The sequence below is a fragment of the Gluconacetobacter dulcium genome, assembly GCF_014174165.1.
Classification (GTDB): Bacteria; Pseudomonadota; Alphaproteobacteria; order Acetobacterales; family Acetobacteraceae; genus Gluconacetobacter; species Gluconacetobacter dulcium.
Window position 1 is genome coordinate 1 of the sequence record NZ_JABEQN010000008.1, and the last position, 57671, is coordinate 57671.

Below are 57671 nucleotides of genomic sequence, written 5' to 3' on the forward strand. Positions count from 1 at the left end.
ACCGGCGCCGGGCTGGGCAACTACACGGTCAGCTATGTCCCGGGCACGCTGACGATCGACCCGGCCGCGCTGACCGTCACCGCGCTCGATCAGGCCAGCACCTACGGGCAGACGCCCGCCCTCGGGAACCGCGAATTCTCGACGGCAGGCCTCGTGAATGGTGACACCGTCTCGTCCGTGGCACTGACCACAGCGGCCACGGGCGCCAGCAGCGTCGGCACCTACGGCATCGCCGCCAGCGGGGCGACCGGCAGCGGCCTGTCGAACTATGCCGTCACCTATCGGGGTGGCACGCTGACGATCGATCCGGCTGCCCTGACCGTCACCGCGCTCGACCAGTCCAGCACTTACGGGCAGGCACCGGATCTCGGTACCAGCCAGTTCAGCACCAGCGGGCTGGTCAACGGCGACACCGTCTCCGGCGTCACCCTGACCACGGCCGCCACGGGCGCCAGCAGCGTCGGCGCCTATGGGATCGCCGCCAGCGGCGCGACCGGCGCCGGGCTGGGCAACTACACGGTCAGCTATGTCCCGGGCACGCTGACGATCGACCCGGCCGCGCTGACCGTCACCGCGCTCGATCAGGCCAGCACCTACGGGCAGGCCCCGGATCTCGGTACCAGCCAGTTCAGCACCAGCGGGCTGGTCAACGGCGACACCGTCTCGGCCGTCACCCTGGCCACGCCGGCGACTGGCACCAGCAATGTCGGCCACTATGGGATCACCGCTGCCGGCGCGACCGGCACCGGCCTGTCGAACTATGCCGTGACCTATCGGGGCGGCACGCTGACGATCGATCCGGCCGCGCTGACTGTCACCGCGCTTGACCAGTCCAGTACCTACGGCAACAGCCCCGCCCTCGGCAGCTCGGCCTTCAGCACCAGCGGGCTGGTCAACGGCGACACCGTCTCCGCCGTCCGCCTGACTACGACCGCCACGGCCGCGAGCACCGTTGGGACCTATACGATCGCCGCCAGCACCGCGACCGGCGATCGTCTCGGCAACTACCACGTCAACTACCGCCCTGGCGCTCTGTCCGTTGTGATGGCGCCGTCGTCCGCGACGGCAGGGCTGTCCGCCGATCTCCGTTCTCAGGGCGTCGACTCCCTAACTGGCATCGTTAGCCAAGGGTTGAATACGGCTTTCGTTGCCGACCACGTCAGCGCGATCGCTACCCTCTCCGGAATCTCGTCCGCCCACGAGACTTCAGGAAGCTCGACGGTTGTGTGGCCACACGAGAGCGCGGGTCCTGACGAGGTCCAGACACCAGAAGCCAGATCGACGGTCAGTCGACCCGCCGAAGAGGCACGCTCTGCAGCGCCGGCGCGCGCGCTTCCCCGGACGGCATTGCGCGCACATCTGCCGGCCAGACTCACATCCCGGAATGACGGGAACATCCTCACCCCACCCGTGTCTGCTCGCAATCAGATCGCGCGGTAAGGAACCAAACTTATGCCGAATCTAAATCGGGCCTTATTGGCGACATGCGCGGTTATCAGCCTTGGAGGGCTCGTTAGTAATCGCGCCTTTGGTCAAGCCTATGAACGCGACAAACCAAAAAATCCCGCGCCGCTATCGACGCCCGATCAGATTCAAGAGCCACCACGGGAGAGCGACGTCCTGCCCGACACCAAGAAGGTCGTTGTCTCCCGACTGGCCGGGATAGCGTTCTGGGACAATCCGGAGAAGATGCATAAGGATGGGGTAACCCTGCGCGCCAATGGTATTTGGCACGATCCAAGCCTCGACCTTCTCGATAGATCTTCCTTCCAGAGCGAAATCGCAAAATATCTCAATAAGCCGCTCACACTTGCTGATATTAATAGCATCGTCTCTAAAGTGAGCGACCTGTATCGGACGCACGGACGCCCCTTCGTCTATGTTGCCATTCCGCCCCAGTTTCTTGGGAGCGGTGTGGTTCATTTCGTCATAATGGAATACCGGCTCGATAAAGTTTCCGTAAACGGGAACCACTGGTTTTCAAGCGAGCAGATTTCCCGAATGAGCGGGCTGAGATCGGGAAAGATACTCACGCTCTCCGACGTTCGGTACGGAATCGAGCGTCTCAACGATAACCCGTTCCGGACAGTAAATGCCGTCTTCTCCCCGAGCACAGAAAAGGGCGAAACTAACGTATTACTCCAGACAACAGACCGGTTCCCGTTGAATTTGTACGGCACCTTCGACACGGGAGGATTGCCAACCCTCGGACGGGAGGAGTGGGAGGTAGGTGGAACATGGGGCAATGTTTTCGGTTTAGGCCACACTTTGTCCTATCAGCTTACCCATTCAGTAAGCGAGCTTTACAATAGTCATTCGATCAATTACTCCGCGCCACTTCCGTGGGGCGACCAGATCCATGTCTTCGGATCCTATGCCTGGAACCGCCCCCGGGAGACTCTGAACGGGACCGAATTTGTCGAGAACGGCCACTCCGGACAGGCGAGTTTTCGTTATGTCCACGACTCACATCCGATTGAGGTATTCGGCCAAAAAGCGACATTGTGGCAGCAGATCTCGGCGGGCTTTGATTATAAAACGACGAATAACTCAATCGAATTCGGGGGAATTTCAGTCTACGCCACCAACGCTGAGACTGTTCAGTTCCCAGTCGCTTACCGACTGACGTTACGCGATCCCTTTGGCGAGACCCAACTCCGGAACCAGGCGACATTCAGTCCTGGCGGGCTCACGGACGGCAACCACCGACACAGTTTTTCTCTTCTCGTTCCTGGTGCGAGCCCCCGCTATATTTACGATACCATGACGCTGGCTCGGACGACCTGGCTTCCGTGTGATCTTTCGTGGACGGTACAAGCAACGGGGCAGATCTCAACCACCAATCTGATGTATGCAAATCAGATCGGGCTCGGCGGGCTCTATACGACAAGAGGATACTTCACGGACACGATCCTCGGATCCGAGGGGGTGACCGTTGCGAATGAGGTCCACTCGCCGGCTTGGCACCTTCTCCGGGATCAGGACCTTGAGCAGATCGGGGTCTTCTTTGATTACGGCCACGTCTCCCAGGTGCGCCCGATTCCCAATCAGGTCAATTCGCTGGACCTCTCGAGTGTTGGATTGGATCTTCACCTTCAGGAATCCAGTTACGTCAACCTGTCATTCAATATCGGATGGCGGCTACGCTCGTTGCCCACCGTCAAACGCAATGAAGGCTACGGAAACAAGGGAGCGTTCGGTAATATTTCTATCACCGTAGGGTATTAATGAATGCGGTTACCCCTGACTGGCGGCCTTCTTCTTTTGTTCATCTTCGGCGAGTTGCGCCTCTTGGCGCTCAAGTTCGCTTTCAATTGCGCGGCGGATGAACTCAGCCATACGTCTTGGGCCCACCAACGCTTCAATCCTTTCCCGAAGAACGTTCGGAAGTCGGACATTTGTGGAGCGAAAGTTGAGTGGTGGGCGTCCCATGTGCGGACGCTATGCCCCAGCGCCCGTTCCGTCAATCTTCCATAAACGGCACCGTTTATTGACATGGATAAACGGTGCCGTTTAATCTCTCCATGTCTTCACTCTGCGGCCTTCAGGACAGAAGGCTCACCTGCCAGCATCGCGGCCCATGGCTATCCGTGCGGCTATCCAAAGGAATCTTCGTATGCGTCTTCAGAGTAATCCGCTCCTCCTTCTTGCCGGCTCGGTTTTCCTCCTGAGCGGTTGCGGCGGCTCCACACCAGCACCTGAGCCTGTTTTGCTTAGCCAGTTCAGCGCGAACACGGACCGCTTCACCGTCGTCAGCGCCGTCGGCAAACCCGACGGCTCTATTCAGAAGGATGGGCGCAACTGCGACATTTACCGGCTCTATACGACCGGGCTGACGTCGGGTGGCCGCGCCGCGGTCAAGGCCGCAGAGGTGTTGACGAGTGTCGCCACATTGGGCGTCGCGCAGATCGGCTGGGCGATCGGCAAAGCGGGCACGCGACCGCAGGTTCACACCGTCCTTTTCTGCTTCGCGAGCAACGACAAACTTGTCGATATCTACGACAAGGATCCGACGAACACGTCTATTGCGGTCCATCGTATCGTGAACCGTGAAGCGTACAGTGCGCCGGTCGTAATGCAGGCGGCTTCGTCGCCGAGTACGATTGCCGAGGTTGCGGCATCACCAGCGCCACCGTCCTCGCCGGATACGGGCCCGACGTCGGATCGTGAAGGGGCGGGCGCTACTGTGACGACCGATCCCTCAACGGGCGCCGAGGTGATTCACGAAAAGCCCGTGGCGCCGAGAGAAGCCGCCGCGGCCGGATCGATCAGTTTGGGCAACGTATCGCAGGAGGCAACAACCGGGCTCGCGCAAGTGCCCAAGGGAAAGGTGGTTGTGAAGGCCGACGCGACTGCTGACGACCTCAATGACGTCAGCGCGCGCCAGTCGGAAGTCGCGAATAAGGCGGCGTTGCACAGTCGGTGACTGGCGAGGCTACTGCCTGCCGGTAGCCGGGGTTCGGGGAGACACAGAGGCGATCTGCTCTCTCCGATCTTTGCCACTCCGCCAGCATCGAGACGGCGAAAATACGACATGCTCTTCTTGATCGAGAGATTTCAATGGGAACGAATTCGGGGATCGAATGGACAGACCACACTTTCAATCCGTGGGTAGGCTGCACGAAGATTAGTGCTGCTTGCGATCACTGCTATGCTGAAGGGTGGGCGAAACGTGCTGGCCATCCAGACCTATGGGCAGGTAAACGCCGCCGCACCTCAGAGAAGAACTGGAACCTGCCCTTACGCTGGAACCGGGAGGCGCAGGCCTCAGGGGTCCGCGCCCGCGTCTTCTCTGCCAGCCTTGCGGACGTGTTTGACAACCAGGTTCCGCCTGACTGGCGGACCGACCTATGGAATCTCATTGCCGCAACCCCGGGGTTGGACTGGCTGCTCCTGACTAAGCGGCCACAGAACATCTCAGGGATGCTCCCGCCTTGCTGGCAGGATGAGCCATGGCCCAATGTCTGGCTGGGCACGACGATCTGCAATCAGGAGGAGGCCGACCGAAATGTTCGCCATCTCACTACAATCCCGGCGGCGTTGCGCTTCCTCAGCATTGAGCCGCTGCTGGGTCCACTGACGTTCCGCTGGGCACGATGGGTCGACCAGGACGCCACGTTGCGGAAGTTCGGTCGGCTCGGCCATCTCGAGGGGCTCCGGGGGATTCACTGGGCAATCGTAGGCGGTGAATCGGGCCCGCACGCGCGCCCGATGGATCTCGCGTGGGCCAGGGCGCTTCGCGACGAGTTTCAGGAGGCCGGAACCGCATTCTTCTTCAAGCAATGGGGGGAGTACGACGCGAGCGGCGTCCGCGTCGGAAAGAAGCGTGCCGGCCGGCTGTTGGACGGCCGCATTTGGCAGCATGTGCCTGGGCCTCGTTCGCTAACAACGTTGCCGTGAGGGACCGGGCGGTGATAAGAACATACAGGGAACAATGGAGCCGCCCCCGTGACAGCCTCGGTCGAGACAAAGATTCTTTTCCAGCCGTATCGATGGAAGAGCCAGAAGCGTGGTCCTGACCGCCTGGAGGCGGCTCCTGCCATCGAATGCAAAATTATCGGTGACGGGTTACGCAGGATCGAAAAGATTCGCGCCGGTGGCACCGGCTTCGCGGGTGCGCAGCTCGTGCGCATCTCGGTGGATATCGAAGCCGGAGATTACGGCGAACCCGAGTTTCTTGACGAGGCCGGGCATGTCCCGGCCCGGGACGAGTGATTGCCCTTTCGATCGCTACGCGATCGATTGCAGGATACCCTGCTACCGGAAGTCCCGAGCGCGTTGGAGGGTTCTGGCCGAAGCAGGGCCGTCTTCCCGCCCGATCTTGCCGAGGTCGGCCGTGAGGTCCTCGAACCGCACGGCGACGACGTGGATGACGTCGCCTTCCCGTTGAAGGAGCCCTTGTACGGCGATCATGGCGGCGCCGATGACGATCCGCCGCTGCGCCTCCATCCGGTCCTTCCAGACGACGAGGTTAGCAGTGCCCGTTTCGTCCTCGATCGTCATGAACAGGACACCTTTCGCTGTGCCTGGGCGCTGCCGCATCAGCACGATGCCGGCGACGGAGACACGGCGACCGTCGCGCAGCGCGCCCAAGGCGCCACATGGCGTCAGCCCGCGGCTAGCCAAATTCTCGCGTAGAAACGCCACCGGATGCCGGCGGAGGCTCAACCCTGTCGTATGGTAATCTTCGACAACCTCGCCCCCCTCAGAGAGATCCGGCAGGACGAACATCGGCTCCACAATTTCCGGCTCCGGCCGGTTGCGTAGAGCGTCCGCAGCGGCAAACAGCGGCAACGGGCTGTCGGCCAACCCCTTGATCTGCCAGAGCGCCGCGCGTCGATTCAGACCCAGGCTGTGCAGCGCGTCCGCCTCGGCAAGGCGTTCGATCGCCGAGACCGGGATGTCGGCCCGCCGCCAGAGGTCATCCACGCTCTCGTAGGGCGAGGTCCGGTTGGCGATGAGCTGCGCCGCATGGTCGTTGGAAAGTCCCTTCACCAGGCGAAAGCCCAGGCGGACAGACTGTCGTGGGGCGCCGGGTCGGCCTTCGAGGGTGCAATCCCAGCGCGACCGGTTGACGTCGATCGCCCGGATCTCCACCCCATGCTCGCGGGCGTCACGAACGATCTGCGCCGGCGCGTAGAAGCCCATCGGCTGGCTATTGAGAAGCGCGGCGCAGAACACATCGGGGTGGTGGCATTTCAACCAGGCCGACGCATAGGCCACCAGTGCGAAGCTCGCCGCGTGGCTCTCCGGGAATCCGTAGCTGCCAAACCCTTCGAGCTGGCTGAACGTGCGCTCGGCAAATGATTGCTCGTAACCCCGGTCGACCATCCCCTGCACAAGCTTTTCGCGAAACACCGAAACACCGCCCGTGAATTTGAAGGTCGCCATCGAGCGACGAAGCTGGTCCGCCTCTCCGGGCGTGAAGCCGGCGCAATGGATCGCGACCTGCATCGCCTGCTCCTGAAACAGGGGCACGCCAAGGGTCTTGCCGAGAATGGCTTCGAGGGCCGGGGAGGGGCAATCGGGGTCTTCCAGTCCTTCGCGCCGGCGGAGATAGGGATGAACCATATCGCCCTGGATCGGCCCAGGCCGGACGATCGCCACCTGCACGACCAGGTCATAGAAGGTCTTCGGCCTCAGGCGCGGCAACATCGACATTTGCGCCCGGCTCTCGATCTGGAATGTGCCGAGCGTGTCGGCCCGGGAGATCATCGCATAGGTTCGGGCATCCTCGGGTGGAATGGTGGCGATATCCATCCTGATTCCGAAGCGGTCGTCGAGCAGCTCGAAACACCGGCGCAGGCACCCCAGCATGCCCAAACCAAGGACATCGACTTTCATGAAGCGCAGGACGTCGATATCGTCCTTGTCCCAGGTGATGATCTGCCGGTCTTCCATGGCAGTCGGCTGCACCGGCACCAACTCGTCGAGCCTGTCGCGGGTCAACACGAAGCCGCCCGGATGCGTACCGAGCTGCCGGGGAAAGCCGATCAACTGGCGGGCCAGATGCAACGTCAGCGCCAGTCGGCGATCGCGCAGGTCGAGATTGATTTCCTGTGCCCGGGCCTGCAGCAGATCGGGATCGTCCAGCGCGGAGCCGAGATGCTTGGCCATCTGCGCGGTCAGATCGTCCGCAAGTCCGAGCACCTTGCCGACCTCGCGCAGCGCGCCGCGTGGCTGGTAACGCATGACCGTCGCGCACAGAGCGGCGTGGCTCCGCCCGTAACGCCGATAGATCCACTGGATCACCTCCTCCCGTCGGTCGCTTTCGAAATCGACATCGATGTCGGGCGGCTCGTTCCGCTCGGCCGACACGAACCGCTCGAACAGCAGGCCGCTGCGGACGGGATCGATCGCGGTGATGGCCAGCACATAGCAGACCGCGGAATTGGCGGCCGACCCGCGCCCCTGGCAGACGATCCCGAGTGAGCGTGCGTACTGAACGATCGTGTTCACGGTCAGGAAATAGGGCGCGTAATCCAGCCGGCCGATCAGATCCAGTTCGTGTTTGATCTGCGCCAGGACACTCTTCGGCGTGCCGGCAGGATAGCGGCGCGGCAAGGCTTCGCGGACCAGGCGCGTCAGTGTCGCCTGCGGGGTCTCGCCGGCGACGTCGCTCTCGGCCGGATATTGATATTTCAGATCCGCCACGCTGAAGCAGCACCGCGTGGCGATCGTGCGCGTCGCCGCGAACGCCGGTTGAAACCCCCGGTAAAGGGCCGCCATTTCGGCCGGCGATTTCAGGTGCCGATCCCTGAAGGGCTCACGGTTTGCCCCGAGCTGATCGAGCGGTGTTCCCACCCGGATCGCCGTCAGCACATCCTGCAGGATATGGCGCTGCGCGTCGTGGTAGAGCACGTCGCCGACCACGACGGTCGGCACGCCCGCTCCGCCGGCGAGATCCGCCAGGGCATGAAGGCGCGCCAGATCCCCGGGGCGCCGACGCAGGGTCAACCCAAGATAGGCGCTGTCGATCCCGCCTTTCCGCTCCTGGTCCCCGAGGCAGCTCAGGGCGCGGGTCAGTTCGGCATCCGGGATATCAGGGAGCAGGATGACGACGAGGCCGGCGCCGCCCGCCTCCAGGTCTTCCCAGGTCAGGGTGAACACCTGCCGCTCGCCCCGCTTGTGTCCCAGCGTCAGCAGGCGGCACAGGCGACCCCAGGCGACCCGGTCGGTCGGATAGGCGAGGAGTGCGGTTCCATCGGTCAGGTCGAGCCTTACGCCCGGGACCAGGCGCACGCCATGTTCCTCGGCTGCCACATGCGCGCGGATGATCCCGGCAACCGAATTATGGTCGGTCACGCCCAGAGTGTCGTAGCCGAGCGCGGCCGCACGGCCGAATAACTCGTCCGGGTGGCTCCCGCCCCGCAGGAAGGAGAAATTGGTCGCCACCTGCAGTTCGACATAGGGGGCGGCGCTGTCAGGCATCGTCGGGCTGGCGGTCGGCATTCGGATGCCGATGCCGGCTGGTATCAGGTAGCGCTGCGCCGGCGCCGCATCGCACCAGTCGGAAGCCGCAGCGGCGCAGATGTTCGACCAGGCGCTCCGCGACGATGCGGGCCATCAGCTCGTCGGCGTCATGGACACGCCGTCGGCCGTCATAGCGCAGCGCGTCGCTCAGGGCGTCCGCGATCTCGGCCGGATCCGCCGGCTTCAGCTCTTCCCCCATTAAAGCACCCCATGGACGAACCAAGAGAGGTCGCCCGACCATTCATGGACCCCGTCCCCGTGGCGGAACAGCCAGAAACGGCCTCCCTCATCGTCCTCGACGACCCAGTAATCGCGGACCGCGCCATATTCGTCGGCGTCGTGCCACCATTCGCCGTGGATCCGCTCCGGGCCATCGGCCGCCCGCACCCGATGGCGACCGCCGCGCCACACGAACAGGCGTGGCGGGTCGGCCGGCAACGTGCTCAGCACCAGGATCGGTTCGGGTGGAGAGAACAGCCGGGCAGGGCGCTGGGCGCTCCATTGCCATGCGATCGGAATCCTCTTCCGCCCGCTCGCGTCGGGCAGCGCCACCCGAACCTGCGTGCGCTCGGGGAGATGTGAGCCGGCCTCAGCGAGGCGATAGATCTGCTCTATACCCTCGCGATTCCGCAGCCGATCGATCAGGCAGCCAAGATCCGCCGCCCCGTGTTCCGCAGCCAACAGCCCTCGCATGCGACCGTCGGCCGGGATCGGCTCGATCCGGACAACGACGAGCTGCATTGCCTCAATGCCGAATCCCGGCTCGATCGTCTCGATTTGCTCCCGCAGCAGCCGGGCAATATGCGCCGCTTCATAGGCCGGCGCGGCCAGGCCGACCCGGCAGACCTGCACCGAGGCGTCCACGCGGTCGCATACCAGATCGATCAGCCGGGCCCCCATGCCCCTCCGCACCAGCTCCTGCGCGGCATCGTCGACCAGGACGTCGATCACCGTGGCGATCGCCTCGGCCGTCCCGATCGGCTCGACGAAACTGCGCCGAGGCGCAATCGCATCCCTTGGCCGCAGCGGCTGGATCGGCTCGAAGACGGTGCCCATCGCCTGGTCCAGACGCCGCATGACGTCGGCACCAAAGCGCCGCGTCAGGGGCGCTCTCGGGGCGGCCTGGAGAGCGCCGATCGTCCGCAGGCCGAGCCGTTGCAGGCCCTCCTCCGTCTGGCCGGCCAGGCGCAGGCCTCCGACCGGCAGTGCGGCCAATGCGGCGCCCTGGCCGCCGGCCGACAGGATGATGCGGTCATTCCGCCCGTAGCGGGCAAGCGCATGCGCTGCGCCCGGCGTCTCGGCGAGGGCGAGGCGACAGGTCAGCCCCAGCGACGCCAGACGACCGGCCAGCGTATTGAGCATCGGGGCTTCGCCGCCCTGCAGGTGATCGCATCCCGTACTGTCGATCCAGATCCCATCGGGCGCATCGATCGCAACCAGGGGCGACAGCCACAGGCACCATTCGGCAAGGCGCTCAAGAGCATCCCCATCGGCGTCTGCATCGAGCAGGGGCGCAGACAGGTCCGGAACCAGCGCCCGAGCATGCGTCAACGCCATCCCGGGCACGATCCCCGCCGCCCGCGCGACGCGGTCCGCCGCGGCCACGACATGCCGGCGTCCATCATGCGTATGCAGCGCCAGTCCCGACTCTGCCGGCTGGTCCTGATTGCGCCGGCGCCATAGATCCGTGTGCCAGTACGGGAGCCAGAGGGAGATGATGCGGCGTGACATAAGGCGGAATCTCACAGGACCAGGACGCGGAACGGCCGCCGCGCTGACGCAGCAGTTCGATCGTCCAGCGCTCGGGACCAAGGGCAGGAAGAGAAAGCGAAGCAGAGAACGGCAGAACGCACGGCTCTCCACGGACCCTCCAGCGGGTCTGGCAGGCACTTGGCGGCAGCCGGCCTGTATCGGACGGCGCAGACTCGCGGTGCAGCAGAAAGCCGGTCGTATCGCCTGCCTCTGATGCGAGCTGCAGCCGCCGAGAGGCCGTCAACGAGAGAGGCGCGTCCATATCTGCCACCACGGCCGCCACTGCCCGTTCGCGCAGAATATCCTCACACAGGCCGGGCACGTTTTCGGGCCTGGTCTCGATGCAGATCACCCTCCCGGCGTCCAGTCCGGCCGCCCGGATGCCGGCCAGATGCAGATCCAGGTAGCGTCCGGAGATCCAGACGATCTGTCCCTCGCTATCCGCCAGGATCGAGGCAATGAAGCGGGATGGCTTGGCCGCCACACGCAGGTCGCTGCCGGCGCCGTAGAACTCATGCACGACGCCACATGGCAGGCCGCCTCCGAGGTGCCGATCGACGTCGGCCAGGCCGGTGCGAAGATGGCGTGCTGCGTCGGATATCTTGGATCGGCGTTCGATCCGCGCGATCTGCTCGCGCAGCAGTTCCATCGTCTCTCTGTGCTGGTTCATCGCCGCTCGCTCCCGCTCCCTCAGGATCGGCCGGATCATAGGCAGGAACAAAAAGGGAACACAAGCGATTCATTCGATGGACGGCGACGCCGGAAGTACGCTCTGCTCGTCCAGGGCCGCAGTCGGGAGAGATGGGACGATGTGCAACCTTTACGCCATGGAAAGCGCGTCATCGGCGATCCGGGCTGCCGCAGCCGCGATGACCGATCGCACTGGCAACCTGCCGGCGATGCCATCCATCTATCCCGATTACGCCGCACCGATCGTACGGAACGGTCCGAACGGCCGGGAACTGGTAATGGCCCGCTGGGGCATGCCCTCTCCGGCCTTCGCGCTGAAGGGTCACAAGGTCGATCGGGGCGTCACCAATATCAGGAACACGGAATCACCTCACTGGCGCCGCTGGCTTGGCCCGGCGCATCGCTGCCTGGTGCCGTTCACGGCCTTCGCGGAGAACGGCCTTCTGCCTGACGGGCGGATCCAGCCGGTCTGGTTTGCTGCCGCGGAAAGTCGCCCCCTACGGTTCTTTGCCGGCCTGTGGACGTCCTGGACCTCTGTTCGGAAAGTGCGCGAAGGCGAAATTACCGCCGACCTCTTCGGCTTCCTGACGACGGAAGCCAACGCTGTCGTGGCGCCCGTTCATCCGAAGGCGATGCCGGTCATTCTCGAGGCGGCCGATGAGATTGCACTTTGGCTGGAAGGAGACTGGGGGGCTGCGTCTGTGCTTCAGCGTCCCCTCGATCCTGATCACCTGATGTCACTGCAAGCAGGCTCCGCCTTGTGAGGGGCGGACTGTGCCTTTTCGGGCGCAGCCAACCAGCCAGGACGCTGCGCAACCTACCACGTTCAGAATCGTTTTCCCGGAAGAGCACGAATACGCTACCGCTATCCGCCATAATCCGTGAAGTGGAAAATTATGGAAGCGTTAATAGGTCCAAATGGTAGAATATGGCACCAAAATAGTAATGAATTTTTAAGATATATAGGATACTTTGGTGACGATTTCGATCCGATTTCGTATTCTATACGGAATCTCGGGTTCGCTGCCATCGGCATGTTTGCGCGTTATACACGCGTTCGCTTTCGGGCTGCCTTGTTTCCAAAACCTTGCCTGCAGCGAGTGCTGGAGATCCTTCTCTATCATTCACCGGCGAACATCGTTCTCGAACGTGCCGGTACATCTTTCATGCCGTTGGAGGTTCTTCATAACCTCAATGACGCCGTTGCCCGCCTGCGCACCCTCCAGGAAGCCACTCCTGACGAAGACATGCCTTCTGCGTCACCCGCTATCATACGCCTGTCGCTGGACCGGCTGCGGGATCCGAAGAGGGCGAGTATGAGATCGGCTTTCGAAACGTGGAAGAAGGCCCGGCGATACGCCAGGACCCATAATGTCGCTCAGATCGCCGCAGATCCTCTGTTTGGGGGCGGCGGAGTAGCGTGGATGCCTGGCCAGGATCGCTGCCTGATTGAGGCATGGCCACAGACATATGGGAAGTATGGCAAGCTGCCGTACGACAGCTTGCTTGGCCGCGACGTGCGCGACCTTCCCGACGGCAGATACCTGCTGCCTACGACGCGGAGCTATTTTAACGTTGCTCATGACCAGTCTCCGCGTCTGGAACTCATCGAGGCACTGGTCACGCACCCCGATGGTTCCAAATTCTGGTCTCGCTACGAGAGGCTGCTTTTACCCTGGCGAACCAGCATGTCGGACACGTTCGTCAGTTCCATGCCCCTGCTCAGGCTCGTCAGGAGTCTTTAAATTACTCCGAATGTAGCGCGCCAGGTCTCCCGGCGTCTCCCAGATGAGGTTGCAGTCGAAAGTGCGCCAGGGACTGACGATACGCATCCCCGGCTGGACGACGGGATGGCCGTAGAGGGGTAAGAGCACGCGGGTCAACGCACCTTGCTCCACCATGCCGATGGTGAAATCCGGTCCCCACATCGCGAGCGAAATGCTTCTCATCATACCGATGGTCAGAACCGGAAGCCGCTTGCGGCGATAGTAAGGATGGCACCACAGACCGCCGGCAAACACGACCCGTCCTGCAATATCGGCTGCCACTGGCGCAGCGGCTGTCCACTTCTCATTCGGGCTCATCTGCGTGGCCGGATCGCGATAGGCGAAGCGACCGGACTCCCATTCTTCACGGAGTGTGCTTGTTGGCCAATCATAGCGGCGCAGAATCAATGTTACGACCGGCTCTCCATCCGCCTGTCCCTCCACATAAATGATGTTATCCGGATTGATATCCGAGATGGCAGGATCGTAGATTGGTGAAAGCGGCTCCCATGTATCGAGATTCTTCCGATTGACCTCAACCAGCCGGGTCAAATCACGTCCCATACGCCACGATATGCCGAGATGGCGAGCAGCCTCCGCAATCTGGAGGAAGAACCGACCGATTTCGATTTTGGGGCCATGGTTTATTTCAACCGCATCCAGAAATGGACGAAGTACTTCTGACATAGTCAGCCTCTTTTACGGGCGGAATTGCCCGAAAAGAACGATACTTATTTATTAATAATATCACCTTGACTGCTCTCATTTACATTTCAGGCGTTTATTTTTTATTAACTATTGATGGCGCAAAAGCGCCAGAAAGAGCATTGGGTGGGTAAGCAATGTGTAAATCGATAGACGAAATTGCCAGGGGTGTCCGTCCTCAGGAGCCCCGCCTATCGCCGTCGTCGGCGATGGCCCGCGTCCTGCGTGACCTTTATCGGGGCCTGCCGCCGTGGGCACATTGCGAGGGTCGCGCGATGCCCGGTGGTACCGGGCGAACAGAGGAAGCGTTGCGCCAACGTGGTTTAGTCACCGGCTTCGGTCGCAATCTCACGCTGACAGAGGCGGGGCGTCAATGTGCCGCGCGGCTGGCTCAGACGGGAATTAACCAACCCTCGCATGATGGATCGCAAATAAACAGGCGGCTCAGATTTGGTTGATGGGACTAAAAGGAAAGCCGAGCGTATCGCTGCCTGGCGCCCGGCGCCGTTCAGGACCTTCGCGGAGAACGGCCTTCTGCCTGACGGGCGGATCCAGCCGGTCTGGTTTGCCGCCGCGGAAAGTCGCCCTCTACGGTTCTTTGCCGGGCGGATGCTTCAGCGCCCTCTGGATGCGGCCCATTTGAGACGTCTCGAATCAAGACCCGCCTCTTGACCATGACCCGGCGCGCCAATTTGGACACACAGCCGCTTTTTCACGATCGGGTTGCTGGTTGACTACCGACGCGGCTACCTCGCGCCTGCTCAGCGGCTATCGGGCAATGGTTTCAATGAATCTTCCGGATAGCGACCGCCCCTCGCGCGAAAATCCATCCACGTTTCATATCCGAGAGGGCTGATCCCAAGCAGCTCGGGCGATGTGTGCAACACTTGCAGCAGCCCGAGCCGGAGCAAGGGCTGGATCGTGCGATCTCCGAACTCGTCCGTGAGATTTCGCGAACCTCCGACGATCAGTCGCCAGCCCGGTGTCCCGCGAACCGTCGTGATCGGTTGCAGACAGCCGCTTGATTCTACTTGCCCATCCTCGCCCAGAATGAACAGGCAGCACGTCCAGAAGGCGTTGCTAGGGCGGGGCGGAATCAGCAACCAGTCTATCGGACCATCACGTCCTGATCCGGACGGAACAGTCGACGCAAATGTTTCATCAGCTTCGTGCGCGGCGATGAAGCCTTCTCGAAACGCGCGTTCCAGCGCTCTCGCGATAGCACCGGCCGTATCTACCGAGAAACCTTCCCGCCGGTCATTGCGATCCTTCGCAACGATCCCTCGGGCAATATCCCGAAATTGCGCGGTTCGGTAAGCGTCCCTTTTGGGACGGCGGCTCTCAGCCATGCGCCCTACCATGACAATCTGATCGGACGCATCGTAAGTCGATCGAAAGCCTCGCGGTCAAGATCGAAATAAGGTTCATTGAAAAAGCGAGGATCTTCCTTGGGGTTCGGGTGCCAGACCGGCGCAGCGACGGGAAGCGCCGCAATCGCCATTTCACTTGCGTCCTCAACGATCATCCGTGCAGTCGCAAAATTGCCGCCCTTGGCCCCTGTACCGAGCGGCGCCGAGGGCATCGGTCAGTGCGATGTTCTTCCCGGCCTGATTTGTGGTCCAGGCGGCAAAGTTCAGGGCGATCATGCGGGCCACAACGTGCATGCTTCAAATGACAAGGGGACGGATTTCATAGATTGCGTTTGCATGTTTTATAGATTCCATGCACATTAAACCAAGATGTTATCACCTCCCTATAAGGAGTCAGTCATGCAGACCATGACGCTTGAGCAGCTTCGCGCCGCAAGCGATTCCGGCGGAGTGGACGGCGTGACCCTGAAAGGGCGGGGCGGGGCGTTCCTCGTGCAGATTGCCACGCGCAGCGGGGCCACCGCCTTGCTGGCGAAGGCCCGCAGCAACGAGCCGCGCCGGTTCGGCAATCCCGTTGCCGCCTTGAACGTCCTGCGCGACGTGGGCATCACCATCGGCCAGTTCGACGCCAGCGACTGGAACCCGGCCGAGAAAGAGGAAACCGCCGGCAACCGTGGCCGGGCCGAAGCGATGCGCAAGGCGCACCAAGCCGCTGCCTACACGGGATGGCTGGCCGCCGAGATTCAGGACGCCATCGACGACCCCAGGCCCAGCATCCCGAACGATGACGTCATGGCGGGGATGGATGCCCACATTGCACGCCACAAGGCAGCAGGAGGCCAGCGCGTATGAGCTTCGATGTCTTCGCCGCGCTCGCTCGGCCCGGCGCCTCTGTCACCGTGCACAACGTCCGGCTGATCGATGTGCAGCCGGCCGAAGGCGGCCATGAACTGCTAACCATCGAGCATGCCAGCACCACGCGCGAACTGATCGGCGGCGGGCCGTGGAACCAGGAACACAGCCGCCGCAATGTGGGGAGGTTCGGCTACATCGTGCCGGCGCGGCCCTTCGGCCGCGAGATACCGGCCGGCGCGTGCTACTTCCGCGACTACATCGACCAGAGCCTGCAGCGCGTGCCCGAGTTGGACAGCCACGAGCGGACGCCCCGTGACGACGGACCCGCTTTGGACGTCATCGGCTGGCGATGCGATGCACGGCCGAACGGATTCCGCGCGCCTGTCGGCATCATCCCCGGCGAGGCCGGGCGCTTCGTGCCTGATGAAACTGTGGCCGTTACACTGCGCGTGCCGCCGGAGTTCGTACGGGCGTGCCGGCGCGTGCAGATGACGCCCCAGGAGCTGCTCCGCAGCTTTGCGGGCGATCTCGCCGGCATTCAGAACTTCGTCGCGTGCCCACGTGCAGACGGCTACGGCAGCAACGGCAGTGATGAACGCGAATACGCCGGTGCCTGGCTGCATCGAGCGCACGCCGTAAACGCTATCGACCTGGACGAGCAGGACGCACGGCAGGCCGAGGCCGAGGAAAAGCAGTTCCAACGCGACGACTTCGCGGCCCTGCTGGACGACTTCGAAAGCTACGGCGGAAAAGCCGATGACCTGTTCGCGACCGTTCAGGCAGTTGTCGATAAGCAGGCCGAGACGGACGTCGATTGATCAATGGCGAAGGCCAAGCCCCCTTTCCGCATCGTATGGCGTCCGATGGCTGAGGTCGATCTGGACACCATCATCGACTCCATCTCCCGGGATAACCCGACCGGGGCGGAGACGTTTGGCCAGGAGCTGCGCGGCAAGACCTTGCCGCTTGCGCAGCAGCCGAAAATGGGCCGCACCGGCCGGCCGGACTTGCCCGCCTTCGTGCATGAGCTGGTGGCCCATCGGAATTACATCGTGTTCTATCGCGTGCTGGACGGCGCCGCCACCGTGGAAGTTTTGCGGGTGAAACACGCGGCGCAGCAAATGCCGTGACGCGGTGACAAGCGGATCTCGCCGGCGAGGTTTAGGTGTCCGATGGCAGAGAGAGGACCGGCGACCACTCCCATCGTGGACTGCGCATGGCAAACTGGACCATCTGTAATATCGTGCCGTCCGGTCTGATGATATGGCGCTGCCGCCGATATTCGAACGACAGATTATCGTTCGCGGTCCTGCAGACAGTTACAGTGACTGTGCGCTGGTCGGGCCCACAAAGCGTGATCCTCTCCGCGTCATCTACGAGGTGAGTGGGGCTCATGGCCGTCTCAGCGGGGTTAAGTTGTCAGGGACGCGGTGCATTCGCGGCCAGCATCTGTCAGAGCCATATTACCGTATTCGCCGTCGACCGGGCCACCGCCGCGCAGCGCACGTTCCGTCTGGCCAGATGCACCGTGCATCGAACGGCCATGCAGGTGTTCCCACGGCGCACGGCCCCGGTAGAGGTTCACTAGGACGCGCGCAATCGCCGGCGACACTCGGGTGGGAGTGGGAGCTTAATTGCTCGACGTCACCGCTGCCGGTCGCCGATCGATGCACGGGCTGCACAAGTCTGCCTCGACCCAATGACAGGCGAGGCCGGTCCGTTCGATGTAGCCGGAGCAATCATCCTCCATGCAGCCACCCGCGCGGCACGCACGGGTCGCATTGCAGGTAGGGCACGATGTCCCCGCTTGTTCTCCGCAACGGCCCAGCGGTCGGCAATCCAACCCATCTCATGCCCACACCGGCCGCAAACGAACCGGATCCCCTTTCCTGCGCCGGGCAGGTGGCCGACGTTGGCCACCCTCATTTTCGCCACGCGCGGGCGACGCGGCAAGTCGCTATTCGGAAACAGCATTTGGCTCACCGGAGCCTACGGGCGTTTCGTAACGCGTCACGATCGGTTCGAGTCACCCACCGTACTCCTCATCTTTTATGCGGCCGAACATGAAAAGGCATGACGTCCAGAAGGCATTCCGGGGGCGGGATCAATGTCCAATCTGTGGCTTCAACTGCTTGCTGAGCGGGCGTCGCCATCAATTGCTCCTGCACCGCCTACCGAAACCAATCCTCAGGATCGGCGGGGCCTCAGGCTGACGCGGCCAGGGCGGCCTGCCTGCGTCGGTCAAGGCCGCGATCTTCTTGCCCTCATTCATGGCCCAGGCGGCCACGCCGATGGCGATGACACGGCCCACTACCGTCGGCTAACCAGCAGGAATAATGGCGTCATGTTCAGCATTCCGGGCATCGGAGTGCAATATCTGATGACGCTCGTCGCCATCCTGCTTTTCAGGGCATCGCGGCCGAAGAAATCTGCATTATCTTCATGATCCCGACAGGCATCTCACCGCGTCATGAACAAATAGGCGCGCTGGATTTCGAAAAAATCGCGTGATTCAAAGGCGACCCGACACATGCCATGATGCCGGGCGCCCGGATACCAGTGGACGCGATAGGCATCATGCGACGTCGCGAAGGAGATCGTCAGTTCGTAGTGCGCATCCTGCGCAGGCAACAATGTGCCCAACGGGCGCGACAAGGCCTCGGCGACCGTCGCGCGGATGGCAGCGGTGGCACGAGCCGGAGTCATCGAGATGGTGGCGGGGCCAAGGCCGCGCATGGTTTCGGTCGTGTTGATGCCGGGAACCAGCGCCCGGGCATCGGCACAGATATCATGATCGCCACTGAGAAAGGCCGAGGGCACCCCGTAGCGCGCGGCGCAGAGCGCATTCAGCAGGAATTCCGAGGCCGGCACGCCATTGAGCGTGACACATGCGATGCGCGTCGTCGTGGTATGGGCCAGCGGATTGCCCTCGCTCCCCGCCCGGGCGTGATAGCCGGTATAGAGAGCAGCGTCGAAACTGTCATCGATGCCGAACATCATGCCGTCCGGATGGCCCGACCAGCCGCGCACTATCGTCACATCCTCGGGCAGGCGCTCCACAAGCAGGTTGCGGCCGCTTTCATGCGCGTCCTTCACCACAATCTCGGTGGCGCCGGCGGCGCGCGCCCCCGCGCAAGCGGCCACGACCTCATCGGTCATCAGGGTGCGATAGGCCGGATAATCGGCATGCAGGCGATCGGTCTCGCTCCACGCGGTAATGCCGGCCGTGCCTTCCATGTCGGCACTGATGAAGATTTTCATGCGATCGGGTCCTCTCTCAGCCAGTCGGACAGGGATGGAAAAAGACGCCCGTCGCGGCCCGGCGTCGCCGGGGCCGCGCACAGCGCGTTCAGCACCGCCTCCTGCGTGGCCTCGGCGGCGGCGCGGAAGGGCAGGTCGATCAGCGGTTCGGCGATCCGCGTGACGGCGGCGAAGGGTGCCGCGGCATCATGCGCGACCCGGTCGGCGGTGGTGAAGCACAGGGCGATATCGCCGCTGCCATGGCCCCAGAACGCGCCCAGCCGCGCCAGCCCCGCCGCCGCCCGCCGCGCCACGCGGGCCAGCTGGCGGTCGTCGAGCGGCAGGTCGGTGCCCAGGATCACGATGACCGAGCCGCGTTCCGGCACGGCCGCCCCATCAGGGCCGGGGCGCCGCCCGTCGGGCAGCACCAGGTCGCCCGGCACGCCGAAATTCGCCAGCACCAGCGCCCCCAGCGTAAAGGCGCGCCCATCGAGCGTCATCAGGCGCGAGGCGGTGCCGATCCCGGCCTTGAAGCCGAACGCCGTCATCCCGGTCCCGGCGCCGACGGCACCCTCTTCCACCGGGCCCGGCCCGGCGGCCTCCAGCGCGGCATATGCATCCGCGCCCGTGACGGCAAGGGCCTGGATATCGTTGATCGCCCCGTCATTGCATTCAAAGACCAGCGGATTGACGGTCGCGGTCGCGCGGCCGATGCTGGGGTTCGCGGCTATGGCGCGGCGGACCAGCGCATCGGCGCAGGAACCGACGCCGAACGTGTTGGTCAGCAGGATCGGCGTCTCGACGGTGCCGAGTTCGCGCACCTGGATCAGCCCGGCCGACTTGCCGAACCCGTTGACGATGTCCACCCCCGCCCGGATCTTCTCGCGAAACAGGTCGCCCCCATGCGGCAGGATCGCCGTCACGCCGGTCGCGATCCCGTCCCGGCGAATCGTGCGATGCCCGACCGCGACGCCCGGCAGGTCGGTCAGCGCGTTCAGCGGGCCGGGCGGCAGCCGCCCCGGCGGAATCAGGCCGAAATCGCGCGCGCGGGGGCAGGGCAGGCTCACAGCCGGCCGGCCTTGACCAGGTCGCGCAGGAAGGCGCGGGTCTTCTCCTGCCGGGGGGCGCCGAAAATCTCGGCGGGCGTGCCTTCCTCATGGACCTGCCCCTGATAGAGGAAGCAGACCCGGTCCGAGACTTCGCGCGCGAAACCCATCTCGTGGGTGGCCAGGATCATGGTCATGCCGCCCGCCGCCAGGTCGCGCACCAGGTCCAGCACCTCGGCCACCAGTTCCGGGTCCAGCGCCGAGGTGATCTCGTCGAGCAGCAGCAGCATCGGGTTCATCATCAGAGCGCGGACGATGGCCACGCGCTGCTGCTGGCCGCCGGACAGGCGGTCGGGGTAATCGTGCGCCTTGTGGGCCAGGCCGACCCGCTCCAGCAGCGCCATGGCGCGGTCGGTCGCCTCGGCGCACGACTGGCCCAGCAGGGTCATGGGCGCGAGAATCGTGTTGCGCAGCACCGTCATGTGCGGAAACAGGTTATAAGCCTGGAAGACGATGCCGATATCGCGGCGCAGCCGGTCCAAGTCGACGCCCTCGCCGGTGATGCGCTCGCCATGGACCCGGATCTCGCCCGAGCTGGTTTCCTCCAGCCGGTTGATGCAGCGCAGCAGCGAGGATTTTCCGCATCCCGACGGGCCGATCAGGCAGACGACTTCATGTTCGTTCACCGAGAGCGAGAGGCCGGACAGCACCTGGTGCGTCCCGTAATGCTTGGTGATGTCGTCGATTTCCAGAAGAGCCATCATGCACCTCCCGCGCGGCGGCGGCGCTGCGCGCGTTGCGTCAGGCGGTCGACCAGCCGCGCCTGCGGAATCGTGATCGCCACGAACAGGATAGCAACCGTCGTGACGGCGGAAAGGTTGAAATTGTTGGCGGCGATGATCTTCGACTGGTTGAACGCATCGATGGTGCCGATCACCGAGACCAGCGCCGTGTCCTTCTGCAGGCTGATGCAGTCATTCATCAGCGGCGGCACGATGTTGCGCAGCGCGATGGGAATAACGACATGGCGCAGCGTCATGGCATGGCTGAAGCCGAGCGAGCGTGCCGCCGCGATCAGGCTGTGATGCACGCCCTCGATCCCGGCACGATAGATTTCCGACGTATAGGCGCCATAGGTCAGCGTCAGCGCGATGATCGCATAGGTGCTGGACGACAGCGCCGAGACCAGCGGCAGGTTGGTCAGCGGCAGGCCGAAACCGATCAGGTAGATGGTGATGACCGAAGGCAGGCCGCGAAACAGGTCGCAATAGGCGGTGGCCATCAGCCGCAGCGGCCGGCCGGCATCGCCGGGCAGCGTGCGCGCGATGGCGATGACGAGCGCCCAGACCAGGATCAGCACCACCGAGACCGCGAAGATCACGATATTGGTCGTGAAGGCCGACAGGATCTCGCCCGACGAATTGCGGATCAGCGCGAGGTCGAAGAAGGTCCGGCTGACGGCGGCATCGTTCAGCACCAGCAGCCATGCCAGGCCGGTTGCGATCAGCAGGGCACAGGACCAGGCCAGCGCGTTCCACGACCGCAGCGAGGCTTGCGCGCCGAGTTCGCGCGCATGGTGGATTTCCACCGCCCGTCCCGCTCGCGCCGACAGGGCGACGGCCCGCGCGCCCAGCAACACGACATAGGCGGAAAGCAGGGCGAACAGCGCCGCCACCACGGCAATTTCCAGCCCGTTTCCCTGCCGGTAAGCATAGGCCACGATCCGCAGGATTGAAAACGCGATCAGGCCCGACGTCGCCAGCGCGACCAGCACGGAAAGCGCCGAACGCAGGCGGTGGATATGGACCGGGCGCGGCACCCGCACGGTCTCGGTCATCGTCAGTGCCATACCGGTATCTCCGATGGCTTGAGGCTGTCCCAAAGCGGCGCCAGATAGGTCTGTTCCAGCGTGGCCAGCGTGCCCTCGGCGCGCATGTCCCCGATGATCCGGTTTATGACGGGGGTCTCCGGCGAATGAAGCGGCAGAACGGCTGCGATCGGCGTGTCCTCGTGGAACTGGCCAACGACCTTGAAGCGCCCCTGCGCAGCCCCGACCTGTGCCAGTACGACTGACAGGCTGGTGACGATTGCATCCACATTGCCCGCTGCTAGTGCCGTGAACATGGTGCCGGTATCGTCGAACGCAGAAAGCCGGCGGATTTTCAGCGTATCGCGCGCCCAGGTGGTCACGTTGGTGCCGATCTGCGTGCCGACGCGGACCCCGCGCAGCCCCGCCGCGTCGATCCGCGCATCGGCCCGCACCGCGACGCCATAGCTGTCCCAGGCATAGGGCGCCGAGAAGGTGACCAGGTCATGCGTGCGATGCCGCACCGACAGTAGGGCGAGCGCCAGATCGTAATCGCGGTTGCGCCCGGCGACCAGCGAGTCGAACGATGCATTGCGCAACACGACCTTGTCGAGCCCCAGCCGGTAGGCGATGTTCACGCCCAGGCAGAATTCGCGGCCGGACCTGATGCTGTCAGGCGAGTCGCCGTCAAATTCCCCGACCGCCGGCAGATTGATCAGCACCGTCAGCTGCCCCGGCACCACCGGCACGATATGGCGCGTCGCTTTCTGCCCGAACAGCCTGCATTGTCCATAGCCCTCGGCCGCCACGGCGGGACGAAGCACGAGGCTCGCGCATAGCGCGAACACGACGGGGCAGACCATGCGCCGCGCCGCCCTCACGAGCCGCTGGCCCCCGGTCCCAGCGCCGCCTCCAGATAATAATGCTGTAGCCGTCGGGTCATCGGGCCGGGCGCGCCGTCCCCGATCGAGGCCGCCCCTATCCGCACGACGGGCATGACCAGCGAGGACGCACCGGTCTGGAACGCCTCAGCCGCCGCAATGGCCTCGTCGGGCGTGAAGCCCCGTTCCTCAAGCACCAGACCATGGCGCGCACAAAGGCCCAGCACCGCCTGGCGAGTGCAGCCGGCCAGGATGGCGCGGGAATTGGGCCGGGTGACGATCGTCCCGTCGTGGGTAATGATGAAGGCCGTCGACGAGGCGCCTTCGGTGACCAGCCCGTCCTCGACGAACCAGACATCGGCGAAACCGTCAGCGCGCGCGTCGCGCTTGGCCAGTACCTGGCCGACCAGCATCGTCGTCTTGATGTCGCGCTGCACCCAGCGCGGATCGGCCATCAGTGCTACGCTGATCCCCTGTTGCTGCGCGGGCGTATCACGGATCGCCTTGCGCTGGGTGAATGCGAAAAAACTGGGCCGCAGATCGGCACGATACAGAAAATCACGGTCGGCCTCGCCCCTGCTGACCTGCAGATAGACCGTGCCTTCCGTCAGCGCGTTGCGCGCGATCAGCGTATGCTGGACCGCCTCGATCCCGGCACGCGGCAGCGGCATGGGAATCCCCAGTGCCGTCAGCGAACGTTCGAGACGGTCGAGATGCAGTCCATTATCGATCATCCGCCCGTCAAGGACCACCGTGACCTCATAGATCGCGTCGCCGAACAGCGTGCCGCGGTTGAAGATCCCCAGCCGCGCCTCTTCCTCGGGCACATAGGCGCCCTCACAATATACAATCCGTTCCATATGCGCCTTCATCAGAGGTGATTCACGAATTCACGCGATGGATGCTTGATGATCGCGCCCCATATAGCCAATCGCATTTTGGCACCAGGGTATTCCGTTTCGTACGCGCCGCCACGGGGCTAGCGGCCACGGAGGCGATGGTGATAGGTCAAAAAAACCGTCCGGGAGATGGCATTCAACACCTTGATCCCCGCCGCTTCGTCCGGCAGGCCGCAGCTGAGTTCCACCAGGATATAGTGCGTCCCGTTCGGCAGGAAGACGATCGCGGCATCGTTGCGTACGCCGTTGACCCACCCGGTCTTGTGGGCGACCTGCGTGTCGGCGGGCAGGCCGGGCGGAATGATGTCGTTGAAGGTCTGGCCAAGCATGATGCCGATCATCGCGCGGCTCTCGGCGGGGCCGATGATCGCACCACGGTCCAGCTTCTGCAGAAACCCGCCCAGCCCGCGCGCGGTCACGCGGTTGCGGATGCCCTTAGCATCGGCATCGAAATCCTCGATCATACGGCCGAAGGTAATCCCGTCCAGCCCCTGCTGCGCCACCACGCCACGGATCTGGATCACACCCAGCCGCTCGACCATCAGGTTGGTGGCGAGGTTGCTGCTGTACTGGATCATGACCCGCAGCAATTCGCGCACCGTGACCGGCCTACCGACTTCGGCATAGAGCGGATCGTATGAATCCTCCTTTTGGTCGAGCGCGAAGCTGCCCGGGCCGACCAGCGAGTGAAAGCGGTTATGGACGACTATCGTCTCGTCCTGCTTCAGTGTGCCCTCGCGAAAGGCCGCATAGGCGGCGTCGAGGACAAACAGCTTGATCGTGCTGGCGGCGTTGATGGGCTCGTCACAGCGTAGGCAGACATCCGGCGTCTGCCCGGACTGTGCCGCATAGACGGCAAACGTCCCCGGCTGGCCCGCCGTGATCCGCGCGACCGAGTCCGTCAGCCCTTCCGCGCGGGCCGCCCCTCCCAGAAGAGCCACAGCGCACAAGGCGGCCCCGCTCCGCATCAGAAGCCGAAATATAGGAGCCTGTTTCAAAAGGCCCGCTGCTGGCGACCCGACGCGCGCTTTCTGCGCTCCGAGGCTCACGACCATCAGGTCGCTCCGCTTCGGCATCCGAAAACCCACGCCGGGCGCGGTCCCACGGATCAATGCTCCCTCAGCAGCTGGGCATTTGAAACAGTCTCCAAGTACCGGCACGGTCGATCCCCCCGCTGACAAATCGGTCATATTCCTCAATCGTTATAATCTTCATTTCCCCAGCAGACCAATTCATGGAGCTTGTTGGAGGTTAGCCTAGGGTTATGGCCTGTGGACGAAGTTTCGCCTCCTAAGCCTGCCGCGATCGGCTATGGAGGACGAAGCGGGCGATAATGCAGCGGGACAGTGGCTGCTCGGTCATGGATACGGGCATGGTCATTTCGCGCCGGGGCGTGTTTGCAGCGGGGCGCGCGCTGGGTGCGGCGGCGATGGTCGCGGACGAACGCGCGGTCCTGCCACGCGCCGCATCGGCGGGCGACGCCCCGCCCTAGCTGCAATTCCGAGGGCCCAGGCTGGTGCCGCGGCACCTGCGCGTGGAGCATATTCCGGCGGCGGAAAATCCCGTCGCCGCGCCGCACGCAAGGCGGCCATTCCCTGATGATCTATAATTTCGGCGCCTACAGCCACCTGTTACTGTCCGAATTCCACGCCCCGCACCATCTCACATCGCTGCCCGTAAAGCCGATCATCAACTGCCCCGGCTATGCGGCGCGGGAATGGTCGCTTGATGACAGCGTTGTCCCCGTCCGGGGCCAGACGGCCTGGCTGCGGTCCAGGCCCGAGGCCCCGTAGGGCGTCGATAGCCGGGGTGCCACCCTGCTGTCGAAGACGAGCGGCGTCATGATCCAGGCGGTGTACCTGAACCGGCTGGGTGAGATGACGGGCGTGGGCAACAATTTCGAACATCCCGCCCCGGCGGGGACCACAAGCGCTATCGGCGTGTTCGCGAGCCCATGCCATCGCGATGACCGTCAGCGCCTATGCCGTGACCAGAATCGGCGCGACGAGAGAAATGCCGAACAGACGGCTGAGCGGAAGGAGGCCGCCAGCACCGGTCTCGGCTCGCCCGCGCGCCGCTTGATCACGCTGTCCGATAGCATGCGACAAGAATATGTCGGCATCTATCGAGACGCCGGACGCGGACCGATCACCATCAGCCAGCGCGGGAAGGATCTGCGGGTGGCTTCAGCCACGCCGACGGGCTCGCGTGCATGCTCTCGGCCCTGCGGCATGACCTGTGCGTGTCCCGTTGGGACAACCGGGCGCAGGATGGCGCCGAAGACGCCTACGTGCAGTTCGAACGCGATCTCTCTGGCAAGGTGGGCGGCATGACCATGCGGGTGGTTCAATCCGATTTCAGCTTCGACGCGCAGGACCTCGATCCGAAAAAATGTACGCATGAAAGCTTTTCTTGGCTCTCTTTTTCCAAGAAAGAACAAAGCTTCTCCCACGTCCCTCTTAACCATGGGTTATAAGAAACCGTCCTCTTTTGCATTGGCCGGAATCATCCGGCTCTTCTAGGCTCGGTCCATTCATGTCGGTGCGCCGACGCGCCCACTCTATCGATATTCAGGACTTCCATGGCCGGCAAACGGACCATCACTATTATCGGTGGAGGCGTCATCGGCCTCACCGCGGCCCACGCCCTCATCGGGGCGGGGCACGACGTCACACTCATCGAGCGCCGCGAGGATGTCGGGCAGGAGGCCAGCTTCGCGAATGGCGGGCAGCTCAGCTACCGCTATGTCAGCCCGCTCGCCGACGCCGGCGTGGCTCGCGATGCCCTCGGCTGGCTGTTGCGCCCGCATTCGCCGATCTCGCTGCGGCTGCGGGCCGATACCATGCAGTGGCGCTGGCTTCTGGGCTTCATGTTGGCCTGCAACCGGCGGACGAATCGCAAAAATGCCGCGATCCTGCTCGACCTGGCCCTGGCGGGGCAGGCGGAACTGCAGGACTGGCGCGATGCCGGGCTAGACGATTTCCTATGGCGCCGTCCGGGAAAGCTTGTTCTATATCGAGATTCTTCGAAATTCCGCCTCGCGGCGCGCTCCATCACTGATCCTGACCTGCAGCGCGCCCTGTCCCCTTCCGAATGCATGACGGTCGAACCGGCATTCGCTGGATTGCAGTCCCGGATCGCGGGCGGGATCTTCTCGCCCGAAGACGAGGTCGGGGATTGCTTCCTGTTCTGCACAGCCCTGCGCAAGGCGCTGACGAGGCAACCGGCTTTCCGCATGGTCCAGGGCAAGGCCGCACTCGCGCCCGGCAGAGGGAGCCGCTGCGCCCTACGCGTGAATGGCAGGCCGTTCGAAGCCGATCTGGTGATCCTCGCCGCGGGCATCGCTTCTCGCGCGCTGGCACGCCCGCTGGGCATCGACCTGCCACTCTATGGCCTCAAGGGGTACAGCCTGACAACCCGACCCCAACCCGGCACCCTGCCCGCAGTCAGCGTAACTGATTACGACAATCGGGTGGTCTATGCCGGGCTGGGCGACCGCCTTCGGGTCGCGGCCATGGTCGATATCGGAACGGATGACACGCCTCCCGACCCACGGCGCCTGGCAGAACTGCGCGCATTGGTGGCGGCGACGCTACCGGGCGCGTTCGGCGGGGGCGAGGACGCGCCATGGGTCGGACTGCGCCCCGCGACACCGACCGGCGTTCCGGTCATTGCGCGGACCCGGTATGACAATCTGCTGCTCAATGTCGGGCATGGCGCCCTCGGTTTCACGCTGGCGGTCGGCTCGGCATTGCGGCTGAAAGAGATTGTGGCCGGGGCCGACGTCTGAGCCATCGGGTAGGGAAGGAACGATTCCCGATGCACGCGACCCGTCGCGCGGTTCTCCTCAGCGGCTTCGCCGCGACCCTGTCCAGCCCGATACGCGGTGCCGGGGACGCTCCGCCGCCGGCCGGCCATGCCGGGCTCGTCCAACCGGTGGAGATCCTCGAAGACCACTGGGGAATCGCCCATGCGCGCGCCCGGACCGTCCCCGACGCTTTTCTTCGCCGACGGATATCTGGTGGTGCGGGATTGGCGGTGGGAGCTCGTTTCCGGCCACCACCGGTCGCTGGGCCGGCTAGCCGAACTGTTCGCCGCCGCATTCGTGCCCTCCAACACCGCCAACCAGCTGATACTGTTCCGGGGCGACGCCGAGCAGGAACCCGCTACCTGTCCGCCGCTGCACAAGAGTGCGCACGGGCCTAGGTCGCCGGCATCAACGCGCCGATCCATGGCGACGACGACCGCGCGGTCGAATGCGAGTGATCGATCCTGCTGGCCCACATGCTGACGGCGCGTGCCTTGCCCCGCCGTTCGAGGATCGCACCCTCCCCAGCCATTGCCACGCCTTCCTGCGCAGGCAGGACTGGCTGAACGCGTATCTGTGGACAATGCGTTTCCACGACACCCAGATGCCAAATGGGCACACTCTACGAACTACCGTCAGAAGCATGCCGTCGCCCCCCACTGTCCATAGCCACAGGTTAAGCGATGGGTGCATAAACGAAATTGGATCATTCTCGTAACGTCGTCTATATTTTCGAATACAGAACAAACACGTTGCAGGAGCAGCATCGCATGGCATCGCAGGCTAAGCGCGGTCGTTTTCGTACGGCAAGAAAACTGGGGCTTGCTTCGGCGGCCTCGTTTCTCTCCCTGAGCCTAGTTGCACCGCTCGCGCTGGCGGACACCGTCCCGGCCACCGGCGACAAGGCGAAGACCTCGGCCACGGCCGCCCGGAAGAAGACGGCCAAGAAGGCGCCCGGAAAGCAGGGAGTGGGCTCCGCTCCTGCGCAGGCTCACCCGGAGAGCGTCAGCATCGTCGGCATGGGTTCGACCCGCCAGGTGCAGGTCATGGACAAGGAGCAGTTCAAGACCTACGCCCCCGGCACGAACCCGCTGAAGATGCTGAACCAGTTGCCCGGTGTCACGTTCATGAGCAGCGACCCGCTGGGTATCGATATCTGGTCGTGGGACATGTATATCCGCGGCTTCGAGGTAGGGGACCTAGCCAGCACGATCGACGGCGTGCCGGCCCTGGACGTGCAAAATTTCGTCTCGCAGTCCAATCTGGGTCACGTCTCGGTCTCGCAGGGGGCCGGCGGCGTTGACGTCCCGTCGGTCTCGAATCTGGGTGGCCATATAGGATGGACGACCGATACGCCGAAGGACAAACGCGGCGGCACGATTTCGCAAACCTTTGGCAGCTACGCCGCCTATGACACGTTCATCCGCTTCGACAGCGGTAAGATCGGTCCCTATGGCACCAAGTTCTTCGTTTCCTACGACCGTGCATCCGAAGGGCAATGGGTCGGGGGCGGTTCCGAATTTCGTCAGGTCGTGAACGCGAAACTCGATCAGCCGATCGATGAGCATTCGCACCTGCAGGCCTTCTTCGCCTGGGCCTACAATTCCAGCGACCCATATCCCGACCTGTCGATGGACATCCTGAACAAGCTCGGCCAACGCATAACCTATTACAAACCGAACTATGCCGCCGCGTATCATGCAGCCCAATATGCCCAGGGACTGCCCGGTGGCACGCTGCCCGCCGGATACGACAAGTTAAGCGATCCGGAAGACGCGTCATATTATGACGGTCCGAACCGGTTCAGCAATTACATGACATACGTCAAATACGACAACCAGTTCAACAGCCACCTCAGCCTGGATGTAACGCTTTACGGAATCGGCGCTTCACACCACGGCCTGTGGGCCTCGCCCTATTTGACCGGTCCGAACGGCGCACCCATTACCGAACAGGATTTCCATCATACCCAGCAGGATGGCGGCCTAACCGCGAGCCTGAAATATCGGATCTCCCACCACGTCATCGAAGGTGGTGTCTGGTACGATCATACGAACTACGATTATGGCAAGGGATTGTATCAGGAGCCGGTCCTGGGCGAGGGCACGCCGCTGAATTCGCACAACTCCCTACCGCATTCGGCATGGTATGCAAGCCCCTACAATATCGGCTATCATTTCGATACTCTGCAGATTCATCTCCAGGATACGTACAAGCCCGTCAAGGGACTGACGATCAATGCCGGATTCCGTTCGATCATCTATTCCGGCACGTCGCGTATCAACGGCAACAATCCCGACTATACCGGCCAGACGTCGCTGCCCTATGGCAAGCTGAACTATAATTCCGCATTTCTGCCACAGGTCGGCATCACATATCGCCTCGATCATCATAACGAGGTATTTTTCGATTTCTCGAAGAACATGTCGGTCTTCGGTCCGGGCAGCTACAATTCCTCCTCGCCCTGGGGCGCGGCCGACTGGCAGACCTTCAACTATATCAAGCAGAACATCGAGCCCGAATCCGACTATGTGTACGAAGTAGGCTATCGCTACTCATCACCCTATGTCCGCGGGCTGGTGGACCTGTATCATACCGATTACCGAAACCGCGTGGGCTCCATCACGATTGGCTCGATCGTCAATTCCCAGTCTACACTCGCCAATCTCGGGTCCGTGCAGATGTATGGCGTCGACACGTCACTGACCGTCACGCCGATCCCCGGCTTCGATATCACCAATTCATTCAGCTATAATAGCTCGAAATACGACAGCGATGTTACAACTGATGGCGTGACCTACGCCCTCAAGGGCAAACGCGAAGTCAATTATCCGCGATATATGTATAAGTCGACGGCGATGTACACCTACAAGCAGATGTCGGTGAATATCAGCGCGGCCTACACGTCCTCCCGCCCCCTCAGCTACGTCAACGATGTGACTGTACCGGGATACTGGCTGGTCAATACGGGCGCCTCCTATCATGTCCCCAGAAAGATCGGCCCCGGCAATCTCACGATCTCGTTCAATGTTTATAATCTTCTGAACGACAAATATATCGGCCAACTCGGCGAAAACGGAAACCCGATGTCCGGCGACTACCAGTCCTTCAACATGGGCGCCCCGCGCACGTTCTACGGCAGCCTCGCCTACAATTTCTGATACCTCCGCGGGCGGAGTAACGATGAAGCAGCGCCCATCACCTATTCGTTGCCTTGTGAGACGAGACGCGCCACAGGACCGAACCCGGCACCAATGTCTGGCGGCAGGAGACGGACAGCTGTTGCCCCTGAACCAGGTCTTAGAACGCCTCGTCGATCATACAAGGCCGGGGTTTCGGTGTCAGTGGTGCTGGTAACAGTCAGAGGAGCTTAGCCCTGAGCCTGAGTTCCTGTATTAAGGCAAGAACCGGCTGGAATCTTTTTGCATCCCACAGGTTGCGCATTTCCTCTATTTTCGACAAGGAGAGAAACTCTTTTGGAAGTTTGTTGAGGTAATGCTCTGCAGTATGGAACCTATGATGTGCCTTGCTTTCTTTAGGGATCGGGGCGGCTTCATCAAGAGCCGGTAAGTGTACTTTATCCATGAGGTGTTGTAGAGCCGCATCAAGGTTTGCACGGATTTCATCTGGCATATTTGGCATATGGACTTTTCTCTCGGGGTTTCGGTCTCAGGACGGGTGCGACGCCTTGAGTGCTTGACCGGATGTGGCCTCCTGCGCATGCGTGTAAGAGAGCATTGCGCGATCACCGAACTCACCGACGGCCATAAATCCAATCCAAAGCGCCACGCCCATGATAACGAACCGCGCCTTACTCTTGCTGCTCAGCGAGCCAGAAGCAGTTTCTTCCCTATACTGCCTCCTCACCATAATCGCGCTCAGAACAGCGCCGACGGCGCCGAGCAAAAGATCAATCCCCATAGTTTCTACTCCGGGGTTAGGTGGACAGAGTGGGCGCGGGGCTTTCGTCCTCGCGAGCGCGCTGGCTGCGCATGGCGCGGATTTCGGCTTCCATCTCTCCGCGTTCAGCCGCATCGCCAAGCCGCCGCATGCCGTTGCGGATCACACCAGCCAAAGACCGCTTGCAGCTTCCCCAAGTGACCGCTTGAGCGGCGGCCGGATACATCGTCTTGATGTGGTGCGCGGCCTCGGCGGCGATCGCCCGCGCCGCCAGGTCAACCGCGTCTTCAGGGAGGTGCTTCATCGGCAGGCTTACCATGCTCGTTCTTTTGAGCTGTTCCACCTGGGCGACCAGACCAGCGATTTCATCGCAATGGCACCCGTGGGGGTTTCGGCAGTCGCCGCGCGGTCCCCGGTCATCACACGACCAGATAGGATTATCGGGCATCGATGGCCCCCGAGAGTTAAGTGTTAGCGCCGCGCATCAAGGGGCCGAGCAAGGCCCGCCGCGCGTCGCGTAGGGCCATCTGCATGGCTATCCGCGTCGGGTCGAGGTCGTCGCGCCACAGGGCCCCGCGCACGACGCGCTCCAAGTCCGCCTTTCTCTGCTTGACCACGCGCGGCGGGCAGATCGTCGGCATGTTGCGCAGCGCTTCAACCAGAACGGGCTTGCTGTCAGTCAGCATCCGAGAGGCCCGGCGGAGTTCACGATGTTCGAAGCGGGTCATGGGTGTCTCTCCGGGATTTAGTTGTCAGGTGTGCTGTCTTCACAGACAGGCGATCCGAACCCAATTGCAGCCGCCTGACTGTGCAGCAGCGCCGTGAATTCGGAAACATCCACCTTGTCGCCGTAAGTCGGCCACGAACATCCGAGCAAAGTCTGAGCCACCGCATCGGCGAGAAGATCACGGACCTCACTGTCTACATCGCCATAGTCGGCCAGCTTGATGCGAGCTTTTGGATTTAACACGAGGAGCGCCCGGCACTCGTCCCTTGAAAGATTCCATTGCAACCTGGACCTGTAGAAGGAGATTGCCGCATCAATCTGATTGTCAGAAGGTTCCAGAACGGAGTTGTCCAAATAATAACGCGCACCATTTCTTTGCAAGAGAAGCACAGACGGAACACCATCTACTAACGTGGCCGCACTCGATTTCTGGACCTGCATTACTTCGCCGGGAGTTAACACCAAAGTGGTCGCCATCCTTTCTTAATCCGGGGTTTAGGTCAACATTGGTCAGCGCGGTTCATCGCTGTTCCCAGAGCCATCGTGAACCTTCCGTTGAGAGAATCTAATTAATGCGGAAATTGCAGGAAATTTTCCAATATATGGAATAAATGACGCATCATACGCCAGTAAAATAAGTAGTGATATATTTAAATAAATAGGAATTGCGAATAGAGCGTACACTATAGTTATAGTGTTAACGTTTCTTGGAACTCCAACCATTATGCCAAACGATAGTATCGCAAATCCAGCACCAGAAAAGGCAATAAGTCCCTTTGTAACAACCAATAAGAAATACCGAACAAAGAAAGAGACCCTTACGGATCTTGCATACCCGAAAAGACCAGCGCATAGGTAACTTATTACATTAGGAACAACGAATAGACCGAAAATCCAGAGGTAGATATAAAGGTCCATTTTTATATCTATGTAGGACATAATGACCGCTGAAACGACACTCCCAATTTTGTTTGTCGGCCTGAGATTTAAATCAATATACCCATTGATTTTCAGAAAAAGCAACGCGGAAATAGTTATGTATGCGGTGAAAATAAAGAAATAAATCGTCGTCTGATAAAATCTTCCTCTCATGATCAATGGCACGATAATAATAGTCGAAACTATAGAAACTATACATTCCAGAAGAAGGTCGCTCAGCCCAACGTTCATTTATTCACCTGCAGTCATCGGGTCACCTGTTGGCCGGGGTCGCGAAAGCGGCGCCTCCCTGGTGTATGTTGTCACCATAGTTTACACTACTCAGGCTGTCAACCAAGTTGACAACAAATGATATTCCGTGTTATAAAAATTCGTCTCATTGAACAAGGTTTTCAACTTGTCAGATCCTCCACGGGAGCCTGAGCACCGCACGCTAATCGGATACGCCCGCGTCAGCACCAATGACCAGAACAACCAAAGTCAGATTGATCAGTTGCTCCACTTTGGAGTCGAGTCAGCGGCGATATTCCAGGATAAGGCCAGCGGGAAGCACATGGAGCGTCCTGGCTGGAAGAATTGTTGGAAGGAGTTGCGCGATGGTGACGTCCTCGTTGTCACCGCGATAGATCGTCTCGGAAGAGACCTCATTGAAGTGGTGCAGACGGTCAAAGCGCTCCACGACAAGGGAGCTGATTTGAAGGTTCTTTCTATGGACCTTGATACGCGGACCGCAACGGGACGCCTGATTTTCGCTATCATTGCGGCGATGGCTCAATGGGAACGGGAGCTGATCGTCGAGCGGACCATCAACGGACTGGCGGCAGCGCGGGCAAGAGGCAAGACGGGAGGACGGAAAGCGGTTCTTTCGGATTCTCAGGTCGCCGAAGCCATGACACGAATACAGGCCGGTGAGAAATCGGGCGAAGTCGCCGCAGATTATGGAGTGACCCGGCAAGCCATCTATCGGCGGGCCAAGAACATGAGGAAGGATAGCACCAATGACTGACGAGCCGACGACCGGGAGCAAAAAGAATATGGCAACGCTAAGTGGCGTTGATGTGAATCGGGCTGATGCGGGGAAAGCCGCAGAGAGATTAGACTCCGCGCTCTCGCAAGGAATTTTGATAGATATTAAAGACATTCTTATGGAAGCCCCGGGCAAGTCGCTCCCAGCATCCGACCTTCTAAAAAAATTGCAGTCACGTTTTGAAATTCATCCGCAGAACGCAAGACATTGCTTAGATTCGGGCATCAGTGATGGCGTCTTGTCTTGGAATGGCGATACAAAGGTCATTACCTACGTTGCCGGATCGTAGGAGCGGACCATGACTTCTGTGGTTGCCGTCCATAGTGCAAGAAGTATCTGACTCAGTGAACGAGTGATCGACTGCGGTCTTCTGTCAGGCCTTTGAACGCGGCGTTTTCAGAAGCCGCTGGCCGATATGGTGATCTGCGGATTGGGTCCAAATCTGACAACCGTGCTCAATGGCACCCAGTCATTGGCTGGTTTTCCCGCTCCGGATCGGCTCGATCATGCGCCCATATGGGTCGTCGCCTTCTCACACCCCCTTACCGGTTCTGTCCATGCGCGACTGAGGTCATCTCATGCCGCCGCAGACAGAACCGGATCCCGATAATTCTCCTGCTTCGTCAGCATAGCCCAGACGGTCCGCGCCATCTTGTTTGCCAGGGCGATCGCAACCAGCATACGGGGCTTACGCTCAAGCATCCGCGCGAGCCACGTGCCAGGAACAGGTGGCTTGCGGCTCGCCCAGTTCACCCGCGTCATAGCGCCAATAATTAGAAGTCGACGGATGTCGGCTTGACCGGCCTTCGAAATCCGGCCCAGCCGCTCTTTGCCCCCGGATGAAAACTGCCGGGGAACAAGACCGAGCCATGCGGCGAAATCGCGGCCGCAACGGAAGTTTTTCATAGAAGGAGCAAACGCTTCGATCGCCAGGGCCGTCAGAGGTCCGACCCCAGGCAGGGATTCCAGGCGCTGTGCGACACCGCTTTCATTCGACAATTCGACCATCGCACGTGTTTTCTCGGTAATCCGAACCGATTGTTCATCGATCTGGGTCAGGAGATCGCGGCATTCCTCACGGACAACCTCGGGAAGTGACACACTATTATCCTCAAGGAACTCCTCAATACTACTGAGATGGCCCAGCCCTTTCGGTACGACAAGACCAAACTCGTAGAGTGTCGCTCGCAGGGCGTTGACGAGTTCGGTCCTCTGATGGACCAAGCGGTCACGACTGCGAAATAGGACAGCACGCGCCTGCTGCGCCTCCGTCTTCGGCACCACAAAGCGCATCTCCGGCTGCCGTGCCGCGATCACAATCGCCTCGGCATCGGCGGCGTCATTCTTCTGGCGTTTGACAAAGGGACGCACGTACTGCGGTGCAATCAGCTTCACCTCATGTCCCAAGTTCGTGAGCTCTCGCGCCCAGTGATGCGCGCTTCCGCACGCCTCCATCACCACGAGCGCGCGAGGCTGGCTCGCCATGAACTCCAGGAACTGCGGGCGGCGGACTTTCTTGCGAAACAGCACTTCGCCCACCCGGGACGCAGCGTGAATCTGAAATACGTTCTTTGCCAGATCCACCCCGATCATCGTATCTTTCATTTGCCGTCCTCTCTTCCGTGGCTGAGTTTCCAACCACCACAGTGGCACATTGCGATGCCGTTCGGGGAGGACGGCAACCACCCCATCTGACAACCAGACGGCCGAGAGCATATCGTCGAATCTAAACAAAGCGTTTCCGGTTTGCCGCGCTGATTTCAGAATCCCAGCACGGCGTCGATGCCGAAGGTGAACTGGCCGGTATTGCGCAGGTCGTTGAATGGGTGCGTGCCGTTCAACGACCGGTCGAAGCGGATTTCGGGCCGGAGTTCGAACAGCTTGACGGGGTGGCCGAGCGTGGGGTGCCAGGTGGCGCCCAGTGTCAGAGCCCCATACGTGGTGGCGGGGGCGGACTGGGTGCGGGTGGGCTGGCCGAGCGTGGAGCGCATATAGGCATCGTCGGCGATGAAGGATGTGACGAGCAGCCCGGTATCGTCGCGATAAATCTCGCCGCGCGCATTGAGCGTGAGAGAGGAACTGACCTGATAGCTGAGATAGCCGACGGCGCTGTAGGTGTTGGCGTGCAGTCCTGCGTCGTGCAGCAGGTTGAGTTCCGCGGTCGCGGAGAAGCGGTCGGTGAATTTGAAGGTGCCGCTGAGGTCGTTCCAGAATCGTTGCGCAGAATTGGCGCGGTTGCCCAGAGCACGCACCGAATCTTCCGGCCCGACGCGCCCCAGATAGGTGACGGACAGCCGGCCGCCGGCCAGACCGGTTGCCGCGAGGCCGAAATAGCCCGCCGGAGCGTCGTTGTTGTCACCCTTGCCGAACGAGACCTGATTGCCGGTGTCGATGCCGAACAGCGCATCGAGATGGCTGGTGAGGTGCCACTGGACCATGGCGCCGACATGTTCGAACGGCGTGGAATATTCGGTCGTGTAGGACAGCGTATAGAACGGGCGCAGGGCGGGATCGAGCGATTCCACCCCCATGGGGGACGAGAGGATGCCGGCCTGGATGTCCAGCCCGTGGCGCATCAGCGGCAGGTGCACGTCGAGATGCGCCTGCGGGATGATGAACTGATAGCGGCTGGTGATGGCGCGGTCGGTTATGCCCGCGATGTTGAAGTAACGGCCGTCGGCACCGTAGAGCCCGCGTAATAAGAAACCCACCTGCATCTGCTGGACGGTGGGATCGACGGCGCGCGAGACCGTGAGCGTGAGCTGGTCGAGTTGCGCCTGGTTGGCCCGGTCGCCGAAGAACTGGCCGAAATTGACGCCGTTGGCGGGGCGCGCGGGGTTGGCGTTGATGCCGCCCTCGACCTGGCCGGCGACGGTGATGCCGTGCAGCCAGTCGGCAGCGTCGTCGGCCAGGGCAGCATCGGCCAGCGCGGCCTCGGGCAGGACGATGGCCGCCATGACGGCCATGCGGCCGAACCAGCGTGCGGCGGGAGAGTGGGAAGGCGGCCGGGATGACGCACTGCCCTGTTCTCTGGTTTCGTTTTTCATGTGTCTTCCACAAGGAGTGTCGGGAATCGCCGCGACGGGATGCGTGGTGGCGATAATGGAAGGCAGCTAGGCGCAGGTGATGGCGGCCGACAAGGGCGTGCCGAGGCGCCGGCGCGGCTTTGTGCGGAATTCCTATGACTTTCCTATGGGATTGGCGGGTGCCTCCTCTGTCATCCCTATGCGGTTCGGCGGGATACTTCCGGTGCGTGAAAGGGAGCATTCACATGCTGGACTGTCTTTACCTTGGCATCGGGCTCGGCGGATTTGTCGTCTGCATGGGCTACGTGGCCTTCTGTGCGCGGATCTGAACGCCATGACATTCGAACTTGTCCTTGCGGGCGGGGTGACGGTCGGCCTTCTGGCCTATGTCGCCGCCGTGCTGCTGCATCCTGAAAGGTTCTGACGCCATGTCGCTTTCCGGATGGATCACCATCGCGGCGTTTTTCCTGTGCGTCATCGCGATGACGCGGCCGCTGGGCGGATACCTTCAGCGCGTGCTGGAGGGGCAGGCCCATTTTCTGGGGCGGATCTTCGGCCCGCTGGAACGCGGGCTTTATCGGGTTGCCGGGATACGCTGGGAGGAGGAACAGTCTTGGATGCAGTATGCCACGGGGGTGGTGCTGTTCTCGGCCGTGTCCTTCGTCGTGGTATATGCGTTGCTGCGCTTTCAGGTGCTGCTACCGCTGAACCCGGCGGGGTTGGGGCCGGTGGCGCCCGATCTGGCCTACAACACGTCGATCAGTTTCGTGACGAATACCAACTGGCAGAGCTATGGCGGCGAGACGACGATGAGTCATCTCAGCCAGATGCTGGCGCTCGCGGTGCAGAATTTCGCGTCCGCCGCCGTCGGGATCGCGGTGGCGGCGGCCGTCATTCGCGGCTTCGCACGACGGGGTGCGGCCACGATCGGCAATGTCTGGACCGATCTGGTGCGGGTGACGCTGTATGTGCTGCTGCCGATTTCGGTTGTCGTGGCCGTGTTTTTCGTCTGGCAGGGGGTGCCGCAGACCCTGCATGGATCGGTGGAGGTGACGACGCTGGAAGGCGCGCGCCAGACGATCGCGCTGGGACCGGTGGCGACACAGGAAGCCATCAAGATGCTCGGCACCAATGGCGGCGGCTTCTTCAATACCAACTCGGCCCATCCGTTTGAAAACCCCACGGCGTTGAGCAATTTCGTTCAGGTGCTGTGCATTTTCGCGCTTGGTGCGGCGCTGACCAACCTGTTCGGCCGTATGGTCGGGCGTGAGCGCGAGGGGTGGGCCATCTTCTCGGCCATGGCGCTGCTGTTCCTGATCGGCGTGGGTGTGACCTATTGGGCGGAGGCGCATGCCAACCCGGCCATCGCGGCGCTGGGCGTGGACCCGACGCTGGGCAACATGGAAGGGAAGGAAACGCGCTTCGGTATCGCCGCGTCGGCGCTGTTCGCGACGGTGACCACCGATGCCTCGTGCGGCGCGGTGAATGCGATGCATGAAAGCTTCCTGCCGCTGGGAGGCATGGTGCCGCTGGTCAACATGATGCTGGGCGAGGTCATTTTCGGCGGGGTCGGCTCGGGGCTGTATGGTTTCCTGCTGTTTGCCGTCATCGCCGTGTTCATGGCCGGGCTGATGGTGGGCCGCACGCCGGAATATCTGGGCAAGAAGATCGAGGCGCGCGAAGTCAAGATGACGATGCTGGCGGTGCTGTGCCTGCCGCTGGCCATGCTGGGCTTTACCGCGATCGGGGTGGTGACGGGGCCTGGACTGTCGGCACTGTCGGCCGGCGGTCCGCATGGCTTTACAGAGGCGCTGTATGCCTACAGTTCGGCGGCGGCCAATAACGGCAGCGCCTTCGGCGGGTTGACCGCCAATCCGTTCTGGAACCTGACGCTGGGCATCGGCATGGTAGTGGGGCGCTTCTTCGTCATCATTCCCGTGCTCGCCATTGCCGGCGCGATGGCAGCGAAGAAGGTGGCACCGGCCACCTCCGGCACCTTTCCGACCGATAACGGCCTGTTCATCGCGCTGGTCGGCGGTGTGATCGTGATTGTCGGCGGCCTGACCTTCCTGCCCGCGCTCGCGCTCGGCCCCATCGTCGAGCATCTGGCGATGCTGCGCGGCACCCTGTTCTGAGAGGCGGATCCTCCATGACACGTCAATCTTCCCGTTCTTCGGCAACGGGCGGCCTTCTTCGGGCGGATCTGCTTCTGCCTGCAATCGTCGATAGTTTTCGTAAGCTCGATCCTCGCGTCATGTGGCGCAATCCGGTGATGTTCGTGGTCGAGATCGTCACGATCCTGACCACGGTGCTGCTGGTGCGCGACCTGGCGACCGGTCAGGCGCATACGGGCTTCGCCATCCAGATCAATCTCTGGTTGTGGTTTACGCTGCTGTTCGCGAATTTCGCCGAGGCGGTGGCCGAGGGGCGCGGCAAGGCGCAGGCCGACAGCCTGCGGCGGACCCGCACGGAGACGCTGGGCAAGCGGCTGCTGGCCGACGATGCGGGGTTCTATGCCCGCACGGGTCTCTACCAGCCGATTCCGGCGCCGGAATTGGTGGTGGGCGATGTGGTGCTGGTCGAGGCCGGGGATCATATTCCCAGCGACGGCGAGGTGATCGACGGCATCGCGTCGGTCGATGAATCCGCCATCACCGGAGAATCGGCGCCTGTGATCCGCGAGAGCGGGGGCGACCGGTCGGCGGTGACGGGGGGCACGCGCGTTCTGTCGGACTGGATCATCGTGCGCATCACGGCTGCCCAGGGTTCGACCTTTCTCGATCGCATGATCGCGCTGGTCGAGGGCGCGCAGCGGCAGAAGACGCCCAACGAGATCGCGCTGACGATCCTGCTGGCGGGCATGACGCTGATCTTCATCTTCGCCGTCGCGACCATTCCCAGCTTCGTGCGCTATGCGGGCGGGCATATCGGCGTGCTGATCCTGGTGGCGCTGTTCGTGACGCTGATCCCGACCACCATCGGCGCGCTGCTGTCGGCGATCGGCATAGCGGGCATGGACCGGCTGATCCGCTTCAACGTGCTGGCCATGTCGGGCCGGGCGGTGGAGGCGGCGGGGGATGTCGATACGCTGCTGCTGGACAAGACGGGGACCATCACGATCGGCGACCGGCAGGCCTCGCGCTTCGCCCCGGTGTCGGGGGTGAGCGAGCAGCATTTGGCCGATGCGGCGCAACTGGCATCGCTTGCCGACGAGACGCCGGAAGGGCGCTCGATCGTCGTGCTGGCCAAGGAGCAGTTCGCGATACGCGGGCGGGAGATGCATGCGCTGGGTGCCGTCTTCGTGCCCTTTACCGCCCAGACGCGCATGAGCGGTGTGGATATCGGCCCGCGCCGCATCCGCAAGGGGGCGGTGGACAGCGTGCTGGCCGCAGTGGGTGCGGGGGCCGCCGGAGCGGGGGAGGTGCGGGCGATCGCTGATGATATCGCCCGCCAGGGCGGCACGCCGTTGGCGGTGGCCGATGACGGGCGCCTGCTGGGCGTGGTGCATCTGAAGGACGTGGTGAAGGGCGGCATCCGCGAACGCTTCGCCGAACTGCGCCGGATGGGCATCCGCACCGTCATGATCACCGGCGACAATCCGCTGACGGCGGCGGCGATCGCGGCGGAAAGCGGGGTGGATGATTTTCTGGCCCAGGCGACCCCGGAGGCGAAGCTGGATCTGATCCGCCGGGAGCAGGCCCAGGGCAAGCTGGTCGCCATGTGCGGCGACGGGACCAACGATGCGCCGGCCCTGGCGCAGGCCGATGTGGGCGTGGCCATGAATACCGGCACGGTCGCGGCGCGCGAGGCGGGCAACATGGTCGATCTGGACAGCGATCCGACCAAGCTGATCGAGATCGTGGGCATCGGCAAGCAGTTGCTGATGACGCGCGGCGCGCTGACGACGTTTTCGATCGCCAATGACGTGGCGAAATATTTCGCGATCATTCCAGCGATGTTCGTCGGCTTCTATCCGCAGTTGGGGACGCTGAACCTCATGCATCTGGCCACGCCGGAGAGTGCCGTGCTCTCGGCCGTGATCTTCAACGCGCTGATCATCATCGTGCTGATCCCGCTGGCGTTGAAGGGCGTGCGTTATCGCCCGGTGGGGGCGGCGGTGCTGCTGCGGCGCAACCTGCTGATCTACGGGGTGGGCGGGCTGCTGGTTCCGTTCGCCGGTATCAAACTGATCGACATGCTCGTGACGAGCATCGGCCTGGCCTGAGGAGGTCCATCATGACGATCGTGCGCACCATACGGCCCGCGCTGGTGGTTTTTCTGTTCCTGTCGGTTGTGACGGGCATAGTGTATCCGCTGGCGATGACGGGGGTGGCCGGATATGTGCTGCCGCGCCAGGCGGGGGGCAGTCTGGTGATGAAGGGGGACAGGCTGGTGGGGTCCACGCTGATCGGCCAGGATTTTGCCGATGCGCGCTATTTCCACGGCCGTCCCTCGGTGACCGTGGGGCCGGACCCGGCCGATCCGTCGAAGACGGTGGCGCAGCCCTATAATGCGGCGGCTTCGATGGCGTCCAATGCCGGGCCGACATCGCGGGCGCTGGTGGAGCGGGTGGCGGCGGCGGTTTCGCGGCTGAAAGCCGACAATCCGGAAGCGGTGCTGGCGGGATTGCCGGTGCCGATGGATCTGGTGACGAGTTCGGGCAGCGGGCTCGATCCCGATATCTCGCCGCAGGGCGCGCTGTTTCAGGTCGCGCGGGTGGCGCGGGTGCGGCACCTGCGCGAGGAGACGGTGCGGGCGCTGGTGGACCGCATGGTCGAACGCCCGCTGATGGGCTGGCTGGGCGAGCCGCGCGTGAACGTGCTGGAACTGAACCTGGCCCTCGATACGTTGCATTGAGCTGAACGATGGACACGCGCCCCGATCGCCCCGACCCTGATGCTTTGCTGCGCCGTACGGAAAAGGAGGACGCGGCGCGTGCCAGGGGGCGGCTGAAGATCTTTCTCGGCGCGGCACCGGGTGTTGGCAAGACGTTCGAGATGCTGACGACGGGCCACCAGTTGCTGCGCGACGGGGTGGACCTGGTCGCCGGGGTGGTGGAAACGCATGGGCGGGCGGAGACGGCCGCGCTGCTGGACGGCCTGGAGGTGGTACCGGGCCGGGCGATCGCCTATCGCGGGCGGACGGTGTGGGAGATGGACCTGGATGCGATCCTGGCCTGTCATCCGCGCGTGGTGCTGGTGGACGAACTGGCGCATACCAACGTCCCCGGCTCGCGGCACCCGAAACGCTGGATGGATGTCGAGGAACTGCTGGCCGCCGGAATCGACGTGCTGACGACGGTCAACATCCAGCATCTGGAAAGCCTGAACGACGTCGTGGCCGCCATTACCCGCGTGCGGGTGCGCGAGACGGTGCCGGACAGCGTGATCGACGGCGCCGACGAGGTGGAACTGGTCGATCTGACGCCCAACGACCTGTTGCAGCGCATGCGCGACGGCAAGATCTATGCCGAGCAGACGGCCCGGCGGGCGATGCTGCATTATTTCTCGCCCGGCAACCTGACGGCCCTGCGCGAACTGGCGCTGCGCCAGACCGCGCAGCAGGTGGATGCGCAACTGGTCGACCACATGAAGGCCAATGCCATTTCCGGCCCCTGGGCGGCGGGGGAGCGGATATTGGTCTGCCTGACGTTGCAGGACCATGATGCCAGCCTGCTGCGCTATGCGCGGCGGCTGGCCGACCGGCTGCATGCGCCCTGGATCGTGCTGCATGTCGAGACCAGCCGCGACCTGACGTCGGACGCACGGACGCGTATGGCCACGCAGATGCATCTGGCGCAGTCGCTGGGCGCGGAGACCGTGACCATCCCTGGCCAGGATGTGGCGCTGGATGCGCTGGCCTATGCCCGCGCGCAGAACGTGACGCAGATCGTGGCGGCGCACCCTGCCGGCAGGGGCTGGGGCGGGCGGCTGCGCCAGTGGTTCGGCCGGGCGACGACCGAGCGGCTGATCCAGTGGGCGGACGGGTTTCCGGTGCATGTGGTGCCGCGATCGGAAGCTGGCGAGCCCGATCTGGCCGGGGCGCCCCCGGCGCGGGCGCGGCGTGTTGGCCCCTATCTGGCCAGCACGCTGATCGTGGCCTGCGCACTGGCGGTGGCGCTGCTGCTGCGGCAGGGGTTTGCGGTCAGCAATGTGTCGCTGGCGTTTCTGACCGCGATCCTGGGTGCGGCGGTGGCCTACGGGCTGGGGCCGTCGCTGTGGGCGTCGGTCCTGGGGATGCTGTGCTTCAATTTCTTCTTTCTGCCGCCGCTCTACACTTTGACGATCGCGGCGCCGGACAATGTGGTGGCGCTGTTCTTCTTCTTCGCCACGGCGGTGATTGCCAGCAATCTGGGCGCGCGGGTGCGCAATCAGGCGGTGGTGGCGCGGCATCGGGCCGAGATCACGCAATCGCTCTATCTGTTCAGCCGGACGCTGGCGGGGATCGGGACGCTGGACGATCTGCTGTGGGGGGCCAGCCATCAGATCGCCACCGTGCTGGACCGCAAGGTGGTGATGCTGCTGCCTGTGGACGGGCGGCTGTCGGTGCAGGCGTCGTACAATTCCGGACAGCGGATCGGCGAGGAGGATCTGGCGGCGGCGACCTGGGCGTGGAAGCATGACAAGGTGGCCGGCCGGGGTTCGGACAACCTGCCGGGCACGCGCTGGCTGTTCCTTCCGATGCGGACCGGGCGCGGGCCGGTCGCGGTGATCGGGCTGGATACGGACCGCGACGGGCCGATCCTGGATGCCGAGCAGCAGCGCCTGCTGGATGCGCTGGCCGACCAGACGGCATCGGCCGTCGAGCGGATCACGCTGGCCCGGGACCTGGACCAGGCGCGGCTGAATGCGGAAACCGACAAGCTGCGGGGAGCGCTGCTGACCTCGATCTCCCACGATCTGCGTACGCCACTGTCGGCGATCCTGGGGGCGGCGTCGAGCCTGGACAGTTACGGCGATACGATGGGGCCGGAGGACCGGCACGACCTTCTGGCGACCATTCGCGACGAGGCCGAACGGCTGAACCGGTTCGTCGCTAACCTACTGGACATGACGCGGCTGGAGGCCGGAGCGCTGCGGCCCCGCCGGGAGCCGGTCGATGTGGCGGAAATCGTGGCGAGCGCGCTGGGGCGGGCGGCGCGTATCCTGGCCGATCACCGCGTTGAACTGGAGATGGAACCCGAACTGCCGATGCCGCTGCTGGATGACGTGCTGCTGGAGCAGGCCCTGTTCAATGTGCTGGACAATGCCGGAAAGCACACGGCGGCGGGCACGCGGATCGTGATCCGGGCGGCGTTGCGGCCGGAAGGGCTGGTGCTGGAGGTGCTGGATGAGGGGAGCGGGCTGGCCGTGGAGGACACCGAGCAGGTGTTCGGCAAGTTCCAGCGCTTTCTTTCCGCCGATCGCGCGCGGGCCGGGACCGGGCTGGGGCTGGCCATTGCGCGTGGGTTCGTCGAGGCCATGGGCGGCACGATCGTTGCACGAAACCGGCGCGACCGGCAGGGTGCGGTCTTTGTCATGACCTTTCCGTTGGAGGCGAGGGGAGCGGTGTGAGCGATCCGTGCGTACTGATCGTCGATGACGAGCCGGCTATCCGGCGCCTGCTGCGGACGACGCTGGGCAGCCAGTCCTGGCGGACGCTGGAGGCGGCGACCGGTGCCGCCGCGCTGCGGATGGCCGTGGAGGAGCATCCCGATATCGTGCTGCTGGATCTGGGATTGCCGGACCTGGACGGTGCCGAGGTGCTGCGGCGCATGCGCGCGGACAGGCCGGATCTGCCGGTCGTCATCCTGTCGGTGCGTGACGACGAGCGCGGCAAGGTGGCCGCGCTGGAAGCGGGCGCGGACGATTACGTGACCAAGCCGTTCAGCATGGCGGAACTGATCGCCCGGCTGCGCAATGCGATGCGGCATGCGTTGCAGCAGCAGGGTACCGTGCCGGTCTTCGTCTCGGCCGATCTGCGCGTCGATCTGGTGCGGCGGCAGGTCTTTCGGGGGGAGGAGGAAATCCGGCTGTCGCCGCGCGAGTGGGATATCCTGCGGATGCTGGTGCAGTATGCTGGTCGTGTCCTGACGCATCAGACCATCATGGGCCAGCTCTGGGGGGCCAGTGGCGATGTGCAGCAACTGCGCGTCTATATCCGCCAGATCAGGCAGAAGATCGAAAACGATCCGGAGCGGCCACGGCATATCGTGACCGAAACGGGCGTGGGGTACCGGCTGGTGCAGTCACAGGGGTGACGGCACCGGCCGGTGCGCCCGGTCGCCATCGGCTTCGGCTTCGGCTTCGGCTTCGGTGTTGTGACACTGGCCGGCGTGATCACAATGGCTGCTTGCCAACAGATGATCGGTGTAGAAATTTTCGCAGCCGCAATGCTCTCAGCCGTATTTGTCATGAGTAAGATGACGACCTGGTTCGGCTAAATTCCCAGCAGGAAGATGAGGCAACGCACGATAATGACCCGTGACAAGCAAAGGACCCATGAAAGGTGATTCTATGAGGAACGCTACCCGCCTGATCCTCGCTTCCCTGTCGCTCGTGGGTGGTTGGGGCGGGATGGCCCAGGCGCGAACGGGTGATGCCGTTGTCCCGGCCTATGGTGCCATTCATGCGGCCGATGGCCTCGCTAACCGCCCAGATCCATCATTGCGGTACCGGGTCGCATTCGACACGACGCGGGCCGCGGCCGACCCAGAGCAGATCAATCCAGCGCTGGAGCGAATCGCTCGCTTCATGAACCTCCTCGCGGCCGACGGGGTACATCCCAAAGCCGGCGACGTCGTAGCGATCGTCTACGGGGCGGCCACACCGTCTATCCTCTCCGACGCGGCGTATAGGGCGCGTTTCGGTCGGGACAACCCCAACACCAGGCTGCTGCGCGCGCTGGGCAAAGCGGGGGTCTCGATCGAGGTGTGCAGCTACGCTCTGTCGGGACAGAAGATTGCACGGGATGCCGTCGCCGACGGGATCCAGGTCGATGTGTCCGCCATGGTCACCCTGGCCAACTTGCAGTTGAGGGGTTGGGCCGTAATCTCGGGATAGAGGCTGCTTTCCGCTGGCCTCTACGCGCGCCGGCATAGGAGGCTGGAGTGGATTACGTAACGTCGACGGTTGCACTGGCCGAGATGGCGATCGCCGCGATCATTCTGACGCCATTTCACCTCCTGAGGCACATCCGAAAGCAAACGGAGCGTCGGAATGGCAAGTGACGGTCATACGACGGTGACGAAATTCCCCCAGCCAGCCGATCGGTTGGCAACCGTCTGCATGCCGTGGCATGCACGCGAAATCGGAGCTAATTTTATACGGGCAGCGAAATGCTTCGTGTGCGGGCGGGATGTCGCCGCTCCCGCACAGGCTTGCCGATCGATTTGCCTTTATTGTGCAATGGAGAGGGGGCAAATTGAGCCTGTGGAGAAAGAACCTCCTGAATGGAGATGAAGGTGTAAAGGCATGACTCACAGCCAGACGACCAGGAGACCGGAGCAGTGAGCCTTGCCCGCGCCATTCTGATCCGCCGGGAGCGCCAACGGCGGGGCGGAGCCAGTCGAAAGGAGAGGCTCTCCGTGTCGCCTCTCCTTCGGAACACTTTTGCCGCTGACAAGCAGCTTCAGCGAGCATGGAGGGCGGAAGGCGTGCCCTTTTGGAAGCGCCTGCTTCGGGCCTTCCTGATTCAGGGATGACGGCCATCGCAGACAAGCAGACAGCCGGAGAACCGACACAATGAATGTGGAAACCGTACCTGATGACTGGATGCACAGATGGTTTGATCTGCCAACCGGCCATGTCTGGGCTGTAGGGATGGCGATGGTGGCTGTCTGGTTGGGCTTTGTATGGTGCTGGCCGAATATCCAGAACTACGCAGGAAAGCCGCTGTCTGACACGCGTACGCCCGCCCTGCCGGGCCGGTGGCGCGAACGTGGTCCACCCAGCCGGAACTGCCGGGCATCACCCGGGATGACGACACGCCCCACCGCGTGCTTCGCGAACAGAAGTGAGAAGTATCTTTGTCCACGCAATTGCATGTTCTGACCGCCAAAATCGCCGCTGCCTATGTCTCTCACGTCAGCATGCCGCCTGACGCACTGCCGCCCTTGCTGACATCGCTCTATGACACGCTCGCTGGCCTGGGCGCGGCAGTCGAGGTTCCGCCAGCGCTCACCCCGGCGGCGGCGCCGAAGAAATCGGTGTTCCCGGACTACATCATCTGTCTGGAGGACGGCCGGCCGTTCAAGACCCTCAAACGCCACCTCCTGAGTGCCTACAACCTGACCCCGGACCAATACCGGGCGCGCTGGAACCTGCCGGCCGATTACCCGATGGTGGCGCCGAACTACAGTGCTCACCGGACCCGGCTGGCCAAGGCCGCAGGGCTCGGCCGCGCGGAGGCTCCGCCAGCCGAAACCCCACCCGATGTCGTCGAGGGCGTGGTGGTCACCAGGATTCCTGCCGCCAGGCGCGGCCGGCGGCGCAAGGCTTGATCGCGCCGCCTGACAGCAGGCCAAATCGCCGCACGTCCTCGGCGGGGCGCTACAACGGTTCGCGAGCAGATCGGTGATGCCCTGTTCGCCCGGAAGACGCCGGCTCCACTGCCCGTGGATATGTGCATCGTCCTGCGGACCGCGCTCTGCCCGTGGACAGTCCGTGGACAACGTGACGTTGCCCACAGATTGCCCACCGGCGCCACGCTCGACACACATCTCCACCGGCACACCAGCAGCAGGATCTTGTATTTATTAACTTGGCGTTTACCAAGATGCAGCAGCCTTAGGCTGCGGCATCTCCTGTCCCAATTCCGAGCAGAGCCATGAGCAAAGCATTTATCGCCGCCGTCCTTCAGGATTCCCTCGACTGCACCGGCGTTGCAGCCGCCAGGGGCGCCGACGCACTCCTGGGCGCGATCGTCGCCGAACTGCAGCACGAGGGAAGCTTTACGTTACCGTCCTTCGGAACATTCACGGTGCGCGAGACCAACGCACGCCAGGCGCTCAACCCCCGCACCGGCGAGCCCGTCTCGGTCGAGGCAGGGCGGACGGTCCGCTTCAAGGCCAGCCCGCTGCTCAAGAAGGCGGTCTGATTGATGCGAGGGACCGGGAGTGGGCCGATAATCCCCAGCCCGCCTCTGGTCCTGGTCGTCCGCCCGCGCTGCGCGCCTGACGCACCGCAACTCGCGCGGATCCTGATCAATCAGGAAGAGAGCCGTATCCGCGACGAAGCTGGTGCGGTCGTCCGAGCTAAGCTGACCATCACCTTTCGCCGTCTCGCCGACCAGCCGGGTCGCCACCCATACCCGACCCGGCGGTTCATGGCATGCTACGCACGGCAGTGGGACGACGGCGCCCGCATCAGCCTGACCTCGCACTACCCGACAGGGGGCGCGGTCTTTCTCGACCTGGAGGGGCTGGAGGGCAACCGGATCGGCTCCTTCCTGATGAATCTGGTCCTCACCTGGGCCCGGCAATGGCCGGACGCCGAGGTGAATCCGATCACCCTGCTTGCGCATCAGGCACATGGCGACAATACGATCCGGCGCAACCGGTTCTACGAGCAGTTCGGCATCGTGTTCGCCTATACGGACGATACCAGGGCAGCGGGTACCGCCAGGGAAATGCGCGCCGGCGAACTGCGACCCTGGGAGCACCTGCCGGAGAATCTGTCGGTGCTGCCGCTCGAGGCGGCGTTCGACGAGCAGCAGCGCGAACTCGCCGCCTTGCGTCAGTCCCAGCAGACCATGCAACTGCGCGACCGGGCTCTCCGTGGTGAGCTCCAGCGCGCGATGGCGCATCCACTGCGCTTCGCCGCCCGGCAGATCTGGTATCGTCACGCCCCGCTGCTGGTCGGCACGGCATCACTCGCGGTCCTCGGCAGCCTCTCCCTGCTGGCGCGAGCGCGCTGACCCGCCCCGCCCTCCCGGCCCCCAAAGACCCAGGGCGTCCAGTCGGCTACCCGCATTGCGCACCGCCTGATCCGCCGCCGCCATCGCCGCCTCGAGATCCGCATAATCCGGCTGCCAGCGCGCCAGCGGTGACAAGGTAGCCGGCACCGACGCTTCCTCGACTGCCGACGCACGGATCCGGCCGCCGCCGCGCCGCGCCCGACGCGGTAGGGCCACCTCCTCGGCCAGCGGCGCCAGGCCCTTCAGCCCGAACAGCCGGCGCGCGCTGCGATGCGTGACCTCGACCACGACGCCCTGGTCAGCGAACCGGTCGAGCAGCGCCAGCGCGTTCTTCGGCGCCATCCGCAAGCAGCCGGCCAGGGTGCCGGCCGAGATCAGCGGCGCCGCCGCGATCAGATCCAGCGCCGCCGGCGCCCGCGAGTTGCTGCGTCGGCCGGTCGCCACGATCTGGCGCGCCTGGCGCCACGCCTGTTCCAGCAGCCCGAGCTGGCGCAGCCCGTCGCGCGCCTCCGCGGCCAGCGCCTGCAGGAAGAGCGGTGCCCACGCGGCAAAGCCCCACGGCACGTCCGCCTGCAAAGCAGCTGCCCCGGTCAGCGGCAGTGCCGTCCGCAACAGCGTGGTGCCGAGATGACGGACGATCGCGGTGCGCATCGCCGGCCGCGCGTGACCGGCCTCGAGCCAGTCATGCAGCCCGCGGGCGACCCCCAGCAGCGGGCTCTCCGTGAGCGCGCCACGCGCGAGGACTGCCATCGCCTCCTGCACCGCGCCCTCCTGGTCGAAATCCGGCGCCACCAGCCACTGATATTGGGCGAAGGCATAGCGGGCCGCTTCGAACACCCCGCCACGGTCCGCGTTGCCGAGGCGCAGCGGCAGATGCTCGATCACCGCGGCCAGGTGCCACGGGTCGATCGCATAGCCGTCGACCGCCGCCTGCCGGCGCACCGCATCCAGGCGCATTCGGTGCAACACCGCCGGCAGCAGCGGATGGCCGTGCAATGCCTGGTCGAGCCGGCCGAGGGCGAATGCCGCGCGCTCCAATGCCACACCGAATTCGTCGGCCGTCAGGCTCCGTCCCTCGTCCCGCATCGCCGTCCCGTCCTAGATTACGGGTGCCGGCGCAGCTCCAGGGCCCGCTTTCGGAGTTGCCGACCGCGGCAGGTCAATCTGCCGTATCTCTCTCGGCGTTGGCGCGACCGCCCGCACCAAGCCGACAGCCCCCTCCGCGCTTCCGGCCGACCCGCCCCAGAGCATCCCCGGCATCAAGGCGGAAATGGTGCCGGCCCAGTACCCCAGATCGCCCAACGGGATCACCATGCCGATATCCGTTTCTTCCGGAGAAAGCGCCTGCGCCAGAATGTCGACAAAAGGCAGACTGTCGGCACTTGCGTTTGTTCCGCCAGCAGGGCCAAGCGCCTTGAGCACCGAGATGGCCCACGGCGATCGGGCGTCGCCGTACGGCCATTGGACATAGTAGCACCAGCCACCGAAGCCGGCGTCCTGATTCTGTCTCCAGCCATGCAACTCCGCTGCGAGAAAGGCCGTGCTCTGCTGATAGCTATAGGCCGGGACGAACAGAGAACTCTTCCCCTGATGGCACGCGATATGCCAGCGGTCTTTTTCTCCAAGCCATTCAAAGATCTGGTCCCGAGGGCATCCCCTTGCCAGCGCCCGCTTGATCACGTCCAGCGCCCGCTTTTGCGAATATGCCGAAGCCTCGTTTTCGGGGGGCGTTTCCGGCATGCCGTCATGCACCGTATGGTCGAGACGAAGATCTTCGAACCGCTGTCCTTGCTGCGGGCGCTTGGCCTGGAACAGAGTAAGTTTCACCATGCCACCATCGAGGTCGGTGACGATGCCGAAATCGCCGCCGGTACGCGGTTCATCGCTTCGCTTCTTCTGATGCGCCCAATAGCAGCCGGCCGCCGGAGGCCCTTGCGAAGAGCCGGCGTCGTCTGGCGCCAGCAGCGTGACCATGCTCAGCGCATTGGCCAGCAGGCCGAACAGGGCGGCGGTCTGCGGCTCTTCATCGACCCTCTGCGGCCCGAGCAACATCACCTGGTTGCGCACCGCCAGATGAGCCGCCAGACGCGACAGCGTCGCCCGCCAGGCCTTGTCCCGGGCGGCAAGGCCGGCGGAGCACGCAGTTTCTGCATCCTCCCCCATCTCGATCGCCTCACCGCTCGCAAGAGAGAAAGCCTGTTCTGGTCTTTGCAAACGATCGGCCGCTAGATTCGACAGCGAGGGGGTCCATCTCTTGCCGTCCGCCGGTGTCGCAAGCAAGGCATCCAACGCAGCAGCCAGTAGATCGAGCGGATGCGTCGGCGGGAGGAAGGCTTGTTGTTCTGGCATGCGTAATCTCGAGCTTGAGGTGGAGTCGTCCATTTCACATTTTTTAGATAATGAGATAGGTATTTTTTATAAATCAATTTGTTAGATCGATTTTTATTTTATGAGACTCTTTTAGATAATGAGACTGCAGGATGCGGAGAGACCGGCACCTTCTACACGTCAGATTAGAGGGGGTAACCGGATAGTCGGTTACCGAGAAAGGATGACCGTCCGCAGTCATGCAGCCAGGCCCGGCAGGAGGCGGGAGATCTGTCTACGTAGACGCTCTCTCGCTGCATCGATCGGGCCTGGGACGGTCTTTGCCGAGAGATCGGCCCGCATCTTCTCGCCAAGGAAATACGCGATCCGCTCTCCGTTCGCGCCACTCGGATGTGGCATGCCTTCGAGAACCTTCTCTGCCTTCAGATCGCCGCGCCTCACCAGATGAGCCAGTGCCTCCGTCGGTTTCGGCCCAAGTGGTAGCCAGAGAGCATCAGGCAGCAGCCGAGCCTCTTCCGCGAGAATCTCCTCGACCATCCCGCGTAGCATCGGTGTGCCGAGCATCGCCGGGGTTCCGTTATAATTCTCGCCCCGGACAAACACGGGATAACGGAGAGCCGATGTCATATGAACAAACTCGTGCTGCGACGTAAAGAGATCCGCGCAGCTTGAAACGCCGAAGGCATGATGAAGCGTCAGGAAGTCGAGCATACGCACAATATTGTTTCTCATGCCCCCGCTGAAACTGCCGGTCAGTTTTGCGGTCCGCAGCGCTTCTTCCTGTCCGGCGCCTGCTTTCAACGTCTCGCCGAAGGCGGTGAGCGCGTTCACAGCCTGAGTGCGGCCGGGCGTAATGCCGCAGATGACCAGCCGGGCCGTCTTCGGTGTGTAGTCAAATGGCGCCCAGGTCGTCGTGACGTTGCCGCTCGTCCCGAGCAGCAAAGAGCCGTCGTCCAGCAGTGAAGCCGGAGAGCAGGCGTCACGCACAAGAGTGCCGATGCGTGCGAGGTCGACATTAGTGAGAATGCTCATGACGTTTTCGAATCCTGAAGTAATCTGAAGAAGATGGTAGGGTCCAGATCAGGCGCGGTTTATTCGCTTGGTCCGATGGCCCGCCAGGATGATCCGTCCCTCGTCGCTGACGACGAGAATACCGGTTGTGTGCCCATACAGACCGCAACCTAGCCCCCTCGGGAATGGCAGCCTTCCAGAAATAGCTTATGTTAGTTCGAGGTCTGAAATGAGGCCTCTGCCACCTATCCGCTCCACGTTTCTTCAGCGGACAGGCAGTTCAGCGGGGGGGAACGGAAAGTCCGGTTCCGGATGTAAACGTGGAAAACCGGACATTCAGGACTGCGAAATAATCGCAAATACAGTTCCCGCTCGATTATTGATATCCGCACAAAAACCATATTTATCAGTTAATTGCAAAATTCTAAACCAATAACGCCATGATTGATACCATACTTCGAGATAAATACCCGTAACTGCTCTCTCTTTCTGTTCAACAACGATTCGTCATGACTACAGGCGGACCTTTGAAGTATGGCCGGACCTGGAACAAGCCCGTCATTCCCGCCCGGCTCACCAAATGTCGGCTTCCGACACGAGCCGACAATCACGCGTTCGGCCACCTTGGCTCGTTGAACGAGCAAGGCTGGCCGCTTTATGCTCTGGCGGGTTTCGGACGCACCGGGGTGGCTTGCAGACATTCGTTCATTGGGCCGCAGTGTTCCGCATCATGATAATAGCTGCTTGTGCTGGACCCTCATGAAACAGCGACGCAAAAAGGCGCCGACGGGAAGCCTCGTGCAAATGGCAGCGCAATCGACTACAGGGCAATCACGCGCCGGTCCAATAAATGACAGGGTTCACGTGGTAGGCTAGACCTTGCGAGGAGGAGATCTGACCCGGTCGCCTTCGCCCCTCTCGAAGGACGGCCACTCGATGTCCCGCTTTTCAAGCTTCCAATATGCGCCGAGCGAGACGCGCCAAATTCTTCGGGATCGCTTCTCGCGCAAACTCCGCGTTTCGCGGCAGGATCACTATCGCGACCCGAATCTTGCCTACACGCCCGACGTCGTGGCCCTGCGTCTCCTTCAGGAGATGACGATATCGCCGGCCTCCGCCTGGTCCGCCGTCGAGGCCGCCTACGGCTTGGACGGGGTCTGTCCGGACGAGGCGGCCACTCTACCAGACCTCGTGTCGTCCGGCGGTGCGCGCGTGGTCTGGGGAAGAGTCAAAATCTCGCAGGACATCGCGGTCAGGGCGCTACGCGCGCCCGACGGCGAGATGGACGCCCTGAAGGCGCTCGCGAAAGGCATCCACGGTCAGACGTTCGGGTTCGACACGGATTTCGGGGCGGACGCCGAGTTGCGCGCTCTGTCCGAAGATATTGTTGCGGGCCAACTGGATCCGCATCATCTCGTCGTGCGCAGTCCGGCCTGGGTCGCCGAACGGCTTTGGGAATCTGTTCGCGGCCAAGCGATCTCAGTCGAGGTCGCCTTGCGCCGCTGGATTGATCTCTGGGGCGTGCTCGAATATCCCGACATCGTCCCCGAGCGGGCTTGGGGGCCGGGTGACGCCGCCACCTTTAGAGAGGCAGCGCTTGGCTTGATCGGATCAGAACCGGCGCTGGCCGGCTGGATCGAAACCCGTGACCTCTATGTCCGGCAAGCGGCGTTCGCCCATAACGTCACGGTCGCCAACGCCGAGTGCCACATCCCGGCACCGCCGAGCACGGCCGTCTGCCGCGCGCTTTGGCTGGAGAGCCGGGCCGTCGAAGGCAGCGCCTACGGATCACTGGATGATTGTGGCGCCCTGTTCGGATTAGCGCGGGTGCTCCTAGCCGACGTCGATGCGCAGAACAACGCCAAGGCCCCGCACCCCATGGCCGCTGCGCTGTTCGACCTCGCTCTTGACCGGCCCGAACTCTTCAATGCCGTGCTGCATCAGGCGCGGAGCCATCCGCGGTTGCTCGCCGACCTTGTGCTGCATCCGCCCACGGCCGCACTCGCCTGTCTCTTGATCGCCCAGTGGCGTCATCCAGGCGGCGCCTGGGAACGGGCCCTCACTGAGGCGGATCATCAGGTTGGACAGGCCGACGCCTTCGCCGATGGCGTCGCGATTTTGGGAGAACACCTGCGGCGCGACGCAATCCCCGTGGGCGAGGCGGCGGCGCTGCTGAGCTGGTTGCATCGCCGCGCCGGGCCCGGGTTTGTCGATGACGTCGCCGGGGCAGACTTGCTAATGGCGAGCCTGCGCCGGGAGTTGGCAATGTGCCCCGCGCCCGTTCTGTTGGCCATGACGGGGTCTCTGCGGGGACCGGCCCTAGACCAGGGATTGGGCGCGCCGGAATTCGCCGCAGTCCTGGACCTTTGCGACCTTGGGAACCTGACGGACGACGTGGATCCCGAGGGAGTGATCGCCGCCTATGAAGGCGCCTTTCAGGCCGACCACTACAGTCTGTCGGCCTACCGTGTGGACGCCGCCGGCGCGGCGGCCTTGGCCCGCCTGAGCGAGCGAACCGAGGATCTGAGAAAGCGCTTCCTCTACCCGTTGCACCTTCGCGCTCGTCTAGCCGCCGCTCCGCCGGACCAAAATCCGTTTACGCTCGCCGATGCTCTCGGCCGGTCGGTCCGCGTTCATATCCGCATCCTGTGCCGCGCAATCGTCGGCGGTCCCCTCGACACAACCAGCGACCTCTTGGAAGCGCTGGTCGACGCTGTTCGGTCCGGTGCGCTGGAGCATAAGGAAAAGGGGCGCGTCGCGGCTTTCGCGCCGAGCTTTGAAAACACGTTGATCCGCACGCCACGCGATCGCCCGCTGTCGAGCGACCTGACGGCGGCTCTTGGGTGCCTGAACCCCGCGGCGCAGGTCTCCCTGCTGGACGCGATCCTGGAAACCGACGAGCCTTTGATCCTCGCGCAGATCTTGCCGAACGTGCCGCCGAACCTCCGCGCGCGCGTCGAGCAGCGGATCGCAGCGCTCGCGCCTGACGCCGCCGCCGAGATTCGATCTTTGCCCGAGATGCACGCCCGCATCGATCAGCTGCTGACCATCGGGGCGGCCGACGCCGCAGCGAGTTATATGGCCGCCGAAAGGAACCTGAAGATGTTGGGCAAACCTGCCGGCCGGGAACTGACTCGCTTTCGCAATGAGCTGCGGCTGGCGTTTCTGAAGCAAGATTGGGACGCGATCACGCATGCGCCGCAACCGGCCTTCACCGCCCGGCTGGAACAGGCATCAGCCCTCGAAACCCTGCAGCAATTTCGCGGCCTCGTGGCGCTGGTAGGGCCCAACTCCGACCCAGTGGTGGCGAAGGCGGTGTTCGCCAAACTCTTCGCGAAACGGAACTCCCTGATCTTCGCCACCAACTGGTTCGCTGCTGCCATCAGCGAACTCTTGGTCGACGACAGCTTCGGTCTCTTAGCGGGTCCCAACGTCCGGCTCGGTCGCCAGGTGCTCGCCGAGCTCGACCGCATGGTCGCCTTGTTGCCGAAGGGGCCGCCCGACGAAGTCCTGGAGTGCAATCGCGCGCAGTTGCTGCTGGCGCTGGGCGAACCCGGCCAGGCCTCGGCGACGCTATCCAGCGTGCCGCTGACGCGTCTTCACGCCGTCGCCGCCGCCTATCGCGCTGTCGCCTTTGCCCGCTTGGGTCATCCGGCCGAAGCCACGGCGGCCTTGGACGGCGCCGAGTTTCGGTTCGGCGCGACGCCCATCCTCACCGCGGCGCGGGCGCACATCGCCAGCGGGGCGGCGTTCCTCGCCTTGCCCGAAGTCTCCGCTTACGACAACCTCGTGGACAATGTCGGGTCGGCGATCGCGCGTTTCCGGCTGATGGGCCCGCAACAGCAGGCCCGGGTGCTTCGTCCGCAGTCAGACGCCTTCGAGGCACTGCTGATCGACTATGTGCGCGCGGCGGCCGACGCGGTCGTGTCCCTGGTCCCCATGATGAAGGGCGTCGATATCGACGCCATTGAAGACGATCTGAATGCCTTCGTGCAGCATCTGTTGGCGGCGCGCGTCCAATTCCTCGGCTGGTCGGTAAACGACCAGTCGAAGGGGGGCTACAGCGCGAACGCCAACGCCGGCGAGCGCGACATCATCCTCACCAGCGGCAGCACCATTCTGGCGATCGTCGAAGCGCTCAAATGCAAGAGCGCGCTGACCCAGGACGTCGTGAGAGCGGACCTGGAAAGCCACTTCCAGAAACTATTGGGCTACGGCAACCCACGGATCTTCTTCCACCTGACCTACGCCTACATCGACGTTGGCGAGGTCATCGCCTTCCTCGGGACAGCGGCCGAGACGGCGTGCCCGCCGGGCTTCAAATATCTCGGCCAAGAGAAGATTCGCCATGAAGATTCACGGCCGCCGGGCTTTGTTGCCCGCTATGACGCCGACTTCGGCGAGGTGAAGGTCGTTTTTCTAGTGCTAAACATGGGCCAAGACCGCCAGCGCAATGCTGGGATCACAGCGGGGAAGACGAAGGCTCGGAAAGCGACCAAGGAAGGAGGGAGGAGGGAGGGAAGAGCAAGGCGGTGAAGTCAAGTCAGCGGCTCAGACTGATAGCACGGTGGATTCTTAACCGTGGCCACCTCGGGATGGGCGGAGACGAATCCTCGAGCTCCTTAAGCGATGCCCGCTACGGGGAAGCGCTGGGCTGCACTCCGGGGGGGCGAAAGGGAGGGCGTAAGCGGAATTCAACCACGCAGGGCTCGGACGCTTCCCCAAGCGTGGCGGGGCCGTACCTTTATGCGGGCGGCCCTGAACGCGAACGTCGTTAATCACCCCGATGTTGCACAGAATCAATGATGCCGAAGCGAGCAGGGTCGCGCATGTCGAGGATGACCTGCTGATTCAGGAACGCGGCGTCACCGACAATCCCCGCGGTGCCTCGCAGGGAAACGGTCGGCTGCAGGCTCTCCGGCAACTCGTAGATCAAGGGGGGCTCACTATTTTCGGCCCGAGGGTGATAGTGCCCGTAATCAGCTTGCCCGGCATGTGCAGCAAGGTCCCCTCATAAGCACGTCCG

General features: G+C 63.1%; 55 protein-coding genes. 29 read left to right on the forward strand and 26 right to left on the reverse strand.

Features of this window, described 5'->3' with window-relative positions; all coding sequences use genetic code 11:
• The first annotated feature begins 69 nt into the window (after positions 1-69).
• The 5 genes from HLH25_RS08145 (at position 70) to HLH25_RS08170 (ending at position 5715) form a co-directional block, all read left to right on the forward strand.
• On the forward strand, positions 70-1440 hold the full coding sequence (locus tag HLH25_RS08145) for an MBG domain-containing protein (RefSeq protein WP_246401774.1): 1371 nt from the start codon (positions 70-72) through the stop codon (positions 1438-1440).
• A 12-nt stretch (positions 1441-1452) separates the two neighbouring features.
• Positions 1453-3228, forward strand: coding sequence for a ShlB/FhaC/HecB family hemolysin secretion/activation protein (locus HLH25_RS08150; protein ID WP_182973586.1), 1776 nt, complete (start codon positions 1453-1455; stop codon positions 3226-3228).
• A 388-nt stretch (positions 3229-3616) separates the two neighbouring features.
• Entirely contained in the window at positions 3617-4426 is an 810-nt protein-coding gene (locus tag HLH25_RS08160) for a hypothetical protein (RefSeq protein ID WP_182973588.1), read from the forward strand.
• A gap of 134 nt (positions 4427-4560) precedes the next feature.
• Entirely contained in the window at positions 4561-5400 is an 840-nt protein-coding gene (locus HLH25_RS08165; protein ID WP_182973589.1) for a phage Gp37/Gp68 family protein, read from the forward strand.
• A 48-nt stretch (positions 5401-5448) separates the two neighbouring features.
• A complete protein-coding gene (locus HLH25_RS08170; RefSeq protein ID WP_182973590.1) occupies positions 5449-5715 on the forward strand; it encodes a hypothetical protein in 267 nt (88 codons plus the stop codon).
• 42 nt (positions 5716-5757) lie between these two features.
• Here HLH25_RS08170 and HLH25_RS08175 read toward each other — a convergent pair whose 3' ends face one another.
• The 4 genes from HLH25_RS08175 to HLH25_RS08190 are packed head-to-tail and all read right to left on the reverse strand — an operon-like array spanning position 5758 to position 11395.
• Positions 5758-8952 (reverse strand): error-prone DNA polymerase, encoded by a 3195-nt coding sequence (locus HLH25_RS08175; RefSeq protein WP_246401711.1) that lies wholly within the window; start codon positions 8950-8952, stop codon positions 5758-5760.
• Positions 8924-9172, reverse strand: a complete 249-nt coding sequence (locus HLH25_RS08180) for a hypothetical protein (RefSeq protein WP_182973591.1) — start codon at positions 9170-9172, stop codon at positions 8924-8926. The genes HLH25_RS08175 and HLH25_RS08180 overlap by 29 nt, the downstream gene beginning before the upstream one ends.
• Complete coding sequence (locus HLH25_RS08185) at positions 9172-10704, reverse strand: Y-family DNA polymerase (RefSeq protein WP_182973592.1); 1533 nt, start codon at positions 10702-10704, stop codon at positions 9172-9174. The genes HLH25_RS08180 and HLH25_RS08185 overlap by 1 nt, the downstream gene beginning before the upstream one ends.
• Entirely contained in the window at positions 10595-11395 is an 801-nt protein-coding gene (locus HLH25_RS08190) for an ImuA family protein (protein ID WP_182973593.1), read from the reverse strand. Before HLH25_RS08190 ends, HLH25_RS08185 begins: the two co-directional genes overlap by 110 nt.
• 139 nt (positions 11396-11534) lie before the next feature.
• Between HLH25_RS08190 and HLH25_RS08195 the strand changes: the two genes are divergently transcribed.
• Entirely contained in the window at positions 11535-12179 is a 645-nt protein-coding gene (locus HLH25_RS08195) for an SOS response-associated peptidase (protein WP_182973715.1), read from the forward strand.
• 906 nt (positions 12180-13085) lie between these two features.
• On the opposite strand, the gene HLH25_RS08200 is transcribed toward HLH25_RS08195, so the two are convergent.
• Both HLH25_RS08200 and HLH25_RS08205 read right to left on the reverse strand, forming a co-directional pair.
• The gene (locus HLH25_RS08200; protein WP_182973594.1) at positions 13086-13868 is read right to left on the reverse strand and encodes a hypothetical protein; all 783 of its coding nucleotides are present in this window, start codon (positions 13866-13868) and stop codon (positions 13086-13088) included.
• A gap of 779 nt (positions 13869-14647) precedes the next feature.
• Complete coding sequence (locus HLH25_RS08205; protein WP_182973595.1) at positions 14648-15235, reverse strand: hypothetical protein; 588 nt, start codon at positions 15233-15235, stop codon at positions 14648-14650.
• A 420-nt stretch (positions 15236-15655) separates the two neighbouring features.
• Here HLH25_RS08205 and HLH25_RS08210 point away from each other — a divergent pair, with 420 nt between their 5' ends.
• From HLH25_RS08210 to HLH25_RS08225, 4 genes are all read left to right on the forward strand, one after another.
• On the forward strand, positions 15656-16108 hold the full coding sequence (locus HLH25_RS08210) for an antitoxin PaaA2 family protein (protein WP_182973596.1): 453 nt from the start codon (positions 15656-15658) through the stop codon (positions 16106-16108).
• The gene (locus HLH25_RS08215) at positions 16105-16929 is read left to right on the forward strand and encodes a hypothetical protein (protein ID WP_182973597.1); all 825 of its coding nucleotides are present in this window, start codon (positions 16105-16107) and stop codon (positions 16927-16929) included. Before HLH25_RS08210 ends, HLH25_RS08215 begins: the two co-directional genes overlap by 4 nt.
• 3 nt (positions 16930-16932) lie before the next feature.
• On the forward strand, positions 16933-17241 hold the full coding sequence (locus HLH25_RS08220) for a type II toxin-antitoxin system RelE/ParE family toxin (RefSeq protein ID WP_182973598.1): 309 nt from the start codon (positions 16933-16935) through the stop codon (positions 17239-17241).
• Positions 17242-18218: 977 nt separating this feature from the next.
• The gene (locus HLH25_RS08225; RefSeq protein ID WP_182973599.1) at positions 18219-18557 is read left to right on the forward strand and encodes a hypothetical protein; all 339 of its coding nucleotides are present in this window, start codon (positions 18219-18221) and stop codon (positions 18555-18557) included.
• A 14-nt stretch (positions 18558-18571) separates the two neighbouring features.
• Here HLH25_RS08225 and HLH25_RS08230 read toward each other — a convergent pair whose 3' ends face one another.
• From HLH25_RS08230 to HLH25_RS08260, 7 genes are all read right to left on the reverse strand, one after another.
• Positions 18572-19372, reverse strand: coding sequence for a M55 family metallopeptidase (locus tag HLH25_RS08230; protein WP_182973600.1), 801 nt, complete (start codon positions 19370-19372; stop codon positions 18572-18574).
• Positions 19369-20418: a P1 family peptidase gene (locus tag HLH25_RS08235; protein ID WP_310889074.1), complete on the reverse strand. Its 1050-nt coding sequence runs from the start codon at positions 20416-20418 to the stop codon at positions 19369-19371. The genes HLH25_RS08230 and HLH25_RS08235 overlap by 4 nt, the downstream gene beginning before the upstream one ends.
• Complete coding sequence (locus tag HLH25_RS08240; RefSeq protein WP_220791731.1) at positions 20415-21161, reverse strand: amino acid ABC transporter ATP-binding protein; 747 nt, start codon at positions 21159-21161, stop codon at positions 20415-20417. The genes HLH25_RS08235 and HLH25_RS08240 overlap by 4 nt, the downstream gene beginning before the upstream one ends.
• Entirely contained in the window at positions 21158-22246 is a 1089-nt protein-coding gene (locus tag HLH25_RS08245; protein WP_182973601.1) for an amino acid ABC transporter permease, read from the reverse strand. Before HLH25_RS08245 ends, HLH25_RS08240 begins: the two co-directional genes overlap by 4 nt.
• Complete coding sequence (locus HLH25_RS08250) at positions 22237-23067, reverse strand: substrate-binding periplasmic protein (RefSeq protein WP_182973602.1); 831 nt, start codon at positions 23065-23067, stop codon at positions 22237-22239. The genes HLH25_RS08245 and HLH25_RS08250 overlap by 10 nt, the downstream gene beginning before the upstream one ends.
• A 14-nt stretch (positions 23068-23081) precedes the next feature.
• Complete coding sequence (locus tag HLH25_RS08255; protein WP_182973603.1) at positions 23082-23945, reverse strand: D-amino-acid transaminase; 864 nt, start codon at positions 23943-23945, stop codon at positions 23082-23084.
• Between the two features lie 119 nt (positions 23946-24064).
• Entirely contained in the window at positions 24065-24925 is an 861-nt protein-coding gene (locus HLH25_RS08260) for a serine hydrolase (protein WP_310889076.1), read from the reverse strand.
• A 392-nt stretch (positions 24926-25317) separates the two neighbouring features.
• Between HLH25_RS08260 and HLH25_RS08265 the strand changes: the two genes are divergently transcribed.
• From HLH25_RS08265 to HLH25_RS08280, 4 genes are all read left to right on the forward strand, one after another.
• Positions 25318-25476, forward strand: a complete 159-nt coding sequence (locus HLH25_RS08265) for a hypothetical protein (RefSeq protein WP_182973605.1) — start codon at positions 25318-25320, stop codon at positions 25474-25476.
• Between the two features lie 106 nt (positions 25477-25582).
• Positions 25583-25777, forward strand: coding sequence for a hypothetical protein (locus HLH25_RS08270; protein WP_182973606.1), 195 nt, complete (start codon positions 25583-25585; stop codon positions 25775-25777).
• A gap of 419 nt (positions 25778-26196) precedes the next feature.
• Complete coding sequence (locus tag HLH25_RS08275; RefSeq protein WP_182973607.1) at positions 26197-26460, forward strand: hypothetical protein; 264 nt, start codon at positions 26197-26199, stop codon at positions 26458-26460.
• A gap of 105 nt (positions 26461-26565) precedes the next feature.
• Entirely contained in the window at positions 26566-27774 is a 1209-nt protein-coding gene (locus HLH25_RS08280) for an FAD-dependent oxidoreductase (protein ID WP_182973608.1), read from the forward strand.
• Between the two features lie 412 nt (positions 27775-28186).
• Here the strand turns inward: HLH25_RS08280 and HLH25_RS08285 are convergent, their stop codons facing one another.
• On the reverse strand, positions 28187-28324 hold the full coding sequence (locus tag HLH25_RS08285) for a hypothetical protein (RefSeq protein ID WP_182973609.1): 138 nt from the start codon (positions 28322-28324) through the stop codon (positions 28187-28189).
• 238 nt (positions 28325-28562) lie between these two features.
• Here HLH25_RS08285 and HLH25_RS08290 point away from each other — a divergent pair, with 238 nt between their 5' ends.
• Entirely contained in the window at positions 28563-30953 is a 2391-nt protein-coding gene (locus HLH25_RS08290) for a TonB-dependent receptor (protein WP_182973610.1), read from the forward strand.
• A 199-nt stretch (positions 30954-31152) separates the two neighbouring features.
• On the opposite strand, the gene HLH25_RS08295 is transcribed toward HLH25_RS08290, so the two are convergent.
• The 6 genes from HLH25_RS08295 to HLH25_RS08320 all read right to left on the reverse strand — a co-directional run bounded on the left by HLH25_RS08295 (position 31153) and on the right by HLH25_RS08320 (position 33589).
• A complete protein-coding gene (locus HLH25_RS08295; RefSeq protein ID WP_182973611.1) occupies positions 31153-31434 on the reverse strand; it encodes a hypothetical protein in 282 nt (93 codons plus the stop codon).
• A gap of 27 nt (positions 31435-31461) precedes the next feature.
• The gene (locus HLH25_RS08300; RefSeq protein ID WP_182973612.1) at positions 31462-31713 is read right to left on the reverse strand and encodes a hypothetical protein; all 252 of its coding nucleotides are present in this window, start codon (positions 31711-31713) and stop codon (positions 31462-31464) included.
• A 16-nt stretch (positions 31714-31729) separates the two neighbouring features.
• Positions 31730-32011, reverse strand: coding sequence for a hypothetical protein (locus HLH25_RS08305; RefSeq protein ID WP_182973613.1), 282 nt, complete (start codon positions 32009-32011; stop codon positions 31730-31732).
• Between the two features lie 145 nt (positions 32012-32156).
• A complete protein-coding gene (locus HLH25_RS08310) occupies positions 32157-32420 on the reverse strand; it encodes a hypothetical protein (RefSeq protein ID WP_182973614.1) in 264 nt (87 codons plus the stop codon).
• Between the two features lie 17 nt (positions 32421-32437).
• The gene (locus HLH25_RS08315) at positions 32438-32896 is read right to left on the reverse strand and encodes a hypothetical protein (RefSeq protein WP_182973615.1); all 459 of its coding nucleotides are present in this window, start codon (positions 32894-32896) and stop codon (positions 32438-32440) included.
• 33 nt (positions 32897-32929) lie between these two features.
• The gene (locus tag HLH25_RS08320) at positions 32930-33589 is read right to left on the reverse strand and encodes a hypothetical protein (RefSeq protein WP_182973616.1); all 660 of its coding nucleotides are present in this window, start codon (positions 33587-33589) and stop codon (positions 32930-32932) included.
• 148 nt (positions 33590-33737) lie between these two features.
• Between HLH25_RS08320 and HLH25_RS08325 the strand changes: the two genes are divergently transcribed.
• Entirely contained in the window at positions 33738-34364 is a 627-nt protein-coding gene (locus tag HLH25_RS08325) for a recombinase family protein (protein ID WP_182973617.1), read from the forward strand.
• Positions 34357-34674, forward strand: coding sequence for a hypothetical protein (locus HLH25_RS08330; protein ID WP_182973618.1), 318 nt, complete (start codon positions 34357-34359; stop codon positions 34672-34674). Before HLH25_RS08325 ends, HLH25_RS08330 begins: the two co-directional genes overlap by 8 nt.
• Positions 34675-34961: 287 nt before the next feature.
• Here the strand turns inward: HLH25_RS08330 and HLH25_RS08335 are convergent, their stop codons facing one another.
• On the reverse strand, positions 34962-35990 hold the full coding sequence (locus tag HLH25_RS08335) for an IS110 family RNA-guided transposase (RefSeq protein ID WP_182973619.1): 1029 nt from the start codon (positions 35988-35990) through the stop codon (positions 34962-34964).
• A gap of 155 nt (positions 35991-36145) precedes the next feature.
• The gene (locus HLH25_RS08340) at positions 36146-37342 is read right to left on the reverse strand and encodes an outer membrane beta-barrel protein (protein ID WP_456305503.1); all 1197 of its coding nucleotides are present in this window, start codon (positions 37340-37342) and stop codon (positions 36146-36148) included.
• 403 nt (positions 37343-37745) lie between these two features.
• On the opposite strand from HLH25_RS08340, the gene HLH25_RS08345 reads away from it, so the two are divergent.
• The 11 genes from HLH25_RS08345 (at position 37746) to HLH25_RS08395 (ending at position 49306) form a co-directional block, all read left to right on the forward strand.
• On the forward strand, positions 37746-37835 hold the full coding sequence (locus HLH25_RS08345; RefSeq protein WP_114727904.1) for a potassium-transporting ATPase subunit F: 90 nt from the start codon (positions 37746-37748) through the stop codon (positions 37833-37835).
• A 4-nt stretch (positions 37836-37839) separates the two neighbouring features.
• The gene (kdpA, locus tag HLH25_RS08350) at positions 37840-39546 is read left to right on the forward strand and encodes a potassium-transporting ATPase subunit KdpA (protein ID WP_182973620.1); all 1707 of its coding nucleotides are present in this window, start codon (positions 37840-37842) and stop codon (positions 39544-39546) included.
• A gap of 14 nt (positions 39547-39560) precedes the next feature.
• Positions 39561-41636, forward strand: a complete 2076-nt coding sequence (gene kdpB / locus HLH25_RS08355; protein ID WP_182973621.1) for a potassium-transporting ATPase subunit KdpB — start codon at positions 39561-39563, stop codon at positions 41634-41636.
• 11 nt (positions 41637-41647) lie between these two features.
• Entirely contained in the window at positions 41648-42268 is a 621-nt protein-coding gene (kdpC, locus tag HLH25_RS08360) for a potassium-transporting ATPase subunit KdpC (protein ID WP_220791732.1), read from the forward strand.
• 8 nt (positions 42269-42276) lie between these two features.
• Positions 42277-44964, forward strand: a complete 2688-nt coding sequence (locus HLH25_RS08365; protein WP_182973622.1) for a sensor histidine kinase — start codon at positions 42277-42279, stop codon at positions 44962-44964.
• Complete coding sequence (locus HLH25_RS08370; RefSeq protein ID WP_182973623.1) at positions 44961-45650, forward strand: response regulator; 690 nt, start codon at positions 44961-44963, stop codon at positions 45648-45650. Before HLH25_RS08365 ends, HLH25_RS08370 begins: the two co-directional genes overlap by 4 nt.
• A gap of 12 nt (positions 45651-45662) precedes the next feature.
• Entirely contained in the window at positions 45663-45833 is a 171-nt protein-coding gene (locus HLH25_RS08375) for a hypothetical protein (protein WP_182973624.1), read from the forward strand.
• A gap of 73 nt (positions 45834-45906) precedes the next feature.
• Positions 45907-46452 (forward strand): DsrE family protein, encoded by a 546-nt coding sequence (locus tag HLH25_RS08380; protein ID WP_246401726.1) that lies wholly within the window; start codon positions 45907-45909, stop codon positions 46450-46452.
• Positions 46453-47417: 965 nt separating this feature from the next.
• Entirely contained in the window at positions 47418-47891 is a 474-nt protein-coding gene (locus tag HLH25_RS08385) for a MucR family transcriptional regulator (RefSeq protein ID WP_246401728.1), read from the forward strand.
• Between the two features lie 326 nt (positions 47892-48217).
• On the forward strand, positions 48218-48487 hold the full coding sequence (locus HLH25_RS08390; protein WP_182973625.1) for an HU family DNA-binding protein: 270 nt from the start codon (positions 48218-48220) through the stop codon (positions 48485-48487).
• A gap of 3 nt (positions 48488-48490) precedes the next feature.
• Positions 48491-49306 (forward strand): hypothetical protein, encoded by an 816-nt coding sequence (locus HLH25_RS08395; protein ID WP_182973626.1) that lies wholly within the window; start codon positions 48491-48493, stop codon positions 49304-49306.
• On the opposite strand, the gene HLH25_RS08400 is transcribed toward HLH25_RS08395, so the two are convergent.
• The 3 genes from HLH25_RS08400 to HLH25_RS08410 all read right to left on the reverse strand — a co-directional run bounded on the left by HLH25_RS08400 (position 49259) and on the right by HLH25_RS08410 (position 52666).
• Positions 49259-50275 carry a hypothetical protein gene (locus HLH25_RS08400; RefSeq protein ID WP_182973627.1) on the reverse strand — a complete coding sequence of 339 codons (1017 nt, stop codon included), beginning with the start codon at positions 50273-50275 and terminating at the stop codon, positions 49259-49261. The genes HLH25_RS08395 and HLH25_RS08400 overlap by 48 nt on opposite strands.
• 129 nt (positions 50276-50404) lie before the next feature.
• The gene (locus tag HLH25_RS08405) at positions 50405-51688 is read right to left on the reverse strand and encodes a hypothetical protein (protein ID WP_182973628.1); all 1284 of its coding nucleotides are present in this window, start codon (positions 51686-51688) and stop codon (positions 50405-50407) included.
• A gap of 183 nt (positions 51689-51871) precedes the next feature.
• Positions 51872-52666 (reverse strand): hypothetical protein, encoded by a 795-nt coding sequence (locus HLH25_RS08410; protein WP_182973629.1) that lies wholly within the window; start codon positions 52664-52666, stop codon positions 51872-51874.
• Between the two features lie 915 nt (positions 52667-53581).
• Here HLH25_RS08410 and HLH25_RS08415 point away from each other — a divergent pair.
• A complete protein-coding gene (locus tag HLH25_RS08415) occupies positions 53582-57181 on the forward strand; it encodes a hypothetical protein (protein ID WP_182973630.1) in 3600 nt (1199 codons plus the stop codon).
• A 238-nt stretch (positions 57182-57419) separates the two neighbouring features.
• Here the strand turns inward: HLH25_RS08415 and HLH25_RS08420 are convergent, their stop codons facing one another.
• Entirely contained in the window at positions 57420-57581 is a 162-nt protein-coding gene (locus HLH25_RS08420) for a hypothetical protein (protein ID WP_182973631.1), read from the reverse strand.
• Positions 57582-57671: the final 90 nt, after the last annotated feature.

Excerpts from the sequence above, each read along its gene's own strand:
- HLH25_RS08200 (WP_182973594.1), bottom strand. The coding sequence starts at position 13,868 with ATGTCAGAAGTACTTCGTCCATTTCTGGATGCGGTTGAAATAAACCAT.
- HLH25_RS08415 (WP_182973630.1), top strand. The coding sequence starts at position 53,582 with ATGTCCCGCTTTTCAAGCTTCCAATATGCGCCGAGCGAGACGCGCCAA.
- HLH25_RS08390 (WP_182973625.1), top strand. The coding sequence starts at position 48,218 with ATGAGCAAAGCATTTATCGCCGCCGTCCTTCAGGATTCCCTCGACTGC.
- HLH25_RS08300 (WP_182973612.1), bottom strand. The coding sequence starts at position 31,713 with ATGGGGATTGATCTTTTGCTCGGCGCCGTCGGCGCTGTTCTGAGCGCG.
- HLH25_RS08225 (WP_182973599.1), top strand. The coding sequence starts at position 18,219 with ATGTCCAATCTGTGGCTTCAACTGCTTGCTGAGCGGGCGTCGCCATCA.
- HLH25_RS08180 (WP_182973591.1), bottom strand. The coding sequence starts at position 9,172 with ATGGGGGAAGAGCTGAAGCCGGCGGATCCGGCCGAGATCGCGGACGCC.
- HLH25_RS08255 (WP_182973603.1), bottom strand. The coding sequence starts at position 23,945 with ATGGAACGGATTGTATATTGTGAGGGCGCCTATGTGCCCGAGGAAGAG.
- HLH25_RS08240 (WP_220791731.1), bottom strand. The coding sequence starts at position 21,161 with ATGATGGCTCTTCTGGAAATCGACGACATCACCAAGCATTACGGGACG.
- HLH25_RS08210 (WP_182973596.1), top strand. The coding sequence starts at position 15,656 with ATGCAGACCATGACGCTTGAGCAGCTTCGCGCCGCAAGCGATTCCGGC.
- HLH25_RS08345 (WP_114727904.1), top strand. The coding sequence starts at position 37,746 with ATGACATTCGAACTTGTCCTTGCGGGCGGGGTGACGGTCGGCCTTCTG.
- HLH25_RS08270 (WP_182973606.1), top strand. The coding sequence starts at position 25,583 with ATGATCTATAATTTCGGCGCCTACAGCCACCTGTTACTGTCCGAATTC.
- HLH25_RS08410 (WP_182973629.1), bottom strand. The coding sequence starts at position 52,666 with ATGAGCATTCTCACTAATGTCGACCTCGCACGCATCGGCACTCTTGTG.
- HLH25_RS08305 (WP_182973613.1), bottom strand. The coding sequence starts at position 32,011 with ATGGTAAGCCTGCCGATGAAGCACCTCCCTGAAGACGCGGTTGACCTG.
- HLH25_RS08230 (WP_182973600.1), bottom strand. The coding sequence starts at position 19,372 with ATGAAAATCTTCATCAGTGCCGACATGGAAGGCACGGCCGGCATTACC.
- HLH25_RS08245 (WP_182973601.1), bottom strand. The coding sequence starts at position 22,246 with ATGGCACTGACGATGACCGAGACCGTGCGGGTGCCGCGCCCGGTCCAT.
- HLH25_RS08285 (WP_182973609.1), bottom strand. The coding sequence starts at position 28,324 with ATGGCTGGGGAGGGTGCGATCCTCGAACGGCGGGGCAAGGCACGCGCC.
- HLH25_RS08380 (WP_246401726.1), top strand. The coding sequence starts at position 45,907 with ATGAGGAACGCTACCCGCCTGATCCTCGCTTCCCTGTCGCTCGTGGGT.
- HLH25_RS08250 (WP_182973602.1), bottom strand. The coding sequence starts at position 23,067 with ATGGTCTGCCCCGTCGTGTTCGCGCTATGCGCGAGCCTCGTGCTTCGT.
- HLH25_RS08315 (WP_182973615.1), bottom strand. The coding sequence starts at position 32,896 with ATGGCGACCACTTTGGTGTTAACTCCCGGCGAAGTAATGCAGGTCCAG.
- kdpB (WP_182973621.1), top strand. The coding sequence starts at position 39,561 with ATGACACGTCAATCTTCCCGTTCTTCGGCAACGGGCGGCCTTCTTCGG.
- HLH25_RS08185 (WP_182973592.1), bottom strand. The coding sequence starts at position 10,704 with ATGTCACGCCGCATCATCTCCCTCTGGCTCCCGTACTGGCACACGGAT.
- HLH25_RS08215 (WP_182973597.1), top strand. The coding sequence starts at position 16,105 with ATGAGCTTCGATGTCTTCGCCGCGCTCGCTCGGCCCGGCGCCTCTGTC.
- HLH25_RS08395 (WP_182973626.1), top strand. The coding sequence starts at position 48,491 with ATGCGAGGGACCGGGAGTGGGCCGATAATCCCCAGCCCGCCTCTGGTC.
- HLH25_RS08405 (WP_182973628.1), bottom strand. The coding sequence starts at position 51,688 with ATGGACGACTCCACCTCAAGCTCGAGATTACGCATGCCAGAACAACAA.
- kdpC (WP_220791732.1), top strand. The coding sequence starts at position 41,648 with ATGACGATCGTGCGCACCATACGGCCCGCGCTGGTGGTTTTTCTGTTC.
- HLH25_RS08295 (WP_182973611.1), bottom strand. The coding sequence starts at position 31,434 with ATGCCAAATATGCCAGATGAAATCCGTGCAAACCTTGATGCGGCTCTA.
- HLH25_RS08175 (WP_246401711.1), bottom strand. The coding sequence starts at position 8,952 with ATGCCGACCGCCAGCCCGACGATGCCTGACAGCGCCGCCCCCTATGTC.
- HLH25_RS08290 (WP_182973610.1), top strand. The coding sequence starts at position 28,563 with ATGGCATCGCAGGCTAAGCGCGGTCGTTTTCGTACGGCAAGAAAACTG.
- HLH25_RS08190 (WP_182973593.1), bottom strand. The coding sequence starts at position 11,395 with ATGAACCAGCACAGAGAGACGATGGAACTGCTGCGCGAGCAGATCGCG.
- HLH25_RS08220 (WP_182973598.1), top strand. The coding sequence starts at position 16,933 with ATGGCGAAGGCCAAGCCCCCTTTCCGCATCGTATGGCGTCCGATGGCT.
- HLH25_RS08335 (WP_182973619.1), bottom strand. The coding sequence starts at position 35,990 with ATGAAAGATACGATGATCGGGGTGGATCTGGCAAAGAACGTATTTCAG.
- HLH25_RS08320 (WP_182973616.1), bottom strand. The coding sequence starts at position 33,589 with ATGAACGTTGGGCTGAGCGACCTTCTTCTGGAATGTATAGTTTCTATA.
- HLH25_RS08280 (WP_182973608.1), top strand. The coding sequence starts at position 26,566 with ATGGCCGGCAAACGGACCATCACTATTATCGGTGGAGGCGTCATCGGC.
- HLH25_RS08160 (WP_182973588.1), top strand. The coding sequence starts at position 3,617 with ATGCGTCTTCAGAGTAATCCGCTCCTCCTTCTTGCCGGCTCGGTTTTC.
- HLH25_RS08265 (WP_182973605.1), top strand. The coding sequence starts at position 25,318 with ATGCAGCGGGACAGTGGCTGCTCGGTCATGGATACGGGCATGGTCATT.
- HLH25_RS08275 (WP_182973607.1), top strand. The coding sequence starts at position 26,197 with ATGCTCTCGGCCCTGCGGCATGACCTGTGCGTGTCCCGTTGGGACAAC.
- kdpA (WP_182973620.1), top strand. The coding sequence starts at position 37,840 with ATGTCGCTTTCCGGATGGATCACCATCGCGGCGTTTTTCCTGTGCGTC.
- HLH25_RS08195 (WP_182973715.1), top strand. The coding sequence starts at position 11,535 with ATGTGCAACCTTTACGCCATGGAAAGCGCGTCATCGGCGATCCGGGCT.
- HLH25_RS08205 (WP_182973595.1), bottom strand. The coding sequence starts at position 15,235 with ATGGCTGAGAGCCGCCGTCCCAAAAGGGACGCTTACCGAACCGCGCAA.
- HLH25_RS08150 (WP_182973586.1), top strand. The coding sequence starts at position 1,453 with ATGCCGAATCTAAATCGGGCCTTATTGGCGACATGCGCGGTTATCAGC.
- HLH25_RS08365 (WP_182973622.1), top strand. The coding sequence starts at position 42,277 with ATGGACACGCGCCCCGATCGCCCCGACCCTGATGCTTTGCTGCGCCGT.
- HLH25_RS08310 (WP_182973614.1), bottom strand. The coding sequence starts at position 32,420 with ATGACCCGCTTCGAACATCGTGAACTCCGCCGGGCCTCTCGGATGCTG.
- HLH25_RS08330 (WP_182973618.1), top strand. The coding sequence starts at position 34,357 with ATGACTGACGAGCCGACGACCGGGAGCAAAAAGAATATGGCAACGCTA.
- HLH25_RS08340 (WP_456305503.1), bottom strand. The coding sequence starts at position 37,342 with ATGGCGGCCATCGTCCTGCCCGAGGCCGCGCTGGCCGATGCTGCCCTG.
- HLH25_RS08165 (WP_182973589.1), top strand. The coding sequence starts at position 4,561 with ATGGGAACGAATTCGGGGATCGAATGGACAGACCACACTTTCAATCCG.